This window comes from Ferruginibacter albus, assembly GCF_020042285.1.
GTDB classification, from domain to species: domain Bacteria; phylum Bacteroidota; class Bacteroidia; order Chitinophagales; family Chitinophagaceae; genus Ferruginibacter; species Ferruginibacter albus.
Genome location: NZ_CP083388.1, coordinates 770,001 through 827,671 on the forward strand (window position 1 = coordinate 770,001; position 57,671 = coordinate 827,671).

At 38.5% G+C, this 57,671-nt stretch carries 32 protein-coding genes and 2 rRNA genes (2 of these 34 cut by a window edge); 16 read left to right on the top strand and 18 right to left on the bottom strand.

Features of this window, described 5'->3' with window-relative positions:
- The 3 genes from K9M53_RS03490 to K9M53_RS03500 all read left to right on the top strand — a co-directional run.
- Positions 1 to 686: ribosomal RNA gene (locus K9M53_RS03490) — 23S ribosomal RNA — on the top strand (it extends 2,186 nt beyond the left edge of the window).
- 105 nt (positions 687 to 791) lie between these two features.
- Positions 792 to 903: ribosomal RNA gene (gene rrf / locus K9M53_RS03495) — 5S ribosomal RNA — on the top strand.
- Positions 904 to 1,077: 174 nt separating this feature from the next.
- Entirely contained in the window at positions 1,078 to 3,786 is a 2,709-nt protein-coding gene (locus K9M53_RS03500; protein ID WP_224018039.1) for a PKD domain-containing protein, read from the top strand.
- Positions 3,787 to 3,866: 80 nt separating this feature from the next.
- Here the strand turns inward: K9M53_RS03500 and K9M53_RS03505 are convergent, their stop codons facing one another.
- The 14 genes from K9M53_RS03505 to K9M53_RS03570 all read right to left on the bottom strand — a co-directional run bounded on the left by K9M53_RS03505 (position 3,867) and on the right by K9M53_RS03570 (position 22,507).
- Positions 3,867 to 4,274, bottom strand: a complete 408-nt coding sequence (locus K9M53_RS03505) for an RNA recognition motif domain-containing protein (RefSeq protein ID WP_224018041.1) — start codon at positions 4,272 to 4,274, stop codon at positions 3,867 to 3,869.
- A gap of 262 nt (positions 4,275 to 4,536) precedes the next feature.
- Positions 4,537 to 4,929, bottom strand: coding sequence for a hypothetical protein (locus K9M53_RS03510; RefSeq protein ID WP_224018043.1), 393 nt, complete (start codon positions 4,927 to 4,929; stop codon positions 4,537 to 4,539).
- Between the two features lie 254 nt (positions 4,930 to 5,183).
- Positions 5,184 to 5,630 carry a 50S ribosomal protein L9 gene (rplI, locus tag K9M53_RS03515; RefSeq protein ID WP_224018045.1) on the bottom strand — a complete coding sequence of 149 codons (447 nt, stop codon included), beginning with the start codon at positions 5,628 to 5,630 and terminating at the stop codon, positions 5,184 to 5,186.
- 73 nt (positions 5,631 to 5,703) lie between these two features.
- Positions 5,704 to 5,967 (bottom strand): 30S ribosomal protein S18, encoded by a 264-nt coding sequence (gene rpsR / locus K9M53_RS03520; protein ID WP_224018047.1) that lies wholly within the window; start codon positions 5,965 to 5,967, stop codon positions 5,704 to 5,706.
- Position 5,968: 1 nt separating this feature from the next.
- Positions 5,969 to 6,325 (bottom strand): 30S ribosomal protein S6, encoded by a 357-nt coding sequence (rpsF, locus tag K9M53_RS03525; RefSeq protein WP_224018049.1) that lies wholly within the window; start codon positions 6,323 to 6,325, stop codon positions 5,969 to 5,971.
- Positions 6,326 to 6,546: 221 nt separating this feature from the next.
- Positions 6,547 to 6,990, bottom strand: coding sequence for a hypothetical protein (locus K9M53_RS03530; RefSeq protein ID WP_224018051.1), 444 nt, complete (start codon positions 6,988 to 6,990; stop codon positions 6,547 to 6,549).
- 576 nt (positions 6,991 to 7,566) lie between these two features.
- Positions 7,567 to 8,739, bottom strand: a complete 1,173-nt coding sequence (dnaJ, locus tag K9M53_RS03535; RefSeq protein ID WP_224018053.1) for a molecular chaperone DnaJ — start codon at positions 8,737 to 8,739, stop codon at positions 7,567 to 7,569.
- Positions 8,740 to 8,781: 42 nt separating this feature from the next.
- Entirely contained in the window at positions 8,782 to 9,360 is a 579-nt protein-coding gene (locus K9M53_RS03540) for a nucleotide exchange factor GrpE (protein ID WP_224018055.1), read from the bottom strand.
- 144 nt (positions 9,361 to 9,504) lie between these two features.
- On the bottom strand, positions 9,505 to 9,768 hold the full coding sequence (locus K9M53_RS03545; RefSeq protein WP_224018057.1) for a T9SS type A sorting domain-containing protein: 264 nt from the start codon (positions 9,766 to 9,768) through the stop codon (positions 9,505 to 9,507).
- Positions 9,769 to 9,951: 183 nt separating this feature from the next.
- A complete protein-coding gene (locus tag K9M53_RS03550) occupies positions 9,952 to 10,872 on the bottom strand; it encodes a PorP/SprF family type IX secretion system membrane protein (RefSeq protein WP_224014977.1) in 921 nt (306 codons plus the stop codon).
- Between the two features lie 48 nt (positions 10,873 to 10,920).
- The gene (locus K9M53_RS03555; RefSeq protein ID WP_224018059.1) at positions 10,921 to 15,501 is read right to left on the bottom strand and encodes a gliding motility-associated C-terminal domain-containing protein; all 4,581 of its coding nucleotides are present in this window, start codon (positions 15,499 to 15,501) and stop codon (positions 10,921 to 10,923) included.
- A gap of 185 nt (positions 15,502 to 15,686) precedes the next feature.
- Positions 15,687 to 16,607: a PorP/SprF family type IX secretion system membrane protein gene (locus tag K9M53_RS03560; RefSeq protein ID WP_224014977.1), complete on the bottom strand. Its 921-nt coding sequence runs from the start codon at positions 16,605 to 16,607 to the stop codon at positions 15,687 to 15,689.
- Positions 16,608 to 16,655: 48 nt separating this feature from the next.
- The gene (locus tag K9M53_RS03565; protein WP_224018061.1) at positions 16,656 to 20,978 is read right to left on the bottom strand and encodes a T9SS type B sorting domain-containing protein; all 4,323 of its coding nucleotides are present in this window, start codon (positions 20,976 to 20,978) and stop codon (positions 16,656 to 16,658) included.
- Between the two features lie 335 nt (positions 20,979 to 21,313).
- On the bottom strand, positions 21,314 to 22,507 hold the full coding sequence (locus K9M53_RS03570) for an outer membrane protein assembly factor BamB family protein (protein WP_224018063.1): 1,194 nt from the start codon (positions 22,505 to 22,507) through the stop codon (positions 21,314 to 21,316).
- Positions 22,508 to 22,769: 262 nt separating this feature from the next.
- Between K9M53_RS03570 and K9M53_RS03575 the strand changes: the two genes are divergently transcribed.
- From K9M53_RS03575 to K9M53_RS03600, 6 genes are all read left to right on the top strand, one after another.
- Positions 22,770 to 30,311 (top strand): beta strand repeat-containing protein, encoded by a 7,542-nt coding sequence (locus K9M53_RS03575; RefSeq protein WP_224018065.1) that lies wholly within the window; start codon positions 22,770 to 22,772, stop codon positions 30,309 to 30,311.
- A gap of 30 nt (positions 30,312 to 30,341) precedes the next feature.
- Positions 30,342 to 30,599: a hypothetical protein gene (locus K9M53_RS03580; RefSeq protein ID WP_224018067.1), complete on the top strand. Its 258-nt coding sequence runs from the start codon at positions 30,342 to 30,344 to the stop codon at positions 30,597 to 30,599.
- A 271-nt stretch (positions 30,600 to 30,870) separates the two neighbouring features.
- A complete protein-coding gene (locus K9M53_RS03585; protein WP_224018069.1) occupies positions 30,871 to 32,106 on the top strand; it encodes a T9SS type A sorting domain-containing protein in 1,236 nt (411 codons plus the stop codon).
- A 171-nt stretch (positions 32,107 to 32,277) separates the two neighbouring features.
- Complete coding sequence (locus tag K9M53_RS03590) at positions 32,278 to 33,462, top strand: PAS domain-containing sensor histidine kinase (RefSeq protein WP_224018072.1); 1,185 nt, start codon at positions 32,278 to 32,280, stop codon at positions 33,460 to 33,462.
- 128 nt (positions 33,463 to 33,590) lie between these two features.
- Positions 33,591 to 36,041, top strand: a complete 2,451-nt coding sequence (locus tag K9M53_RS03595) for a T9SS type B sorting domain-containing protein (protein WP_224018074.1) — start codon at positions 33,591 to 33,593, stop codon at positions 36,039 to 36,041.
- A gap of 67 nt (positions 36,042 to 36,108) precedes the next feature.
- Positions 36,109 to 36,390: a hypothetical protein gene (locus K9M53_RS03600; RefSeq protein ID WP_224018076.1), complete on the top strand. Its 282-nt coding sequence runs from the start codon at positions 36,109 to 36,111 to the stop codon at positions 36,388 to 36,390.
- Between the two features lie 18 nt (positions 36,391 to 36,408).
- On the opposite strand, the gene K9M53_RS03605 is transcribed toward K9M53_RS03600, so the two are convergent.
- The gene (locus K9M53_RS03605; RefSeq protein WP_224018078.1) at positions 36,409 to 37,044 is read right to left on the bottom strand and encodes a response regulator; all 636 of its coding nucleotides are present in this window, start codon (positions 37,042 to 37,044) and stop codon (positions 36,409 to 36,411) included.
- A 341-nt stretch (positions 37,045 to 37,385) separates the two neighbouring features.
- Here K9M53_RS03605 and K9M53_RS03610 point away from each other — a divergent pair, with 341 nt between their 5' ends.
- Both K9M53_RS03610 and K9M53_RS03615 read left to right on the top strand, forming a co-directional pair.
- Entirely contained in the window at positions 37,386 to 39,689 is a 2,304-nt protein-coding gene (locus K9M53_RS03610) for a PAS domain S-box protein (RefSeq protein ID WP_224018080.1), read from the top strand.
- A complete protein-coding gene (locus tag K9M53_RS03615; RefSeq protein WP_224018082.1) occupies positions 39,689 to 40,582 on the top strand; it encodes an aldo/keto reductase in 894 nt (297 codons plus the stop codon). Before K9M53_RS03610 ends, K9M53_RS03615 begins: the two co-directional genes overlap by 1 nt.
- Positions 40,583 to 40,627: 45 nt before the next feature.
- On the opposite strand, the gene K9M53_RS03620 is transcribed toward K9M53_RS03615, so the two are convergent.
- The 3 genes from K9M53_RS03620 to K9M53_RS03630 all read right to left on the bottom strand — a co-directional run bounded on the left by K9M53_RS03620 (position 40,628) and on the right by K9M53_RS03630 (position 52,073).
- Positions 40,628 to 44,980 (bottom strand): putative Ig domain-containing protein, encoded by a 4,353-nt coding sequence (locus K9M53_RS03620; protein WP_224018084.1) that lies wholly within the window; start codon positions 44,978 to 44,980, stop codon positions 40,628 to 40,630.
- Positions 44,981 to 45,015: 35 nt separating this feature from the next.
- Positions 45,016 to 50,475, bottom strand: a complete 5,460-nt coding sequence (locus tag K9M53_RS03625; RefSeq protein ID WP_224018086.1) for a putative Ig domain-containing protein — start codon at positions 50,473 to 50,475, stop codon at positions 45,016 to 45,018.
- Between the two features lie 518 nt (positions 50,476 to 50,993).
- Positions 50,994 to 52,073, bottom strand: a complete 1,080-nt coding sequence (locus K9M53_RS03630; RefSeq protein WP_224018088.1) for a T9SS type A sorting domain-containing protein — start codon at positions 52,071 to 52,073, stop codon at positions 50,994 to 50,996.
- A gap of 250 nt (positions 52,074 to 52,323) precedes the next feature.
- Here K9M53_RS03630 and gldF point away from each other — a divergent pair, with 250 nt between their 5' ends.
- The 5 genes from gldF to K9M53_RS03655 all read left to right on the top strand — a co-directional run.
- Positions 52,324 to 53,046, top strand: coding sequence for a gliding motility-associated ABC transporter permease subunit GldF (gene gldF, locus K9M53_RS03635; protein ID WP_224018090.1), 723 nt, complete (start codon positions 52,324 to 52,326; stop codon positions 53,044 to 53,046).
- 9 nt (positions 53,047 to 53,055) lie between these two features.
- Positions 53,056 to 54,798 carry a gliding motility-associated ABC transporter substrate-binding protein GldG gene (gene gldG, locus K9M53_RS03640; protein WP_224018092.1) on the top strand — a complete coding sequence of 581 codons (1,743 nt, stop codon included), beginning with the start codon at positions 53,056 to 53,058 and terminating at the stop codon, positions 54,796 to 54,798.
- A 5-nt stretch (positions 54,799 to 54,803) separates the two neighbouring features.
- Positions 54,804 to 55,739: a TerC/Alx family metal homeostasis membrane protein gene (locus K9M53_RS03645; protein WP_224018095.1), complete on the top strand. Its 936-nt coding sequence runs from the start codon at positions 54,804 to 54,806 to the stop codon at positions 55,737 to 55,739.
- Between the two features lie 57 nt (positions 55,740 to 55,796).
- Positions 55,797 to 56,093, top strand: coding sequence for a YrhB domain-containing protein (locus K9M53_RS03650; protein WP_224018097.1), 297 nt, complete (start codon positions 55,797 to 55,799; stop codon positions 56,091 to 56,093).
- Between the two features lie 146 nt (positions 56,094 to 56,239).
- A protein-coding gene (locus K9M53_RS03655) for a PAS domain-containing sensor histidine kinase (protein ID WP_224018099.1) crosses the window boundary here: on the top strand, positions 56,240 to 57,671 show its 5' portion. Its footprint extends 539 nt past the window's final position; only the first 1,432 of its 1,971 coding nucleotides appear in the window; the start codon lies at positions 56,240 to 56,242; the stop codon falls past the right edge of the window.

A 57,671-nucleotide genomic window follows, 5' to 3' on the forward strand; every position in this document is an offset into this window, starting at 1 on the left:
TTTAGAATCTAATCCCTCGCGGGAAACAGTGCATGGTGGGTAGTTTGACTGGGGTGGTCGCCTCCTAAAAAGTAACGGAGGCTTGCAAAGGTTCCCTCAGTACGGTTGGTAATCGTACATAGAGCGTATTAGTATAAGGGAGCTTGACTGTGAGGCTTACAAGCCGATCAGGGACGAAAGTCGGCTAAAGTGATCCGGCGGTTCTGTATGGAAGGGCCGTCGCTCAAAGGATAAAAGGTACTCTGGGGATAACAGGCTGATCTTACCCAAGAGCTCATATCGACGGTAAGGTTTGGCACCTCGATGTCGGTTCGTCACATCCTGGGGCTGGAGAAGGTCCCAAGGGTTCGGCTGTTCGCCGATTAAAGTGGCACGTGAACTGGGTTCAGAACGTCGCAAGACAGTTCGGTCCCTATCTGTGATGGGCGTTAGTAAATTGAGTGGACATGACCTTAGTACGAGAGGACCGGGTCGTACGTGCCGCTGGTGTATCGGTTGTGCCGCCAGGTGCAATGCCGAGTAGCTACGCACGGCAAGGATAAACGCTGAAAGCATCTAAGCGTGAAACCTTCCACAAGATGAGTTTACTTTTAAGGGCCGTTGTAGACTACAACGTTGATAGGCTATAGGTATAAAGGTGGTAACATCAAAGCCAAGTAGTACTAATTACCCGTAAGCTTTATTTTTTATTTTTCTATATCCCGCAAGGGTAAAAGAAAAAGACTTTATTCTTATTACAACTCCCAATATGTAAATTTATTATAACTGTAAAACTTTACAGTTAATATTCTTATGGTGATTTTGCCAAGGGTGTTCACCTCTTCCCATACCGAACAGAGAAGTTAAGCCCCTTATGGCCGATGGTACTGCACCACAATGCGGGAGAGTAGGTAGTTGCCATATTCTTTGAACCCAATCAGTTTTCTGGTTGGGTTTTTTATTTATATTACTTTCCTTCCGCGCCTGCTGCCCATTTTCAGATAACAATTTTATTTCGTTGATATATCTTAAAAAATATCTTTATTTAAGAATATATTTATATATTGCTACTGATCTACCTTAAACACGATAAATCCCATGAAGTCTGTACTTTTTTTATCCCTTTTAGTACTATTCTATTTTAATAGCTTTTCCCAATCAAATGGCTGTCCATCTAATATAGATTTTGAATTAGGAAATTTTAGTAATTGGACATGTTATACCGGTTATACGGATACTCTAAATGGACAAAATGTTATAACATTCGATAGTAGTTTCAAAAGCCCTGTTTCCGGCAGGCATGAAATTATTTCAGCCAACTCATATCAATTGACCGACCCGTATGGAAATTTCCCTGCTTTATGCCCTTATGGTGGAAAGTATTCTGTAAAATTAGGAAATAGTAGTACGAATGCCCAGGCTGAAGGACTATCTTATGAATTTCAAATTCCAACAGGGATAGATACTTTCGCACTTACTTATTATTATGCTGTAGTATTTCAAGATCCGGGACATACACCAATTGAACAACCAAGATTTTTTGTAACTGCTTACGAGAAAAGTACCCATAATTTAATTAACTGTGCATCCTATAGTTATATTGCCCAAGGAAATATTCCGGGATTTAAAAGCTCACTGGGTGACACTACTATAAAATACAAAGATTGGACTCCTGTTTCAATAAACTTTTCAGGTTTGGCAGGTAAAACAGTTGTATTAGAATTTAGAACTGCAGATTGTACACGTGGCGGGCATTTTGGTTATGCTTATGTTGATATAAGTTCCGGATGTTCTGCAACAATAGCAGCTGCTACTTATTGTATTGGAACTAACCAGGTAACGCTAAATGCTCCTTATGGATTTGAACAATATGTTTGGTACAATGATAATTATTCTACTATTGTAGGTAGCTCTCAATCAGTAATAATATCTCCACCACCTCCGGCAAATGCTGTTTTTCATATTGACATGATACCTTATGTCGGTTACGGTTGTAGAGATACTGCCGATGCAAAAGTAGAGCCAGTTTATCCACCTGATACACCAATAGCAAGGTCTGAATATTATTATTGTCAGAATCAATATGCTTTACCCATTACGGCCTCATCAGATCCGGGAAATCAGTTATTATGGTATTCTTCTGCAACCGGCGGTTTACCCAATACTTCAACGCCTGTGCCCAGTGCATTTAATATAGATACAACAGAGTATTATGTTTCCCAGAAACAATTATTTGGATGTGAAGGACCAAGAAAGAAGATCACAGTATTTGTAGCACCAACTCCTGATGCTCTCTTTTCATTAAATAATTATCGACAATGTGAAAATAATAATTTTGTTTTTCTGAATACCTCTACGGGTACTATTCCCAGCACTGCTTATACATGGAATTTTGGAGATGGAGATACTTCTTCCCAAATCAATGCGGCGCATAATTATAAAGGTGCAGGTATATATAATGTGAGCCTTCGTGCATTTAATCCACCATCTTGTTTTACAAATTATAGTCAAACTGTTACTATTGTTCCCAAGCCAATTGCTTCTTTTGATTTCCCCCCACTTATATGTGAAGATGCACCACCATTTATCGTTACAGATAAATCGTATGTGCCATCTAACCTGGGAACTTTAGCTGATTGGCAATGGATAATCAATGGTATTTCTTTTTCCGGACAATCTCCTGCACCCATTGCTACAAGATCAGGCAATACTAATGTAAAACTCGTTGTGAAAACAGTTGAAGGCTGTAAGTCTGATACAACTACTATTACAATTCCTGTTAGGTATAAACCGATCGCAGATTTTAATTCAAGCAATTCTTTATTCTGTGACAATGAAATTACATATTTGAATGATCAATCAAAATTTCCCACAGCAGCACCTTCTCAGGAACAGGTTGTAAAATGGTATTGGCAACTTGATAATGTAACATCTTCTGATCAAGACCCTTCTTTAATTTTTAATAAAGGAGATCGCGTTGTAAAACTAATTTCGGAAAGTAGCTATGGTTGTCAAAGTGACCAAGTACAAAAAACATTACACATAAATCCAAAGCCGGCAATTCAACTTACCATAAATGACTCTTGTGTTAATCGTGTGGTAAATTATAAAGTGGCTTCTTTACCGGGCAGTAATGTAACAGATTGGTATTGGAATTTGGGAGGAGGTTATAGTCATGGCACAGATACGGTAACACTTACTTTTCCAAACAAAGGAGATTATCCTTTCCGGGTATACGGATTAGATGTAAATGGTTGTAAAGATACTATCATGAGACCTTTCAGGATATATCGTAATGAGGCATTTGCAGGAAACGATACCATTGTTGCCATTGGGCAACCGGTTTTCTTAAATGCTAATGGTGGTAATAATGTAGATAATTATACCTGGACTCCTTCTGATGGATTAAGTAATGTAACAATTGAAAACCCGGTTGCTAATTTAGATAGAGATCAATTGTATGAATTAAGATCCATTTCAAGACAAGGATGCGATAGTTATAGTAAGGTTTTAATAAAAAGATACAAAGGACCTGAACTATATATCCCTACTGCATTTACACCCAACCATGATGGAATAAATGATGTATTCAAAGTGTTACCTGTTGGAATTAAAGTGTTTTATTTCTTTGCAGTTTATGACAGATATGGTAAGCAGGTTTTTTATACAACAGATTATCTTAAAGGTTGGGATGGAAAAATAAACGGCATCCCTGCAAGTGAAGGGAGTTATGTTTTTGTATGCAAGGTATTAGATTATAACAGCGTTCCTATTCTTAAAAAAGGAAATGTACTTTTAATAAGATAGATTTTTAATTTATTTGGTAGAATCATGCATAAAAAAACCTTCATGTACAACATGAAGGTTTTTTATTTTAAGAAGATATATTAATAATCTCTTTTGTAGCCACCGCCACCGCCGTAACCACCACTTCTTCCGCCGCCGCCGCCGTAGCCACCGCCGCCACTTTTCTTGTAGCCGCCGCCACCGCCTCTTCCGCCGCCGTAGCCGCCACCGCCACTTTTCTTGTAGCCGCCGCCACCGCCGCCTTCAGGACGTGGTTGAGATTCGTTTACGATTAATTTACGGCCCATAACTTCACTTTCGTTTAAGTTAGCGATAGCAGTTTTTGCAGCTTCGTCATCTTCCATTTCAACGAAACCGAAACCTTTACTACGTCCGTTCATTTTGTCTTTGAGAATTTTGGCGCTGGTAACGCTGCCAAATTGTGTGAAAAGATTGCTTAAATCATCGTCGGTCATTGTCCAACTAAGATTTCCTACATAAATGTTCATTGTAAAAACTTTGGTTAAAAAAATTAAAATAAAACCATAATGCCTTAGTTAATACAATGATCTGAATAGGACTTAAAAAAGAAAGCTTTTATCAGCCAACAACGAAAAACTAAAACCATTAAAGCGATGTAAAGGTAATGTTTTCTTTCAAATGGCAAAATTTTGTAAAGCAAATGTTGATTTTTTGCGTACTTCTCCTCTAAAGAATAGTAAAAGCCGCTATTAAAGCGGCTTTCAACAGATAAGTTATATAAAAAATTACTTAATTAGGGGTAGATGTACCACCTTGATCCTTTTGTCTTTTACGGATAGCACTCCATTGTTTGAATTTATCTGCTCCCATAATTTGTTTCAGCTTGTCATTTTTTTCGTTGTTGATCTCATCCTTTTTAGTAGCTTTATCAGCATCGCTTAAAGAAGTATCATCTTTTATGGCTTTGCTTTTTTGCATAGCATCTTGTAAGACTGTTTTTACCTGGGTAGCCTGGTCATCAGTTAACCCTAATTCTTTAATGGCATCGTTTAAATCCTGCTCTTTTTTTGCTTTCATTTGAGCTTTTTGTTCTTTACTCATTCCGTTTGACGGCGCATCTTGCGCATGTGTAACAATAGACAATGTGGTGATCGCAATCGCTGTTAATAGTAACTTTTTCATTGGTGATTTATTTTAAAATTTAAAGTTTGCTTTTGAGCTTTATTTTGATACAAAGTTTAATGTTAGACGGAATAAAACTAATTAACCGTTTGCAGATAGCAAATTTTTAACAAAGAGGCAAGATATATAGATGATAAGAGAACAAATGGTAAACGGAGCGTCGCCATTTATCGATGCTATTTGCACAATGTTGATAATAAAAAAATCCGCTTTAATTATTAAAGCGGATTTTCAATTTTATTAAGATGTTCGAATTATTCTGCTACTACATCAAAGTCAAGCAAGGTTTCAATTCCGTTAGAGAAATCGATCTTTGCTTTGAAAGTGCCCAATTCTTTAACATCGTCAACAATGTGAATGCGACGGCGATCGATCTCATAACCTTTTTGTTCACGAATTGCACGTGCAATTTGAACAGAAGTTACGCTACCGAAAATTTTACCACTAGTACCGGTTTTAGCTCCGATCTTTAACGGACCTTCCTGTAACTTAGCAATTACATCATTGATCTCAGCCAATAATTTAGCTTCTTTCTTTTTTTGTTGCTTAACTCTTTCTTCTAATTGTTTTAAAGAAGAGGGATTAGCTTCTACCGCTAATTTTTGAGGAATTAAGTAGTTACGACCATAACCATTTTTTACAGTTACTAATTCATTAGCACCGCCAAGGTTATTTACATCTTGTATTAATATTACCTGCATGATCTTGCATTTTTACCCAACCCTTTGTTATACTCGGGGCTTTCTCTTTTCAAAGATTAGGGTGGTTAAAATTTTATTTCAATAAATCTGTTACGTAAGGCAAAATTGCCATTTGACGAGCTTTTTTAACAGCATCACTTACTTTACGTTGGTACTTTAAAGAGTTACCGGTGATACGACGTGGTAATAATTTACCTTGCTCATTCAAAAACTTTTTTAAGAAGTCAGCATCTTTATAATCGATATAATGAATGCCTAATTTCTTAAAGCGGCAATATTTTTTCGGACGTTTTTCCTGCTTAATGGCAGTCAAATATTTTATTTCATTCTTTGCCATGTTATGCCTCCGCTTTTTCAAGTGATTGAGATTTTACGCCACTTCTCTTTTTTGCATTGTACTCAACGGCGTATTTGTCGAGTGCAGTGAACATGTGACGCATCACTGATTCGTCACGTAAAAGTTGAATTTTCAACTTTTCATTGAAGCTGGATGGCGCTGTGTACTCCAACACCCAATAAAGACCGGTTGTCTTTTTGGCAATTGGATAGGCCAGTGATTTTAATCCCCAGGGATTGGTGTGCAATACTTCTCCGCCATTTTCTGTAACAAGAGAAGCAAATTTTTTCTGAGCCGCTTTGTATTCGTCTTCAGAAAGCACAGGGGTAAAAATCACCATCAATTCGTAATTGTTCATTTCCCTGATTTTGTTGTTTAAAAAATTAATTAATAGTCCGCTTTAAAACGGGCGGCAAAGATAAGTTAAAAAATGGAAAATCGGTTAAGGAATTTAAGTGATTTGATATTTAAAAAATATGCAATATATCTGATTGATTTAATACAACTTACAATATATATGCCTAAAAAGAAACTGCGAAGGGTATCCCTTCGCAGTTTGCCTGAACTATGGTTACATTTTTATTTTTCTTCTTCCACAGTTATGGTCCAATTGCCAGTTGAACTTATGTTCAAATAATAATTACCCGGATCTTTTGTAATATACGTTTCACTTGATTCTGATTGTTGTATCATCACTTCCGGTATGCCTCCTGTTTTCATTACATCTTCACCTTCTGGAACAACATAAAATGAAAATACCCCAGCACCACTGTTATCCTTATAATCGTATTTTACCTTGGTTTTTCCTCCTCCTAAAGCAAAACTGGCAGATTTTTTCATTCCATTACCCTTAATTGTAAATACTTGTGTCCATTGTTTGGGTTTAGAATTATCAGTAGAGGCGCTTGAGTCTGTTGTGCTAGCGGTACTGTCGCTTTTTTTGCTATCGCCACTGGCAACAGCTATTGAAATAAAAGCAATAACCGCAGCGGAAGATAATAAATGCTTAATTTTTCTTTTCATAAACGTAGATGGTTGTTTTGTATTTAAAAAAATTGTTGGTTAATAAAGCACAAGATGAAAACAAGAAATAAACGAGCACATCGATTACATCGGCAGTTCCAGAAATAATGTGAATTTTCTGGAAAAGCTCGAAAGCAATAAACGATAAAAAAGTTATAGCAATCCATAGTAACGGTATTCGCCTGTCCCATACAATAAGAAGACAGGAAGTAAAAGAATATGCCCAAAGCCCGTCGGGGAGGAAGTTTCGAATAAATTTTCCGGGAGAAATAAAATAGATTATTATGCCAATTAGTACTGGAAGCAAAACATTTAAACCTATATCTGTCTTTTTATTTAGCATAGAGTGCCTAAGGGATATTTGTAGGTGCTAATTACTGACGTCATTTTTTGCAAGCAAAATTTAAACGTTGAAATTAAATTTAGAAGCACACATTACAATCGTTCATTGTCTAAAGCTAAGATAGGAGAATTAAATAAATGCGAAAAACTATTTATTTATATTTTGATTTATGTCTTCTGAAAATAAAAAAAGATATATGTATGATTTACGTAAGAGAGTTGTAACAATAAGATCTAGCTGAACATTTCCCGTACTTTATCAAAGAAAGATTTATCACCTTTTTCCGGTTTAGGTTTGAAGTTCTGGCTGTTCATCATTTTTTCCAGCATTTCTTTTTCTTCGCTGGTAGTATGCTGAGGAGTCCAAACATTTATATGTATTAGCTGATCGCCTTTTTCATAAGAATTTACAGAAGGGAAACCTTTACCTTTTAATCTAAAAATTTTCCCGCTTTGAGTACCCGCAGGAATTTTTATTTTGGCTTTTCCGTCAATAGTAGGAACTTCTACCTGTGTTCCAAATACTGCTTCAGGAAAGGATAAATGCAAATCGTACGCAACATTCAATCCATCACGTTGTAGTTGTGGATGTGCTTCTTCTTCGATCAATACGATCAGATCGCCATTACTGCCACCACGTTCGCCGGCATTGCCTTTCCCGTTAATGCTTAACTGCATTCCTTCCTGTACGCCTGCAGGAATATCTATAGAAACTGTTTCTTCACCATATACTCTTCCTTCGCCTTTACATGTAGTACATTTATTAGTAATTGTTGTTCCTTCGCCATTACAAGTAGGACAGGTAGTAACGGTTTGCATCTGCCCTAAAAAAGTATTTTGTACTCTGCGGACCTGACCACTACCGCCACAAGTTGTACAAGTAGTGACACTGTTCTTGTCTTTTGCACCACTGCCACTACAAGTATTACAAACAACGTATTTTTTTACTTTAACTGTTTTAGTAACGCCTTTTGCCATTTCCTCATAGTTCAATTTTATTTTGATACGAAGATTGCTGCCACGTGTGCCACGGCTACGGCCACCCGAAGATGAACGACGACCACCACCGCCTCCAAAAAAACTTCCAAAAGGACTTTCATCGCCAAAAATATCCCCAAACTGGCTGAAGATATCATCCATATTCATGTTTCCGCCATTGAAACCACCACCACCTCTATTGCCTTGTGCAAATGCATTATGTCCAAAGCGATCATATTGAGCACGCTTGTCGGCATCGCTTAATATTTCATAGGCTTCTGCTGCCTCCTTAAATTTTTCCTCAGCAGCTTTATCACCGGGGTTACGGTCAGGATGGAATTGCATAGCCACTTTGCGATATGCTTTTTTTATTTCATCCTGTGAAGCTGTTTTTCCTACTCCTAATATTTCGTAAAAATCTTTTTTCATAAAATCAACATGCTAATATGCTCTTTCAACAGGGTAAATAAATTATTTTCCTACAATTACTTTAGCAAAACGAATAATCTTATCGTTCAAATAGTATCCTTTCTGAACCTCATCCAATACTTTGCCTTTTAACTCTTCCGTGGGAGCCGGTATTTCAGTAATCGCCTCCTGCTTTTCTACATCAAATTCTTTATTGATGCTCTCCATTGCTTTTACACCTTTGGATTGAAGCTTGCTTTTAAGTTTATTGAAAACCAATTGAACGCCTTCTTTTATCAGCACCACATCTTCGGTAGTTTGCATTTGCTTTTCGGCGCGGTCGCAATCATCCATTACATCCAACATATCAGTGATAATTTCTTTGCCGGCGGTCTGTATCAGATCATAGCGTTCTTTTGCGCTTCTGCGTTTATAATTATCAAACTCTGCAAAAAGACGGATGTATTTGTCCTTTTGCTCTTCCAATTCCTGTTCTAGTTTTTGAACAATACCTTCTTCGTCGGGATTGCTTAAATGAATTTTACCGGGAATATCAGAGTCGGCATTAATATTCATATCTGCCAGATCATTGTTTACATCCTGTTCAGCAGATCCTTCTTTAATGTTATTATTTTGAGCCATGTAGTTTAAAAATTAGGTTGCTAAGGTACAAAAGTCAAAGAGTTTGCCAATCAGCGAATTGCAGTCAAATTGACAACTATGAACAAATTTGGGTGACTTTATACCTCCAGGAGTGTTTATTGTGCCGATATAGCAGGAGAGAAGTTATTTTACTACCTGGAATTTGCCGGATTCTACAATCTTTCCACGTTTATCACGGAGCTGATAAACATAAATACCACGGAAAAAATTAGTAAGAGATAATGAGATCTTAGGCGAAGTAGTAGTTAATTCATATACTTTTTTACCCAGGAAGTTATATAACTGTAACGTATACGATTTATCATACCCGTATTGATATTCAAACGTAATATCAGATGTAGCTGGATTAGGGTAAAATTTTATCAGCTTAGCAGAAGCTTCCTCCACAGCCGGAGATTTAGTTTGCGCAAAAGAGGTAAAATTTAATCCAATCAATAAAATTGATATGAACAATATATTTTTCAACGAGATAAAGATACAATCTTTTTATGTAAAATAATAGTCATGTTATTTAATAGCTATAAAAAAACGCCGCTGCAGGCGGCGTTTTAAAAAAAGTTGATGAACTCTTTATTTTTTAAAATAATAGCGCAAAGAAATTTCATTGGCATCACCACCATCGCTGAAAACACTTAATGGTGTAGAGAACTGGTCGTAAGCATAACCGATCTCTAATTTCTTAGCGATCTTCACCCCTGCATAAATGCTGTAGCTCTGCTGGTAATGATAGTTTATTCCCAACCACAGAAAATCTTTGTGCAACAATTTCACTCCTCCTTCAAAATCAATGGGTGAATTAGGAAGATATTTCAACATGGCATTCGGGATCAGCACATTGTCCGGATCCGTTTGCCAATTGTAACTGGCAATGGCAAAGTAGTGACGGTATAATTGAGCATCCTGTGTTGCATTGGTGTTCTTATACAGGCTCAATCCTGATTGGATCAGCTGATCGGCAGAGATACCGATATTCAAGGTAGAAGATCTGTAATAAACACCCACCGCTGCATCGCCGGTTATTTTTGAATCAGCAGCATTCATAATGCTCGGATCGTTTTGTGCAATTGGGTCTCCATCGGTTAAATAGTTCTTATCTATTTTATACTGGAAGAAGCTACCGCCTAAACCCAACATTAAGCGCTGGTCTTTTTTACCGTTCAAATAAACGCTGTAAGAAAGTCCTATTTGTCCGCCGGTACGGCTGGTAGGACCTGTTTTATCATTGTAAACAAAAGCAGATACTCCTACTTTCTTCTTTTCAAAATAAGTATCGCCGTATACCACGAATGTTTCCGGACCACCTTCGATACCAGCCCATTGCTTGCGGTACAAAGCGCCTACAGAAGCATTGTCATCAGCACCTGAAGCAGCGGGGTTATACAAAAAGTTATGTTGTTGATATTGACTGATACGGAAGATCTGCTGAGCGGTTGCATTGGATAAACAACCTGCAGTAACCAACAAAACAGCTATGATCGATTTTATTTTCATACTAGTTATTTTTTAAAATTCAGTTAGTGATGTTGTATTAATAGTTGTTTATCTAAGGATAGTTACGTTGCCGGTTAACTTATAGAATTTACCCTGGTAGAATACATCGATTACATAATAGTAAGTTCCATCAGGAGAGTTATTGCCTTTATAAGTTCCATCCCATCCACGGCTGTTTGCATAGTTGTTCGAATGATAAACCAAACCGCCCCAACGATTGTAAACATTTACATTGGCAGTAGCACCGCAATCATCAGCGATCACAAACCATTTATCATTAATGCCGTCGCCATTAGGTGAGAATGATTTAGAAGGGAAGACGCAAAGACCACTTACTTCAATATTTACATCATCACTTGAAACGCAATTAGCATCGTCTGTAACGGTAAGTGTATAAGTTGTGGTAGATAGAGGCTTACCTGTAGTGCTAACTGCTGCTGCATTTGTTAATCCATTGTCCGGAGTCCATGCATAAGCAAGATTATGACCTGTACTTGCAGAACCGTCTAACGTAACGATATCTCCAAAATGAATTTGTTGATCAGCACCTGCATTTGCAACCGGAGCATTATTTACAACTATGGTAATTTGTCCCGGAGTTGTACAATTACTATTGGGTATAGTGTAAGTAATTAGGAATGTACCTGCACCCGATACGGAAGGATCAAATGTGTTACCGGTAATTGCATTGCTGCCGTTACCACTAAATACACCACCATTAGCACTTGTAACTAATGTTACAGGACTGCTGGTAGTACATAATGGATTTACAGGATTGATCGTTAATGTACCTGAAGCTGCTACTTCAACCGTTTGTTTTGATGTGCCGCTACAATTAGGACCTGTTGAATAAGTATAAGTAAGTGTATCTAAGCCGACACCTGCTGCAGAAGGGGTAAACGTATTTCCGCTTACACCTCTACCACTAAACGTACCGCCTGTAGGAGTTGCTGTTAAGGTAACAGGCTGTGCATTACTACAAATTGGATTTGGAGTAATCGGGTTCAACGTAATCTGCGGTAATGGATTTGCAGGTAACGCCTTAGTAGTATCATTATAACATCCAATTTCATTGATCACACGTAAGGTGTAATTGGCGGCTGTGTTATCTGTAGGGTTTTTCAATTTTGGATTTTGTACGGTATCCTGCGGTGTTGGTAATTTTTTAGTGCCGTTATCATATGACCATGCCCATTGTGATATGGCATATCCCTGACCGTTAGATTGATCGGTTAAAGTAACGGTATCGCTAACGCAGGTATTATAAACAATACCAAAACTGGCAGTAGTTCCTTCTACAACCTGTACGTTGTAAGAAATTGTTTTATCACTTCCGCCTGGGCAGCCATCAATAGAAGCACTGCTGAAAGAAGTTATAGCAACACCATAAGTACCTGTTGCATCGAACACATATCCATTGTTCAATCTATATACATAATACAGCGTGCCATTATCAATAAAAGTTGAATCAGCAACAATATTCGCATTTCCTTGTCCTAAAATGGTAGTATCAGTATTAGGAGAAACATGCGAATTGTTATTAAAGCTGTATGTTATTTTGTTGGTTTGATAAGGTAACACCGCCGCTAGCTTAAATGATGTACCCCTACAAGTTTTAAGTGTTTTACTAGATGAACTTACAGGACCACCATAAGGGTTTTGAATAATTAAAGGCGACGTAAGATCCTGCACTAACGTTCCTGCATTAAAGCCATAGCTTTCCTGGTCGTTATTACCCGTAAAACCATAAGCGATCGCATTAAATGTTGCATCAGAACTTAAGGTATGAGATACGCCACCTTGCAGGCCTGTGAAGGAAGCAATAGCATATCCTGTATCTTGAGGATGCGGCGTAAATTGTGCGCTTACATCTGTGCCATCTAGTTTAAAGTTGGCTACTCCTTCTTTTTTAACAATAACATTTATATAATTATTCTGAATAGCATAACGTGTAGCAGAATAAACAGAAACCTGGTTGATGGCCTGATCCACAGGGCTTAAAATGATCATTTCCGGATCTCCTAAATTACCTGTATTCGGATGATTGGTTAATCCTGTTCCATCGCAGGCATGACTTGCACAGAACTGGGCTACCATTACAGGTTTATCACTTTCAATTGATAAAGCAGTGTCGGTAGGAATTTGATAATAAAATTGATTTACCAGATTTATAGGATCAATTGTTTGTCCGTTTACTTTAACTACTGTTGTAGGATCTTGAACACATACTCTGAAAAATCCTGCTTCCATATCTGTTAATGGAGTAGTTAAGTATTTGCTGCCCCATGCTACTTTAGGGAACATTTGTTGTATAAAGTTGTCGGAACCACCATCTTTATATATGCATCCACCTACACTCAATTGTACTCTACCGTTACCAGTGAACAATGCAATTTTTTTATTACAATCCAATGATTTCACAGTAGTACCGGTTAGATCATCACCATTCCGGGTAGCAAGTAAAGTTCCCAATGCATTAAATACCTCGCCTTTGTTTAAGGTAATGGTAAACGGAACACCTGCAGGGTATAAAGTAGTTGTTCCTGTTGCATTTGCTGTTATATCAGCGCTTGGGTTAATTTCAATTTGAGTATTGTCTTCATCAGCAATAACAAAGAAGAAGGAATGCGGATAATCACTGTTAGAAGCTCCGCCTGTTGTTAAAGCAGTGTATTGAGTACCCCAGGTATTAGTTGGCAATACTAATGTAGCACCCGAAGATTGTGACGCAAAAATATGCGCATACAACGCAAATAATTTTCCTGATTTGCTGTATACATGAATGGCTTTTGGTAAAACTCCTGTTGAATTTAACCTTGCATCGAATGAACCTGCTTTAGGTAAGAAATCAGTTTCTATTGCAACATTGGCATCCAGCCAATATGCCTGGCGATAGCCTAATAACGGGATCTCTACAATGATCGAATCGCTTACATCTGATGAAAGATATAATACCATATCCTGGTTATTACTACCTGTCATTAAAGATTGAAAGCCATATCCCAGCCAAAAATCATTTCCTTTACTGGACGTTACAGCAGGGGTAGGTTGTTTTCCGTTACCCGTTACTGTTAGGTTTTGAATATAATCCGAAGTAACACCTCCTCCGCTATGCGTAATTTCACCGGTAAAAAAGCTTAAAGAAGTAGGCGCAAATGTTACAGTTACTACCCGTGTAAAGCTATTGCCTGTATAGGTGATTGTAGAAGGAGTTACCGTAAAGCCGTCTGGTGCAGTAATCGTAACCGGCGAACCATCTAGTAAAGTGCCGGATAGTGTATAGGTTAAGCTTATTGAATCTCCTATTGCTGTAGCAGGGAAATTTAATTGAGGAACAGAAGTGATCAATTCCGGTTGTGGAGAAGAAGTTGTGAATGTATCAATATCCCCATATCCGGTACCAATTGAATTGATAGCATATGCTCTTACATAATATAATGTATTCGGAGTAAGATTTTGTAATAAACTTGTATAATTTGTTCCGAATGAACCATCAGAAGTTGGATTGTCAGTTGGATAAGATGGATTACCTGTTGTATTGAATACTATACCTTTTGCGGTTACAGCAACACCGCCGCTATCGATAAAATTACCACCGCTTTTTGCTGCTTTTGATAAAATAGTAAAGCTATGTGGATCAACAGTAGTTAATACCGGAGCACTTGGCTGGTCTGTTGTAATGGTCATATCAGCACCGTAACTATTTCCTGCAGGGGTGGCTATAAAAGCTCTTAAGTGATAGGTGGTAGCAGGAGCCAAACCTGTTATCGTTACACCATAAGCACCGGAAGTAACCGATGGAGATGTATTAACGATATTATCGCTAAGGGTAGGGTTCGCATTTGTGCTCCATACTATGCCGCTGCTGCTGATAGGAATTTGTCCTGCAGTTATTGTACCATAGCCAAGAGCAGTATATTTTCCTGTTGCTCTTGCCGAATCTGAAGTAATAGAAGGAGCAGTTGCAGCAGGTGTAGTAGTAGTGCCGCTAAATTTTACATTTCTAATTGTAACGCTTCTGCTTGATGAAGTAGAAGAGGACACAGCATATACATACATTCTTATTGCGTATGTATGCCCGCTGTATAAAGTAACATTCAAAGAACTAATGGCTAAACCATTATGACTTCCGCCACTGGCTGCATTTACTGTACCTCCAAATGGAATCCATGGTCCACTGCCGTCTATTTGATAAGCAAGACTGATGACATTGTCTCCGCTACTTCCGGAAGTTTTTGCATCAAATACTAATCCTGTAATAGTAGCATCAGAACCTGTATTAGATGAAATAGGAAAATCTAAATTATCGCCGTCTGTTGCTGTTGTAGGCCAAGATGTAGATAGATTGCATTTATACCCATCCGTATTGTATGCATTGGATGTAAACCTGGAGCCTGGTATCATTGCCCCAACTGTTATTTTCGATGCATCTGCACCTGTAACAGGACTGGCATTTGCATTAGAAGTCAGCACCCACGTTGCAGTGAATTGTGCGCTAACTTTTGCGGAAATAATTAATCCGCAGATAGCAATAAAAAATAGCTTTACTGCATAAGACATTTTGGTAAACATTTGTTTTGAATTAGCAAGATGATTTAAAAATAAATTCCCTGAAGTAGTTCTTCTCATAAACAAGCAATTAGAAAATAGTTTTGTGTAAAAATTCAGCCCGTTAAGCTAACAACAATCGCCAACAAATTATTTTTGGTTTTATGTTTTATTTATGCAATCGTTCCCGATAACGTTTCGCTTTAAAGAGTGTATAATAAAAAACGCCGCTATAAGCGGCGTTTTAAAAAAAGTTGATGAACTCTTTATTTTTTAAAATAATAGCGCAAAGAAATTTCATTGGCATCACCGCCATCGCTGAAAACACTTAATGGTGTAGAGAACTGGTCGTAAGCATAACCGATCTCTAATTTCTTAGCGATCTTCACCCCTGCATAAATGCTGTAGCTCTGCTGGTAATGATAGTTTATTCCCAACCACAGAAAATCTTTGTGCAACAATTTCACTCCTCCTTCAAAATCAATGGGTGAATTAGGAAGATATTTCAACATGGCATTCGGGATCAGCACATTGTCCGGATCCGTTTGCCAATTGTAACTGGCAATGGCAAAGTAGTGACGGTATAATTGAGCATCCTGTGTTGCATTGGTGTTCTTATACAGGCTCAATCCTGATTGGATCAGCTGATCGGCAGAGATACCGATATTCAAGGTAGAAGATCTGTAATAAACACCTACCGCTGCATCGCCGGTTATTTTTGAATCAGCAGCATTCATAATGCTTGGATCGTTTTGTGCAATTGGGTCTCCATCGGTTAAATAGTTCTTATCTATTTTATACTGGAAGAAGCTACCGCCTAAACCCAACATTAAGCGCTGGTCTTTTTTACCGTTCAAATAAACGCTGTAAGAAAGTCCTATTTGTCCGCCGGTACGGCTGGTAGGACCTGTTTTATCATTGTAAACAAAAGCAGATACTCCAACTTTCTTCTTTTCAAAATAAGTATCACCGTATACAACGAATGTTTCCGGACCACCTTCGATACCAGCCCATTGCTTGCGGTACAAAGCGCCTACAGAAGCATTGTCATCAGCACCTGAAGCAGCGGGGTTATACAAAAAGTTATGTTGTTGATATTGACTGATACGGAAGATCTGCTGAGCGGTTGCATTGGATAAACAACCTGCAGTAACCAACAAAACAGCTATGATCGATTTTATTTTCATACTAGTTATTTTTTAAAATTCAGTTAGTGATGTTGTATTAATAGTTGTTTATCTAAGGATAGTTACGTTGCCGGTTAAGGTATGTACTGAACCGTTAGGGAATAATCCTCTTACTACATAATAGTAAGTGCCATCCGCAACATTATTGCCTTTGTACGTACCGTTCCATGAGTTAGAAGAAGAATAATTATCAGAATGATAGATCAAACCACCCCAACGATTGTATACATCTACAATAAGCGTAACATTACATTCTCCCTGTAATATTCTCCACGTATCATTATTGCCATCACCATTTGGTGTAAATCCTTTTGCAGGAATGATCTGGCAAGGAAATGGTTCTTCCACTGTTACAGTAACCGCATCACTTCCGCTACAATCACCGGCAGTTACCGTTAATGTATAAGTAGTGGTTTGTGCAGGATGACTAACTGTAGTTAATTGATCTGGTGTAGTCAGGTCCGCATTGTTGGTTGCTGTCCACAGGTAAGTGCCTTGTACATTATTTCCGCTAAGCGTAACAGTTCCATTTGGTGCAACAGTAGTTGGTGTTGCTGTTACATGAACCTGAGGTGCTGTAGGAGGAGCAACAAGTGTTGTTGGCGTAGCGTTAGAAACACATCCGCCTGTTGTACCTTTTACAACTACGTTATAATTGCCGGCAGTTAATGAACCGCTTGTAGCATTTTGCTGATAAGTAGTACCGCCATCAAAACTATAAGTAACCCCACTTGTTGGAGTGGTTACCGTAATAGTTCCGGTAGGAGCATTACAGGTTGGTTGAACGGCGGTAACCTGTGGCGTTGCGGGAGTAATCGGTTGCACAGCGATGGTTATCACAGTGTCAGCCGAAACGCAACCTCCTGTATTATTTTTAACTACTACATGATAATCACCTGCAGCTAATGGAGCGCTTGTTACACCTTGTTGGAAATTAGTGCCGCCATCAAAGCTATAAGTAACCCCGGTTGTTGGATTAGTAACAGTGATAGTTCCTGTAGCAACGGTGCAAGTTGGTTGTATTGAAGTGGCTGTTGGTTTAGTTGCAGAACTAAATGAAACAACATGGCTGGTATCGGCATAACATCCGTCTTCTGTTAGTACTCTTAGTCTAACTGTGTGATTACCGCCGGTTGTATAATTGTGCGAAGGATTTGCTGTCACTGAATCAGGACTTACATTTCCATCGCCATAATTCCAAACCCATCTATCAATGATACGACCATTACCCGTTGAAGCATCTGTAAATTGTACACTTCCGGAACATCCGCTTGTTGGAGGGAATGTAAAGTCTGCAGAAGGACCTTGTGTTACAGATATATTGAACGGGAATGATGATAATGAACATCCGTCTGAAGTTGGATTTTGCGCTAATACTTTTACAGGCAAGTTGCCAATAACACTATATGTGTGTGGAACAGGATTACTGTATTGATATAATGTAATACCATTCAATACAAAACTTGTATCACGCACAGGGTTTAAGATAGTATCCGGTTTGTTAGGTAAAAGATTAGGGTTATTGGAATAATCAAAAATGATCATGCTGGTAGTAGGATAAGGCAATACAGTTGTCATGGTAAACTTACCACCACGACAAACACTTGAAGCACTACCGCTGCCAAATTCATTTTGTACGCTGATGGCAGATGACAGATCATTTAAGTTAGTACCGCCATTGTATGCATAACTTTCATCTCCGCCATATCCGTAAGAAACCGCATTAAACCCACCTCCTGTTGAAGAAAGTGTGTAATAGACATTTGATGAATAGCCGGAAGCTAAAGGAATTTGTGCATAGGAATAAGTACCATCAATAGGAGCAAATGTTGCTGCCACGGGAGCGGTGTTTTGATCAACAATAGTGAATTTGGATACATCTGTTGTTTTAATAACAACATTCACAAAGTTATTGGCTGCACCATCTGATAAAGCAACAGGAGACATGATCACTTTATTAATAGCTTGTTCAACAGGGCTTATATAAACCATGTCAGGATCTCCTTTACTTGGACCATAGTTGTTGGTACATTTATTTTTGTTGGTGATATATTGTGATACGATTACAGAAGACGTAGCGTCGATTGTAACCGGACTAGTGGTTCCAAACTCGTAATATAAATTATTGGTTAATGCTATTGGTGCACCTGGTGTAACCGGATTGGCAGTACCCAGCCCATTAACAACTGTACCAGAAGGCGATAACACGGTACCATTAATTGTAACAGTCGTATTAGCAGCACTATCGGGATTCAACATTACTCTATAAATATTGTAAGAATAATTAGAACCTCCTGTAGGAGCAGAAACATAATGTTTACCCCATGCTACATAAGGGATTGATTGCTGGAAAAGATTATCGCTCGAAGGTGTAGTATTATCGCAGGAAATAGCAATTTTACCACTTCCAGAAAATACTGCGATAGGTTTACAGGCCCCGCCATCTGTACTAATAGATTCTATTTGTGTACCTGTAATATCAGTTAAACCATCATTTGCTTTTATAAGCCAAACATCTCCTTTGTTTAATGTAGTATCATACGTTCCGGTTAAGCCGCTTTCGCTGGTTATGCCCGGAGGCAATGTTACCTGCAATCTTGTATTATCTTCGGTAGCTACTGCAAAAGCATATGATCTGGCATTCGGGTTATTCTGAGCATTTGATTTCTGGAAGTAATTCAATGCAGTGTAACTTCTGCCTAATGTATTTACAGGGAAAAGAACACTTGCTGCAGCAACGCTGCTTCCCCAAATTTCAGCATAAGCAACAATAGGACTGGTGCTATGGATATAAATACCTTTTTTTGCGTATAAGCCTTCGCTAATTCCCGATGAATTATACAATCTTGCATCATCCACTCCACTCCATGGAATAAGATTAGAAGCAGTAATAGAACCTGCCGGTAAAGTTATTGTTTGGATCAGATCGTTCCCAACATAAATACTTACAGTAGCAGTATCATCAGAAGTAAAGTATAAGGTCATTTTTGCATTATCATCGCTACCATCTGCACCAGCTATCTTTTCATGTGGTCCAAAACCTGTCCAGAAATCAGTTCCTTTATTAGAAAAAGAAGATTGGAATTGTAAACCTGCCGGAGCTCCATTACCGGTAACGGCAACATTTTGTGCAGGAGCGCCACCACCAGCATTGCTGATATTTCCTGTATATAATGTAACAGCAGTTGGTTTAAAGCGTACATATACTGTTGTTACATTTAATGAAGTGCCTGTATAAGGAATGTTTACAGAAGAACCAAAGCCCGTACCTGTAGTTAATGAAACTTCATAGTTGGCAGGAGCAGTTACTGTGATAGTACCCGGACCATTATTTAAAAATATTCCCGATACAGTATATGTTTGTTCTGCCGATGTTTGATTGATCGTACCATTGCCAAATGATAATGTGGTTGGTGTTACTACAATTGTTGGAGTTGGTGCAGGAGTAGTGAAAGTGCTGTCTGCTCCATAAGCAGTGCCAACGGAGTTGGTAGCATAAGCTCTTATGTGATAAGTGCTGCTTGGAGTAAGCGATAAAAGATTGCTTGTAAAACTTCCTGTGCCTGTTGCAGCATCTATAACTTTTGTATCAGTTGTAGTTGGATTGGCAGATGTACTGTACACCACACCTCTTTCTGTTACTGTTGCACCGCCATCATCTGTTACATTACCACCGCTGGTTGCTGAAACAGCCGTAACATTGCCGGCGCCTGTTGTAGTTACGGTAGGCAAAGCTGCGGCAACTGAACCTGTAATAATAAAGTTTTTGAAATATAAGTTACGGCTATTTGAGGTACTTCCTGCGGCATACGCATATATTCTGAAAGTATAGGTATGTCCTGCAGGCAAAGTTATATTAACATTGGAAAATTGTATTCCTGCATTAGAACCGCCACTTGGTACAACGGCAGTACTTCCCGTGCTTATCCATGGACCAGCTCCATCTACCTGATAAGAAAGGCTGGCAATATTATTACCACTGCTTCCGGATGTTCTTCCATCAAATTGTACCTGGGTAATATTGATGTCTGAAGCGGTAGCAGGAGAAAAAGGCAGATCAAAATTATCTCCATCAGTAGCAACCGTAGGCCATGCTGTGGTTAATTTTAGCTGAAGCCCGTTACTGCTATAACTTGCGTTGGCAGTGAAATTGCTTCCTACAGTAACCGAACCTGCAGTAACTTTTGCAGCTTGTGCGCCGGTAACCGCTACTGTTCCATCTGACGTGAAAGCCCAGGTGGCAGTGAATTGTGCATCGGCAGTGCTATTGATAAATAAGCCGATTAATGCAACGAAAGCAAATTTGATTGTGGCAGAAAAAGAAATAAGCATATTCTTTTTCTTACTAAAGAGTGATAATGCTCTTGTCATTGTTGGCAGCATTTGATGTTTGTTTTATTTAAAGTTATTGGTCTGATTGATCGAAATGCAAAGATGTGGATAATGAAGAATACTCTTACTAAACAATACGGATCAGTTATAAATATGACAGAGTCTTTTTCATATGCCTTAGCATCAGCATTAATTCAACTGGTTAAATCGGGATATAAGATTAAGGGATTTCATAAGAGCAAATAATACAATTGCAGGAATACAATTCTTATCAATGGGAGGCGAAAATTAGCAATTAATTTGCTACTGAAAGGGTTGTGCCATAAGTTATTTTACGCAATCGTTCCCATTTGGGATATATATTTTCGGGGTTTTTAATTTGTTGATCGCAGGCAATAAATATTCCCATCTGCACTGGTAACAATAATTTTGTTTGAGATAATTAACGGAGTGGAAAATACAGCACCAGTTTCGTTATACAATTTCGCAATGTTTTCTGCAGAACCGACTATTTCTCCAATGTTTTCCTTATAAGAATCGTCCGGTTTAAAATACTTTAAATGATTTTTGTTGTATCCATCTGTATTAAATGTCCATTGAATTTTTCCGGTTGTTAGATCAATGCCGTACACTTTGCCCATTAGTGTTCCAAAATACCCATTCCTTTTAGTAATGGCGCATCGCCCAAAAATATTAAAAGGCACAGCCGTTTGCCATTTTATATTTCCGGTGTTGATGTCTATTGCCAACAATAACCTGTCTTCTGATGTTCCAACATAAATTACAGAATCATTTACAGTAACCGGCAATGCCCATCCTTTAGGAAATTGTTTCATCCATCGGCAATACCCGCCATTAATATCTATCGCATAAAAATTATAATCTCTTGAGCCTGCAAATACAATATCACCGGCAACTACAGGATCTCCCATCATTTCTCCTTTAGGAAAATATTGATGACCGGTTGATTTGAATTTCCAAATAAGATTTCCTGTTGAACTATTCAACGCATACAAATCCCCATCGAAAGAACCGATAAATAATTTATTGTCTTTAACAGATGGAGTAGTATGTACATTGCCTGCTGTGGCAAATTTCCAGTTCATGTTTCCGCTAGCAATATCAATGGAATAAATATTACCATCGCCCGAGCCAAAGTAAACAGCATTATTATATACAACAGGAGAAGATTGATAATAATCCGCAAAATCGTGCTGTGTATCCCCAATAAAACCTGTAAGTGAGTGAAATACCCAAATGGTTTTTCCGGAGTTTTTATTTAAGCAATATAAATTACCATCCCCGCTTACTAAAAACAATTGCTGTTTATTGATGCATATCGTTGAACGTATAGAGCCACCTGTTATAAATTTCCATTTCAATTTTGCGCTGTCATTTTGAATGGCATACAGCATGCCGGTAGTATTGCCTGCATAAATGCAGGAGTCATCTGCAACCGGTGATCCAATAATACAAGCACCTGTAGAAAATTTCCACAGTAATTCAGGCGTTTGTGATAATGCTGATTTACATAATATGATCAAAACGGTGAGAAAAATCGATCTCATAATAGTTATTGAGCCTAAGATATATAACTACCGGTAATACAAACAGAACATCTGTATATATGGTAACAATAGTGTACCAGTGGCAGGTCATCCATTAACATTTCAAAAACCAACGCAACGATTTGTTTACAATCCAATAATAATTTGGTAACACTGCGCAGATACTTTTGGCTCCCCATAATTCACCCTTTTTAAATAACGCAATAAAATCTACCATTCTTAAAAGCCCGGTCTTTTTTTATTTATCCCAAAATAACTATCAGTGAAGCAAACTTCTACTCAATCTGCTAACGTAATTGCAAAGCGTTTGAAATTAATTATTGCCGGTCTTATTACAGCTTTGATTTTTTTAATGCCACAGCATAGTAAAGCACAATTTACCGACGGCAACTTAGTCGTGTTCAAAAATGCCAATTACAGTGGTTCAAATGGCTCACAAATTGAGCTTGACGAGTATAATACAACAAGCACAGGACAATCTCCGGTATCAGTTATTTCTCTTCCAACAACAGGAACATCTAAAATTGTTTCCGGAGGAAGTACCTCATCAAACGGTGCTATATCCCGTTCTGAAAACGGAAGATATATATTGGTGCCCGGATGGTCGGCAAATGTTGGAGATGCAAATTCTGCTTTTACTTTATGCGCTGTTCGTCCTGTAAGTGGAAGCGGTACAATATTAAATGGTATTACAGGAACGTCTAATTGGTTTTCCAGCAGTAACGATTACAGAGGCGCAACAAGTGATGATGGAACAAACTTTTGGGTAACAGGAGGTAGCAAGGGTATTCTCTATACTACAAACGGCACAACGGTTGTTACGGTTTCAGCAACTTCAACAAACACAAGAACTGCAAATATTTTTAATAGCCAATTATACTTTAGTACTGGTTCAGGTACTCAGGGAGTTTATCAGGTGGGTACAGGTAAGCCTACAAGTAATGGGACTACTTCTACTATTCTTGCTAGTCCTTCCACAGGGGCATATGGCTTTGCAATAAGTCCTGATTTTTTAACGCTGTATACCAATAGCGCAACAGGCGCAATTTCACGCTGGACATATAGTGGTTCCTACAGTGCAGGTTCGTATAGCGGAGGATCATGGAGCGCTGCATCAACAGGATTCTCATTAAGTGGTGTTACGGGTTTAGCAGTGGATTGGTCTAATTATTCATTTAGCACGGGAGCAAATGGTGCAATAATATATGCTTGTAACACTACAACACTTGTAAAAGGAAGTGATAATGGCACCGGAGCAATAACAACTAGCACGCTTGCAACGGCTTCCGGAACAGGAACCAATGCGTTTAAACAACTTGCTTTTACACCTATTAAACAAACAGTAAGTTTAGGAAGTAACACCCCGGCAGCAGGTGCGATTACTACAGGAACAAGCAACGTGGTATTATTTCAATTCAATGTAAACGCTGATGAAGGTAACTCAACGTTAAAAAAGGTTATCGTAAATCAAAGTGGTACAGCAACTATTGGCACCGGTAATGAAATAAGTAATTTAAGATTGATTGATGACGCGAATGGGAATGGTGTTTTTGATGGAGGTGAAACTGTATTATCAACAGGTACTGTAGCAGGAAGCAATATTACATTTGCTTCTATTTCTCTTTCTTCTTATATCTCTCAATCAGGCAATAAAAATTTTCTTGTAATTGGTGATGTTTCTAATTCCGGAAACACACATACTTTCATTCCTTCTATCGTTTCTAATCAAACTTTAAACAGTGTAGGTTATACTACCAATATTGTGAATGCAGGCAGCAGTTGGGTTACTATAGGAGCTACCCCTCCAGCAGGAAATACACTTACTATTACAGGCGCTGTTGTAACGCCCACTAAATTAGCTGTAACAAGTATAACACCATCAAGCCCGCTAAAAAACAATAGTTTTTCAGTAACCATTCAATCGCAGGATGGCAGTGGTAATGCTACAAATGTTACAGGCAATACAGGTGTTCAGCTTTCATTAGCTTCAGGTACAGGTAATTTAGGTGGAACACTAACGGGAACGATTAACGCAGGTTCGAGTTCTGTAACGATATCAAACGTAACGTATAATAAAGCAGAATCCGGCGTAAGTGTAACTGCCACCAGAACTTCGGGTGATGCATTAACGGCTGCAACAAGTGCTACATTTACGGTGCTGGATGTTGCAGATCATCTTACATTGGTAAGTGTTCCTTCCAGCGGTACAACCGGTAATGCCATTGCTTCGTTTACGGTGGAAGCCAGAAGACCCGACAACACAGTTGATGTAAACTATACAAGCAATATCATTATAGCAAAAGCATCGGGTTCAGGAACATTAAGCGGAACATTAACCAATGCGGCTGTTGCAGGTGTGGCAACATTTACTGGCTTATCATTCAGTACCGCCGGTACTTATACTTTATCAACCACTTCAGGTTCGCTTACTTCTGCTACCAGCGGAAATATAGTAATAAGCGATCCTTCTTTTACCTCAGGTAATCTGGCTGTATTGTTGATGGCATCTGCAAGTTCAAACAACACAACTGGTAGCATAGTAGAGTTAAATACTTCAACGCCCGGTTCAAATCCTGTAAATACATTCGCAATTAACGGAACATCCGGTGCAGGTGCTTTGCGTTTTTCAGCAAGCGCAGCTTCTATGGGATACCTTGCAAACAATAACGATAAAACATTATTGTGTATAGCGGGCTTTAACGGAACTACTACCAGTGGAAATGCCAATACATTTATAACACGTGGTGTGGGAACATTGAATGCTGCAGCTGCATATACATTGCAGGCAACATATACAGGAACATCCGGCCAACAGGTAAGAGGTGCAACAGAGTTAGATAACTCTGCCCGTTTTTGGATGGCAGACCAGTCCGGACTATATACAAATGGAACAACTACAGCAAGCCCTACTGGTAACTTACGCAGTCCAAAAGCATTTGGCGGTATAGTATATGTTGGTCAGCAAAGTGCAACTGCGATAGCGGTGAATACAATATCTGCTCCATCAGGCGGCACGCTTACTGCTTTGCTCGGTGTGCCTGCTGATAATGCCTTCCAGGATTTTTATTTAATATCATCAGCAAATAATAATACGTATGATATATTGTATACAGTAGATAATACCAATGCAACAACGGGAGCCATTAATAAATACTCTTTAGTTAGCGGTAGCTGGACTGCTAACGGAACTTATACAACCAGCTTTGGAGGCTTTGGTTTAGCTGCGGAAAAATCGGGTGGTGGCGCTAACTTATATGTATCTACCGGCGTTGGTACCACTGCTAACAATTCAGTGATAAAATTATTTGATGCAGCGGGATACAATTCCGCTATCAATATTACTACAGGAAACAATGTTACCTTATATACCGCTACGTCTAGCGCAACAATTAAAGGTGTAGCATTTGCACCTGTTGCGGCAACTTCGGTTCCGTCAATTGCCATTGCAGCTGATCATCCAGCTGCAGGTAATGTTTTACAAGGAGTTACCAATACTATTATCGGTGCTGTGCAGTTAAGTTTTAACAGCGGTGCAAATGAAGATCTTACTGGTGTTTCAGTTAATACAGCCGGTACATACAGTGCATCAGATGTAGATAATTTCAGACTTTGGTTAAGTACCAGTGCTACAAGCATTGCCGGCGCTACACAATTAGGAGGAGATTTTACTTCTATTGCAAGTGGAGGAACATTATCAGCAAGCGGTATTTATTCTTTAACATCTGGCACCACTTATTATATCGTGGCTACTGCAAGCATCAGTAGTGGCGCACAACCTTTCAATACAGTAGGTATCAGCGGTACAGCATTTTCTAATATCGGTTTCTTTAATGCCACTAAAACAGGCACTGATCCGGTGGCTGCAAGCAACTTGCAAACCATTCAACAAATTTCAGGAACAACTACTATTACCAATGGCGCAGGTACAGAACCAACTACCATATCATCTATAACAAATACACAAGTTGCAGCAACTGCAAATTTTGATTTTACTGTTACAGACGATGGCGAATCTCCGGGTACTGATGCTTCTGCTACACAAATTTCTCAGGTTGTTATTAATGCAGGTGGAGGAAATACTGTTGCAGACTGGAGCGCAGTAATTGCAGGTGCTGTATTAACAGATGGAACGAATACTATTACTGCAAGTGCAATTGGAACAAGCTCTTTAACATTTAGCAGCATACCAAATACAACCAATACTTTAGGTTATATAGCTGATAACGGCATTAAAACGTATTCATTAAAAATATGGCTTAAAACTTCTTTAGGTTCTGCATTACAAAGTACACTAGAAGGACAGGAATTTATTTTCGATTTGCAAAGCAGTGGTATCACCATTAATGGCGGTAGCCAGGTAGCGCAAGGGCAGGAGGTAAGTTCTGATCCTACATTCTCATTTAATACCAATATTATTTCTGTTGTAGCTACCAAGCTTGCATTTACCACGCAACCTGTTACAACAGCTGTAAATGCAACAATGACACCTTCCGTAGTAGTTGCAGCAACAGATGCTAATGGCAATATTGATATAGATTTTTCTTCTTCAATAAGAATTACCTCATCAGGTTCTTTATCAGGAACTCTGGTGGATGTTGCTGCATCACAAGGAACAGCAAGTTTTGACCTGGTACATACTGCTATCGGAACCAACCTTACATTAACGGCAGTGCGCACAGGAACACTGGATTGGAATGTAACAAGCAGTTCATTCAATATCATTAATCCTTTATCTGCGACAGAAATTATTTTGCCTTCGTATATGCAGGGTAATTCTTCAACTAACTCAACACGTGTTCCATATTCATATCGCATGGCTATTACAGGGTTGTTGCCTAATTCAACCTACAAATACATAAACCAGGTAGTTACTTCTGCTGATGGGCCAACAACTGCTGGTGCCGGTAATGCTATCTATGCGGGTGCCGGTGGCTTTGTCCGTTCAAGCGGACCAAGCCTTTCATCTGCCGGTAATTTTGGAACATTCACTACTGATGCATCCGGTAATTATACAGGATGGTTTATTACAGAACCTACGGGGAATGCAAGGTTCACACCGGGAAATGATGTTTACATGAGAGTAATTTTAAATGATGGTGCAGGCGGCTCTTCTGCAGTTACTTATTTAACTACTACCAACACTGTTCACGTGATCAATTTTGCAGCAAGCGCAGGAGCTAATAATGGAACGGCATTAAGAGGAACATTCTCATCTGCAACTGCAAAGAATTTTATTTTATTGTATGATAATATCACCGGTAGCGGACGTCCTTTAGCGGCTTCATTTATTGAGTCGGATGGTTCTGCCAATACAACTGCGAATAGTTATGCATCATTCTACAATTCAGGTGTGGAAGGCATTACAGGGGCATTCGGTACAATTGTTCCAAATAATAATGCAAATGGTATCAGAAGAATAGAACAAAGAACATTAGCAACAGCAGATATTGTTTATTGTGTAGGTGTTAGTGAAGATGGAACATGGACAGGTGCAGGTTCCACAGTCAATCCAACCGGTGGCGCAACCGCAATTGTTTTTGCTGATGCAGACCTGGATGGAAAAAATAAATGGGTAGGAGGTACTGCAAGTGACTGGAATACCGCAGCCAATTGGTCTTGTGGTGCAGCACCAAACAGCAGTTCATCAGATGCTGTAATATTGGCAAGCGCTACTCCTAAACCAATATTAAATGCTGATATAGCAGTAGGTAATATAGCTATCAACGGAAGTTCAACTGTTTCATTAAACGGTAATACACTTAGTATAGGCGGCGCTGTTAGTGGAACAGGAACATTGTCCGGCTCTTCTACATCTAACTTAACTATAACAGGTACTGCAGGTAATATAAGCTTTACATCAGGCGCTGCACAATTACAAAATTTAACACTTAACAGCGGTGCTGCTGCAACATTGGCAACTGCTTTAAGAATAGCGCCAACAGGTAGCCTGGAAGTTAAGAATAGCGGAAGTACAACTGGGGTGTTAACTACCGGTAGTTTATTGACGTTGGCTTCTGATGCTAACGGCGCCGCATATGTGAAATCAAATACATCCGGCAATACGTACGTTTCCGGTGCTGTTACTGTAGAGCGTTTTATTCCAAGCAATGGAACAAGAGAATGGAGAATGTTATCAATTCCAACACAAACAACACAATCTATAAATGAATCATGGCAGGAAGGACAGGCGAGTGTTTTGGGCTTAGGAACTATTATTACTGCCGGACCATCCAACAATGCAGACTGGGCTTCCAAAGGGTTTGATGCACTGCAAAACTATGGTTCTCTATTATCATACAATCAAAGTAATAATAGCTGGGATGAAGCAACATCAACATTAGGTCCGATCGCAGCGCAACAGGGTTATTTCATATACATTCGTGGCGATAGAACTGTTAGCCCGTCAAGCAGTACGTCTACAGTAAGCTCTACTACATTACGTACAGCAGGTAGCTTATTTGAAGGAAATCAGCAGACAAGCATACCGGCAAACAAGTATACACTGTTAGGGAATAAATATGTGTCTTCTATTGATTTTACTGCAATAAATAAAGATGCTTCCATCGATAATTCATTTATTGTTTGGGATCCTAAATTGTTATTGGGCGGTTCATTGGGACATTATCAAACATTTAGCTCTACTACCACTCCGGCATGGATGCCGGTACCCGGCGGCGGTAGCTATGGAAGCGCAACCAATACAACTATCGAAGCAGGCCAGGCATTTTTTGTACATGCAACCAATGCTTCGGGCAATGTTACCTTAACGGAGAACAGTAAAACGGGAGCGCAGGTAAATGCGGTATTTCGTCCTGTTGGTACTGAGTCTGCTGGTCAGTTAATAACCAATTTATATGCTAATACTGTAAGTGCTTCAACATTGGCAGACGAGAACGTAGTAGCGTTCAATGCTAATTATTCTAATGCGATCGATGTAAATGATGTGGTAAAATTTCCGAACGTGGGAGAAAATTTAGGTATTGCTGAAAACGGAAAAATATTGTGGGTAGAAGGTCGCCAGGCAATTGCTACTACGGATACTCTTTTCTATGCAATGAATAACGTAAAGCAACAGCAGTACCAGTTTGAATTTATTCCTACAGGATTTAGCGGTGTAACAGCTTATCTTCTGGATAATTATTTGGGTACAAAAACACCTGTTAGTTTGTTAGATAAAACTACTGTTAGCTTTACGGTTACCTCTGATGCAGCTTCTTCGGCAGCCGATCGTTTCAGCGTAGTGTTCGATAATATTTCTTCACCGGTGCCAGTAAGATTTACAAGCATTACTGCGGCTAAAAACAGCAAAGGTGTTGATGTAATGTGGAGCGTTAGCAACGAGACTGGGATCAAACAATATGTTGTAGAAAGCTCAGTGAATGGTTATAGCTTTACAGCTATAGGTACAGTAAATGCATCTGACAATACAACTACTTATAATTATACAGATGCCAATACTGCAACGGGTGCTGTTTTTTATCGTGTTAAAAGTATCAGCTTATCGGGAGAAGTAACCTATACAGATATAGTGAAAGTGGCAACCGCAACTGCTTCTTCAATAAAAGGATATTTCACCGGCAGCAAGCAATTAGGATTGCAATTAATTAATCAACCTTCAGGTAAATATGCAATTAAGCTTACCACTATAACAGGACAGGAAATTTTCAGCACACAAATAGATCATGCCGGAGGAAGTTCAACCAAAGTTATAAATGCCGGAAATACATTGGCACAAGGCGTTTATCAGTTGGAAGTAGTAAGTCCGAATAAAACGATCTACTCACAAAAAATAATAACTAAATAGTTCCATTTATAACCGATTAAAAGTTTGATCATGAACCAAATAATAAAACAAGTAGCCATTTATAAAAAATCAGTATTAATACTATTGTTAAGTGTATGCTTATTGCCGGCAGCAACCTATGCACAAACACCTCCACCGCCAAATAATGGACAAAATCCCGATAACCATACATTGGCTGTTCCGTTTGATGATACGATGAATTTGTTTTTTCTGGCACTGGCAATTGGTTTTGCATTTATATTGTTTAAAAAGATGCAAAAAAGAAAAATAAGTGTAACGACCAAATAGCTCTTGTAAAGTAAAATATGATAAAGCGCTTCAGCAATGAAGCGCTTTATTATTTGACTATTGGTAATTGTTGTTTTAAACAATGGCATAAATCTTGCTTACATTGTGCGCTAACAATTTACACTTAGAAGCTAACAGTTTAACGATTTTGACACCTATTTACCCCCTTACGCGGAATTTCGCAGCCGGAGTTCTGTTTGCCCTATTTTCGATTATTTCAATTACAGCAGCAGCACAGGTACAGACTCCACAGTATGTAACAACTTCGTCTATGTCAAACGGATATTACGAATATCTTCCCACCGGGTATTCAACCAGTGGTAGGGCATATCCTTTATTGATCTTCATGCATGGGTTAGGAGAATTGGGAGATGGCAGTCCATCACAATTACCTTATGTTTTGCGTAACGGCCCACCAATGCAGATCAATAATGGAACATTCCCGGAATCCTTTACTGTTAACGGTCAGGTTTTTCGCTTCATCGTTTTATCTCCCCAGTTTACGCAATGGCCTACGCCGGTTACATTAGATAGCTTTATTAACTATGCAATGGGACATTATAGAGTGGATGTAACAAGAATTTATCTTACCGGCTTAAGCATGGGCGGCGGTGCTGTTTGGGATTATGCAGGTAATAGCGTAGCTACTGCAAGCAGGTTGGCAGCTATTGTACCTATTTCGGGAGCCTCTTGGCCGGATGTGACTCACGCCAATAATATAGCAAAAGGAAATATCGCTGTTTGGGCAACACATAATAGTGGTGATCCTACTGTGCCGGTTAGTTATACAGAAGATTATGTTAGCGAAATTAATAGCGCTCCATCACCTCCTAATCCTTTGGCTAAAATGACCATCTTTAATCAGAATTATCATGATGCATGGACACAGACATATGATCTGAATTACCGGGAAAATGGACTAAATGTATATGAGTGGATGCTTCAATTCAAAAGAGGTAATACTATTGTATTGCCTGTTACGGGATTGTCAATCATTCTTGAACCTTCTAATAATGGAGTGATGATAAACTGGAAAACATATACAGAGATCAATACCTCCGGATTTGAAATAGAGCGAAGCAGCGACGGTATAAATTATATTCCTGTTGGATCTTCTCAAAGCTCGGGAAATGAAACTACCGGTGGTACTTATAATTATTTCGACGCATCAACAAACAACGGAAAAAATTACTATCGTATCAAGATCATTGATAAGAATGGCAATTTTACCTATAGCTCTGTCAAGATGATTGATATGGATAATACGATCTCCTTAAGATTATATCCTAATCCTGCAAGCAATATTGTTACTATTAAAGCAGGCAGCAATTTTTCCAATGCGCAGATAAAAGTTCTGAATAGTGCAGGACAAATGGTAATGCAAAAATTGGTTAATGGAACCAATATTATTTCAATACCGGTTACGGGATTGCAGTCGGGTAGTTATTTTATTAATGTGCTGGAAGAAAACGGGTATAAAACGAGACTTTCTTTTATAAAAAACTAATTATCAAATAAATATAATAAAATAAAGGAGCAGAATATTCTGCTCCTTTTGATTTTAAATAACTCCTTTGAACATAAAAAAATAAAAAAATTGATTTTTATCAAATAAATAAAGATAGATTGCGTTCTATAGCAACAACAGGACTTATTTTTTAATCTTAACCAGTACCGTATGGAGAAACGTTCATACAAGAAAAGACTTGCCCAAACCCAGGAGAAACCCGGCTATATTGAAATGGTTTCTAAACCTGAAGTTCAATATTACGCAGAACCAGCTACAGAAAGTCTTGTATTGATTCCATCACAACCACATAAAAGTAAACCGGACGAAATTTATCGTCTTCTATTTGAAAATTCTCCATTGGCTATTTTTATATGGAAGCTCAATGACCTGAAAATTGTAGATGTAAATGATGCTGCCGTTAAATTATCAGGATATTCAAGAGCTGAGTTGTTGGGCATGAATGCTGCAGATATTTGCCCCCCTAATGATCGTGAACGCTTATTAAAATTAACTCAGAAAATAATCAGGTACGAACATTTTAAGCAATCGGGCATATGGAGGCATATTACCAAGCAAGGTAAAATGGTATATGCTGATATCTCTTCTCAAAAGATCATTTATAATAACAACTCTGTTATACTTAATATGGCAACAGACATAACGGAGAAGGTTATGTTAGAAAAAAAATTAACACAGGAACGTATACAAAAGCAAAAAGAAATCACCCAGGCAGCTATTATCGCACAGGAAAAAGAAAGAGCTTATCTGGGAGCTGAATTGCATGATAATATAAACCAGATATTGGCCACTGCTTATCTTTATTTAGATACGTCGTTGGTAAATGAAAGCTCGCGAATGATATTGATAAAAGATAGTAAGGAGTTTATCATGTCTGCCATTCGTGAAATACGTAGGCTTTCTAAAACCCTTTCGCCGCCTTCACTAGAAGCTACACTGGCAGATGCATTGGAATCGATTGTGGTAAACATCTCTCTTGTAAATATCTTAAAAATTAAAACAGAGTGGAGCGAGTTAAAAGAAGATAAAATTGAACGGGAGCTTAAACTAACGATTTACCGTATTGTACAGGAGCAACTGAATAATATATTGAAACACGCAAAAGCCTCTGCCGTATTAATTACGTTGAAACAAACTCACAATACGTTACAATTATTTATTAAAGATGACGGGGTAGGCTTTTCTTTATCACAAAAAAAAGAAGGTGTGGGCCTACAGAATATTTCATCAAGAGCAGCATTGCATAACGGTTCTGTGATCATCAATACTAAGCCTGGTGCAGGTTGTGAGCTGATAGTAAATTTCAATCTAATAAAAAAAGAAGACAGCATTTAATCTTTCTAACAACCCGTTAAGGAAACTCTTTGCAGAAATATTCCATAAAAGTGCTTGCTTTGTGGAGCAAATCATTGAGTTAAGGAATCTTTATGATTGTTCACTATCCATTTTAACGGGAAACACAGATGAAATACGTTTTAGCGGGGCTACTCATTTTTTTTATAATACAGGTACAAGGGCAGGTATGCCCGGCTAATGTAAATTTTTCTTTCGGAGATATTACTCATTGGTTTGCCTATACGGGTAATAATCAGCATGGCAACGGACTTTCTGCTATAAAGCAAACATACGATTCCACCGTTGCAGCACCTGCCGGAACTATTGGTGCAACATACATTCCGGAATACACACTTCCACAAGTAAAAGGTATTACTGTAAATACCACTAACGGAACGGATATATATGGTGGCTTTGATAAGATACCTACTATAAACGGTTATTCATATGATTATTCAGTAACCATTGGTTCTACTTCCATAACAAGAAAAAGCAGGCAAAATGATCCTCCTCCCGGAGGCTATATCAGGGGTGTAAGTTATATCATAAATGTGCCGCCGGGTTCAGCGTTGGTTCCTTATACAATGACATATGCTTATGCTATGGTATTGGAAAATGGGACACATAACTCCTCAGAACAACCTCTTTTCAGCGCTACTTTAAATACACCGGATAGTATCATCACCTGTGCATCGCCGGCTTATTATTTACCAACATTTAATAACTCAACTAATGGTGGTGGCGCAACGCTTGACAGTGCTACTGCCATAGAAAATGGTTTTTCACCCAGCAGGTTGCCGTCTCCTAATCCCGATCCTAATTCTGACAATCCTAATGCACAGCATTTATATGATGTATGGGCAAAGGGCTGGACAGAAGTCACTTTCGATCTTTCCGGATACAGAGGTAAGCAAGTAGCACTAACCTTTGAAGTAGATAATTGCGTACCGGGCGGCCATTTTGCTTATGCCTATGTGGCTATAAGAAACACCTGCAACGGGTTAGCTATAAGTGGGAATACCAATGCCTGTACCGGTACCACAATAATGTATTCTGTACCTGCATTGGCCAATGCAACCTACCAGTGGACTGTTCCTCCGGGTTGGACGATTATTTCAGGGGCAAACACAAATATTATTACAGTTAAAGTTGGTAGTCAAAGCGGCGCTGTATCGGTTAGAGAAAAAAACAGTTGTGCCGACCTTCAAAGTATTAAACAAGTTACTACCTCTTCTCCAACGGTAGCTGGTGTTGTAGGCAGCGATAATACTGTTTGTACAGGAAATAATTCAACGCAATTAACATTAAACGGCAACAGCGGATCTGTTTTAAAATGGATAGCCTCTATAGATAACGGAGCAAACTGGACGAGTATAAACAATACGGGTAACAGCTTAATTGCACAAAACTTAACCTCTACTACTGTTTATAAAGCTGTTGTCCAAAATTCATCCGCCTGCACTGTCGATTCAACCAATACGGTTACTATTACTGTTGATGAAAAAAGTGTAGGGGGGGCTATTGATCCTGCAAATTCTAATGTTTGCAATGGTCAAAACACTAATAATGTTTTAACGCTGACAGGTAACCTGGGCAATGTTCTTGCATGGCAATCATCTACCAATGGCATTAACTGGACAAACGTTAATCCACCCGATGTAAGTTCAACCTATAGTGTGGGCAATATAATTCTTTCAACCAGCTATAGAGCTATTGTAAAGAACGGAGTTTGTAATAATGATACCAGTGCTATTGCTTCCGTTAAATTATTTCCTGCGGCATTTCCTGCAGCAACGATTCAGCCTGAAGAAGCAAATATATGTTATGGCGATTCAGCTCTAACACATGTTGTGATAACCACCGGCACAAGCTATTCCTGGTCTCCTGTAAATTCATTGCGGAATTATGGGAACGGTATCGTTAACACCACACCTTATGTTATAGATGTAACTGCATTCCCGGGACAAACAACAGGCTATGTATTAAGCGTACAAAATACCGGTTGCCCAAATATACTTACAGATACATTTCTGGTAAATGTAGTTCCTCCGTTTAAAGTGAGTGCCGGTAATGATACTGTCATTGTTGCCAATCAACCGCTTCAATTACAAGCTACCACTAGCGATCTGTTTCCAAATCAATTTACATGGACACCATCGTTTTATTTAGATAATACCACTATTGCCAATCCCATTGCTACTATCGGTACAGGCATTTATAGTATGACCTATATGGTTAAAGGTATAGATGCTGTCGGCTGTAGTGATTCAGCATATATTCATATAAAGATATACGATGTGCCGGCAGATATTTATGTGCCAACTGCGTTTACGCCTAACGGTGATGGTTTGAATGATGTATTTAAACCAATTGCTTTAGGGATTAGATCGTTAAGTTCATTCAGGATATATAACCGCTGGGGAGCAATAGTTTTTTCAACAAATAATATAGGTAAAGGATGGGATGGTACTTTTAACGGAGAGATGCAAAATCCGGGTAATTATGTTTGGATAGCAGATGGAATTAACTATTCCGGAGTTCCGGTACAAAAGAAAGGTAACGTGATTTTGATTCGATAAAGTGTTATTTAATACATTGATTTTTAATGGGTTTGATATTTGTCAAAGTGAAACTACGCTATTTTTTGTGGTTTACTGTATTTGGGTAATAACTTTCAAACAGTATCGTTTTCAAATAGTAACTATTTTAACCATTAATATTCGCCCGATGAATTTCGAGATCATTAAATTCAATAAAGAAAGTAACAACTACACGATTATTGAAGCCGGGTACAGATATGAAATTCCTTCCTGCCTGTACGACAATTTAAAAACCTTTTTGCTGCAATACGATCTGGTAAGCCGCTGGTATAAACACTTAAATGATAATGACAGGGAAAAAGTAAACAGGGTTAGCGCTTATGGCTAACCGTTAGGAGTACACTAGTTATTCAATATTGTATAATTTTCCTACTTCTATAAGTTCTACAATGTTTTTTACATTCAGTTTTTCAAAAAGACGTGCCTTGTGAGTTCCTACTGTTGAAGTATTGATATTTAGATATTCTGATATTTCGCTGAGCGTTTTCCCCTTGGTAAGTAAAGAAACAATTTCAAATTCCCGCGGACTTAATTTACTGAACGGATTATCGGTAGCACTGCTATTACCTCCTAATTCATTTGCAAATTGTTCTGCTAAACTATTGCTGATATATTTACGACCTTTTAATACCAGGTCAATTGCCTTTGTTAATTCGCTCAAGCCTGAGTTTTTGGAAATAAAACCCATAGCGCCTGCCTGTATGAACCGCTTGGCATAAATATTTTCAGCGCCCATAGAAAATATCAGTACTCGAGCGTCAGGGTAATGCACTTTAATATGCTCCATTAACCCTAGTGAATTGGTGTCAGGCATCTGGATGTCCATCAAAATAAGATCGTAATTTCTTTGCTTTAGAGATTTTATGGAACTTTCTTCATTATTGGCTTCATAAATAATACAGGGCTTAAACAGCTCCAGCAGCACATTTTTAATGCCTGCCCTCACCACCTCATGATCATCAATTAATAAGAATTTTCTCATTTGCCTGGTTTTCTCTGTTCAAGTAATTACCCCTTGTAGCTAATTTTCTACAAAAAACTAAAAAAAAATCTATATTCCAAATAGTTTTTTGGGCTCACTTTTGTGCTAGCGGATTATCTCGCTTTAAAATTCCATGACCTGCTTACTAAACCCTCCCCCCTTGTAAACATTATAATTCAACCTGTTTATATTTTTAATCATTTTGTACAAACTCCTTAATAAAAGGAGTTTTGTGTTTTATGTATAGTTGATTTATCTTACATTCCTCCTGCAAAATCTAAATTTTTACAATTGATATGGGTTTTGGCGCTACAAATATATGTTTGTACATCCTGGTACTAATGAATACATTCTCCTTTATGCTATGTGTAGTAATTAACATCATAGCGGCATTGGTTTTATTAGTGCCGGTATATAAGAAAATGACTTCCCGTAATTTGAACAATGCTGATACCGAAAATAAAATAAAAGAAAGCGAAAGAAGGTATAAGGCTTTGTTTGAACAGGCATCGGATCCTATTATGGTAACCGACTTTGAGGGTAATTTTTTAGATGTAAATACAAGCTTGTGTAAGCTTTTTGGATATGAAAAAGAAGAACTGTTGCGAATGAATATTGGTTCGCTGGTGGACAATGACGAACTAAAAGCAAATCCCATTAAGTTTGATCTTATCCGGAAAGGAGAACAAATATTTTCTAAGCGACGAATGGTGCATAGAAGCGGCTTTATCATTAACGTGGAAGCCAATGTGAAAAAATTTGATGAGAACAGCATTGTTGCTATAGCCCGTGATGTAACAGAACTTAGAAAAGCGCAGCAAAAAATTGAAGAGAGTGAAACAAGATTCCGTAATGTGTTTGAAGCAGCAGCTATTGGTATGGCAATAGTTTCATTAAATGGAGAATGGATAAAAATAAACAAGGAAGTTTGCTTAATAACCGGTTATTCTGAAGAAGAATTATTGAAACTGACTTTTCAACAAATTACACATCCCGATGACCTGGAAAAAGACCTGGATGCAGTGCAAAGAACACTTACGGGAGAGATAACGAACTACACGATGGAAAAAAGGTATATCCATAAAAATGGCTCTGTTATTTGGATAAATCTTAGTGCATCGATAGTGAGAGATGCATCATCGAAGCCGCTTTATTTTGTTTCACAAATAGAGAATATTACAGAAAGTAAAACAGCAAGAGAAGAAATAAAAAAAAGGGAATCGCAGCTAATGGCTTTTTTTGATAATGTAGAAGGATATGCAAGTCTTGTGGATACAGAAAAAAGATTGGTGATCTTTAATCAGAATTTTATAGGGGCACATTACTTTTTATCAAACCGCGGTCCGCAAATTGGAGAGAAGGTATATCATTTTTTGCCTGATGATGTGAGGGCAGAAAGATATAAGATACTGGACAAGGTGCTGGAAGGAAACAAAGAAGTACTGGAGGCTGATTATTTAATTGATGGTAAAAGAGTATTTTATCGAAGCTCATTCAATCCTGTAATTACTGATGGAAAGGTAACCGGTATTTCCGTGTATTCTATTGATCTTACAAAAAGCAAAGAAGCTGAAATGGCGGTAAGGGAAGCAGAGATCAAATTCAGAAGCCTGGTGGAGAAATCACTGGTAGGAGTGTATATCATTCAAAACGGTAAGTATGCATATGTGAATCCAAGGTTTGCAGAATTCTTTGGCTATGCGCCTGAAGAAATGATAAATACGTTTACTGTTGATGCAGTAGTAGCTAAGGAAGAAAGAGAAAAGGTGAACTTATATGTACAGCAGCGCTTATCAGGAGAAAAAGAAAGTGTCTATTATGAATCCATCGGTGTACGAAAAGATGGAAGCTACATCAATTTTGAAGTATATGGAAGTGTTACACAATATGAAGGACGCAGAGCGATCATCGGCTCTATGATCAATATTACCGAAAGAAGAAAGGCACAGGCAGCATTGAAACAATTGGAAATAAAATTAGAAGAGGAAAAAATAAAAAAGCAGCAGGAAATTACAGAAGCCGTAATTACTGCGCAGGAAAAAGATAGAAAAAATATAGGTATTGAATTGCATGATAATGTAAACCAGATGTTGGCGAGCTCCCGTTTATATATTGGATTGGCTAAAAACAGTTCGCCGGAAAATAACAACTTTATGAATGCAGCGGATGAATTGATCAATACGGTTATTGATGAAATAAGGGATCTGTCGCATTCATTGATCACACCATCATTGGCACAATCAAAATTAACAGATGCTATCGATAATATTATTAGCCACACCAAAAAGGGGCTGAATATTGCTATTGAACCGAATTGGAGCAACTTTAATGAAGATAAGATTTCGGACAAATTAAAGCTTAATATTTATCGTATCATACAAGAACAATTCAATAATATTTTGAAGCATGCACATGCAAAAACCATCTTTCTGCATTTATCCGGCAGTGAAGAAAAAGTAATTCTAACTATTAAAGATGACGGCGTTGGTTTTGATGTAACAAAAAAATCTTCAGGGGTTGGGTTGATGAATATGCGCACAAGAGCTTCTTTATTTAATGGCGAAATGAATATTGCTTCTTCTCCCGGCAATGGATGTGAGGTTACTGTACTATTTAATGATGTAAAAACATTCCCCGTTTCATAATGCAATATCAACAGTTGGGTAAGTCGTCTATGCAAATAAGCAGGATAGGTTTTGGTTGTATGTCGTTAAAACCTGGACAGGAAGATCTTTATTACCTGGTTAATAAAGCTATTGAAGGTGGGATAACTTATTTTGACACAGCCGACTTATATGACCGTGGACTTAACGAGATCAATATCGGTAAAGCCGTAAAAAATAAACGCAATAAAATTATTCTTGCTACTAAGGGCGGTAACGAATGGATAAGTGGAGAAGAAGGCTGGAATTGGAATCCTTCCAAATCATATCTATTAAAAGCAGTGGAAAACAGTTTAGAGCGCTTACAAACTGATTACATAGATTTATATCAATTACATGGAGGAACGATCAATGATAATATTGATGAGGTTATTGAAGCGTTTGAATTAATGCAACAACAAGGAAAGATCCGGTATTATGGAATATCTTCTATTCGCCCTAATGTGATAAAAGAATATGTAAATAAAAGTAGCATGGTAAGTGTTATGATACAATACAGTTTATTGGATCGTCGATCTGAAGAAGTTTGTTTGCCTCTTTTGCAGGAGAATAATATTGGTGTTTTGGCAAGAGGAGTTTTAGCAAAAGGAGTATTGGTAGATAAGCATGCAACGGCATATTTGAACTACGATGAAAGACAGGTATATGCTGCATCTAAAGTGATAAAAGAAATAGCAGGTAACAGGTCAAATTCGTCAATAGCTATTCAGTTTGCGTTGCAAAATACAGCCGTTACTTCCGCTATAATTGGTATAAGAACTTCTCAACAACTAGAGGATGTTTTGCAAAGTAGCATTGATGTAAAATTATCTGCTGATGAAATGAAGGCATTGCAATTGAGTATCCCTTTAAATTATTACGAACAACATAGGTAATGTTACTAAAATAAAAAAGTGGTCATAGACCACTTTTTTATTTGCTTATTCTACCAGGAATTTTTTGACTATGACCGTTTCTTTATTTCGTACTTGTAAGATGTATGTTCCTTTTATAAGGCTGACAACATTCAAATTTATACTTGATCCTTCTTCTGTCGATTTAGAGAGTTGTTGGAGCAGCCTTCCTTGCAGATCTCTTATTTCTAAAAATGTATTGCCTGATAATCCTTGTGTAACAATGGTAAGTTTTCCATTTACAGCAGGATTAGGAATTAATCTAACATCTTTATAATCACTGATCACAGTTATTGATGGACGTGAACTTGTAATAGTTGAAGTATTGGCATTTAATGTTAGTATTCCAAAATCGGCAGTGCTTTGATAGTTATTGATAGTGCCATTCCAGACAGCTTGCCCGTCTCTATCGCCGCCATTATCATCATCGTCGTTGCCGGCATCAAAGCCAATGCTTAAACCTGCTGATGGAGTTAATCCTAATTGCGACCATGGAATGGCAACCTCAACTGTATAACCGCCTGTTATTGCAACCGTTTTAAATTGTAAGCCGGTAATAGCTGTTTTAGTAAATGCAGTTGTTTTATTATAGCCGATGATAAATTGGTTATCCTTTCCATCGTATGACGCTGCTTTATTATTATTGGCATCGATATAAATTTCAAGGGCATCGTCATTCCATAGATCGGCCGATTCACTATAAAGATTTGCATCTATGATTTTAGCGCCGATATAAAGATTGTTATTATCCCATAGTACGCCAAACGTAGCTGTGTTATTTACAGTGCCGGTTACAGATTTGGAAATTGATTTATTAAGATTCCACCCCGTTTCATTTAGGTTGCCATCAATTGTAATAGTACCGGGTGCTTTATAGCAGGTAACTACACCCGCTGCATCTGTCGCATTATTGATGGTGATGGTTACTATTTTTGTGCCTGTACCTCCGGCATTGATCGCATTTATAGTAACATTGGATGTTCCGGCTACAGTAGGTGTTCCGCTGATAATGCCTGTGGAAGTATTAATACTTAATCCTGACGGTAATCCCGTAGCGCTAAAACTTGTTGGATTATTGGATGCTGTAATAGCATAGCTAAACGGAGTGCCCACTGTAGCTGTAGCCGTAACTGTACTTGAGATAACTGGGGCAGGAGGATTACTAACGGTGATGGATAGCGTTTTTGTTCCTGTTCCGCCTGCATTAATGGCACTGATAGTAACATTGGATGTTCCGGCTGCAGTAGGTGTTCCGCTGATAATGCCAGTAGAAGTATTCACACTTAATCCCGCCGGTAGTCCCGTAGCGTTAAAGCTTGTTGGATTGTTAGAAGCGGCAATAGCATAGTTAAATGAGGTGCCCACTGTAGCAGTAGCCGTCACAGCGCTTGAAATAACAGGAGCTGCCGGCGGCGTTACAGTTCCGCAAACCGTTAAAGGAGCCGTTCCAAATAAGCTGCTGTTTGTGAATTCCTGGTTGGAGGTTGAGAACCAGGAATTAGTAGCTTGTCTTGTTTTATCAGCATTGCCGCCATCATTATCATTAATATTGATGTCAAAACCCATTTGCTTTCCTGCAGAAGGTGTTACGCTCAATGTTGACCATGGAATTTTTACAGCAAGATTATAGCCGCCCGAAACTGTCGGTATCGCATACACTATTCCTGTTCTATTGGCAGTACCATACATAGCAGTAGTGGAAGGCGTAACTCCCCAGTTAAATCCATATTGCCGGTCATTCGCATCATAAGACGTTGATTTTTCATTATTGCCATCAATATAAAGTTCTACGGCATCATCATCCCATGTATTAGGTCCATAAGGTGGCGCTTTTAAGGTAGCATCTTTCACTTCTACCAAAACATACAAATACGTATTATCATACATTGCTCTCCATTGTGCAGCAAAATCAGCTTGTTTTGTTCCATTGATGGTTTTAGTTATGCTTGTAACAGGAGCTTTTGCCCAGTTTGTATCAATAGTGCCATCCAAGATGGGAGCAATGTTTGTATTTACAATGATAGATCCTGTACATTGAGTTGCCACACTAACGGTAATGGATAATGTTTTTATTCCTGTTCCGCCTGCATTGATTGCACTAATGGAGACGTTAGTTGTACCTGCCGTTGTAGGGATGCCGCTGATAACGCCTGAAGAAGTATTCACGCTTAATCCTGCCGGTAATCCCGTAGCGTTAAAGCTTGTTGGATTGTTAGAAGCGGTAATAGTATAGCTAAAAGTTGTACCAACTGTTGCTGCAGCAGTAACAGCGCTTGAAATAACAGGAGCCGCAGGATTTATCGTAATGGATAATGTTTTGGTGCCAGTACCACCCGCATTGGTTGCACTGATCGTGACAGCGTAACTGCCTGCTGTTGTCGGAGTTCCGCTGATAACTCCGGATGAGGTATTTATGCTTAATCCGGTAGGCAAACCAGTTGCATTATAGCTTGTTGGCGTATTGCTAGCAGTAATTGTATAGCTGAACGAGGTGCCAACAGTTGCTGTAGCAGTAGCTGAGCTCGAGATTGCAGGGGCTGCAGGAAGAGAGTTACTAACGGTAATGGATAATGTTTTGGTACCCGTCCCCCCCGCATTGGTTGCAGTGATAGTAGTATTATATGTTCCTGCTGTAGTTGGCTTTCCACTGATCAAACCGGAAGAAGTATTTATGCTTAATCCGGCAGGCAAACCAGTTGCATTATAACTTGTTGGTGTATTGCTAGCAGTAATCGAATAACTAAAAGCAGTACCAATTATAGCTGTTGCTGTCGCAGCACTTGAAATAACCGGAGCTGCGGGATTAACAGTAATGGTTAATGTTTTTGTCCCTGTGCCACCTGCATTGATTGCATTAATAGTAACGTTGGATGTCGCAGCAGTTGTAGGTGTACCGCTGATAACACCGGTAGTTGTATTTATATTTAATCCTGCCGGTAAACTTGTTGCACTATAGCTTGTGGGATTGTTAGACGCTGTGATAGTATAGCTAAATGCGGTGCCTACTGTAGCAGTAGCTGTAGCAGCGCTGGAGATCACAGGAGCAGCGGGACTAACGGTCAGGGTTAATGTTTTTGAATCAGATCCGCCTGCATTCGTAGCGCTGATAGTAATATTGGATGTAGCAGCAGTTGTTGGCGTACCACTGATAACACCGGTGGTTGTATTAATACTTAATCCTGCAGGTAATCCTGTAGCATTAAAACCGGTTGGCGTGTTAGATGCTGTAATAGTATAACTGAATGCTGTTCCAACTTTTCCTGTTGCAGAAGTAGCGCTTGAAATAGAGGGAATAGCCGATTTAATAGTAATTGTTATTGTTTTAGAACCTGTGCCTTTTACATTGGTAGCATTAATAGTAACAGTATATGTTCCGGTTGTTGTTGGCGTACCGCTTATGATGCCGGTAGTAGTATTAATGCTCAATCCTGCCGGTAAACCTGTAGCGCTAAAACTGGTTGGACTGTTTGATGCGATAATGGTATAACTAAATGCAGAGCTAACATTTCCTGTTAAAGCTGTTTCACTTGTAATGACCGGTGCAGCAGTTGGCGCCACTGTTTGTGATGACAAAGATTGTTTAGCCATCCATTGATAAATATTTTGTGATACACCATCTAATGTGAAATTGGTGGGTTGCGTACCTCCGCCTCCATAAAAAGAGGCCCAGCAACAATGACTTCCATCTCCAAAATTTGTTTGTGTATAAATAGCAGAACCTGCTTTTACTTTGTTCATTTCATTCACATAGGTCTGCATATCTCTGAAATCGTTCTTTTGTTCAAAGCATGCCAATCGGCCACCTGTAGTAGCATAATTATCCCAGCGACCAGGGTAGGGAGAATTATCACTAGGCGTGACACCTTCAACATTTACAAGACTTGCTACTTGCGAAGCATAAGTATATGGACCTCCTACCGGATCGCCCGATACAAATAAAGCAGCTTGCCAACCGCCCATCGACAATCCTGTAAGAGAAAGTTTATTGGGGTCAATTCTGTAAAGTCCTTTTAAAGCTTGTATGGCAGCTTGTGTTTGTGCGATGATAGGCCATGACTGAGCCGGCTGTACGCTGATCACAATAAATTCAACACTATCCGTTCCCACTTTTACATTGCCATTCCATCCTTGCGCAATGTATGCACCGGGACCATTGAGTATTACTAAACTTGCGTCAGTTCCGACCTCTCCAACACCCGGAAAGAAGATGATTGTTGGATATAATTTAGATGGATTGCTGTTATAACTGGCAGGCAAATGCACATAGGCATTCCAGTTCCATTGCGTGATCTTAATAAGAGATTGTTGTGCATTGGCTTTAGAGAACGTAAGGATAATAACAAGTGATAACACACTTGTTAAAGTGGAGAGGTGTTTCATGTAGCGTTAATCGTTATAGGTTTTTAAATCGTTTATTATTCCACCAAAAATTTCTTTATTATAGTAGAATTGGAATTGGTTTTAATATGTAAGAAATACACACCGGCGTTTAGATTAGCAACATTGATGCCTAGTTTTGAATTTGGATAAACTTTTGAAGTAAAATGCTTAATAATTTTTCCTTGATTATCCACAATCTCAAAATCAGCATCTCCGCTTAACCCTTTAATAACAACAGCAAGCTTGTTATTGACAACAGGATTAGGAATTATCGTAACATCATTATCGGACAAAACTGAAATATCACTAAATACCGGGCGTGAACTGGTAACAGTTGAAGTACTTGCATTCAAAGTCAGTTTACCAAAATCAGCAGTGCTTTGATAATTATTGATCGTTCCGTTCCAAACGGCTTGTCCATCCCTGTCTCCGCCATTGTCATCATCATCATACCCTGCATCAAAGCCAATGCTTGCTCCTGCTGTTGGTGTTATTCCTAATTGCGACCAGGGAATTGCTACTTCAACAGTATAACCACCTGCTATCGGCACAACTTTAAATTGCAAACCGGTAATAGCTGTTTTAGCAAAAGCAGTTGTTTTATTATAACCGATAATAAACTGATTATCCTTTCCATCATAAGTTGTACTCTTATTATTATTGGCATCGATATAAATTTCAAATGCATCATCATTCCACATGTCAGCAGATTCACTGTAGAGGTTTGCGTCTAATATTTTAGCGCCAATGTATAAATTAGTATTATCCCATAGCACACCAAATGTTGCAGTATTGTTTACACTGCCTGTTACTGTTTTGGTAATTGATTTATTTAGATTCCATCCTGTTTCATTCAGGTTGCCATCAATAGTAATTGTTGCCGGTGCTTTGTAACAGGTAACTACACCTGCAGGGTCAGTCGCATTACTAACGGTGATGGTTACTATTTTTGTTCCTGTGCCACCTGCATTGGTTGCACTAATAGTGATAGTAGAAGTTGCAGCTGTTGTAGGCGTGCCACTAATAACACCTGTAGAAGTGTTTACAGATAATCCTGCAGGTAATCCCGTTGCATTATAGCTTATAGGACTATTAGATGCTGTAATTGTATAAGTAAACAAAGATCCAACAGTTGCTGTTGTAGTAGCAGCACTTGAAATAACAGGTGCTGCAGGGTTGCTAGCGGTAATGGTTAACGTTTTTGTTCCCGTACCACCTGCATTGGTTGCACTGATAGTTACATTAGAAGTTGCCGCTGTTGTAGGCGTACCGCTAATAACACCTGTAGAAGTATTCACAGATAATCCGGCAGGTAATCCTGTCGCATTATAGCTTGTAGGATTGTTAGATGCGGTAATAGTATAAGAGAATGCAGTACTAACTGTTGCGCTTGCAGTAGCAGCACTCGAAATAACAGGCGCAACGGGACTAATAGTAATGGTCAATGTTTTTGTTCCTGTGCCACCTGCGTTAATTGCACTGATAGTAACATTCGAGGTTGCAGCTGTTGTTGGAGTTCCACTAATAACACCTGTAGAAGTGTTTACAGATAATCCGGCAGATAATCCCGTTGCATTATAGCTTGTAGGACTATTGGATGCTGTGATGGTATAGCTAAAGACAGTGCCAACAGTTCCTGTAGCAGTGGCAGCGCTTGAGATAACCGGTGCGGCAGGTGTACTGTTTAAAGCAAAATTTATATAGTTTATATTGAAGCCATCTGTTTCTTCTACGATTTTTAAAACTTTTTGCCCCGTAGTTAAGGCAGGTGTTGTAACACTTACTGTTTGCCATTTTTGCCAATCAGTTGTATTAGGAATAGCAATGGAACCTGAAATGTTTACACCATCCAATTCAATGTGTAATGTTTTACCTGAGTTAGGAGATGCTAAGCGTAATTGTAATGTGTACGTTCCTGCTGTAGCAACATTTACGGTATATTCCATCCATTCCCCCGCATTTGTCCAGCCAACATTATATCCGCCATCGGCGCAGGTTTCAATATCAACACCTTCGCTTGGTCTGTATTGTCCGCCACTATTGGCTACATCATTATCATGATAAGCAATTCCTTCACCACCTGTATCATAATCTTCTGCTTCTATTTTTCCGGGGATTGCTCTTGCTGTGCCACCATAAGGTGCTTGCGGAGGGTTACTAACGGTTATGATTAACGTTTTCGTTCCCGTACCACCGGCATTGATTGCACTGATAGTTACATTAGAAGTTGTAGCTATTGTCGGAGTTCCGCTGATAACACCTGTAGTTGTATTCACACTTAATCCTGCCGGCAATCCTGTAGCATTATAACTTGTAGGAGTGTTAGATGCAGTAATAGTATAACTAAATGCAGCACCAACTGTTGCTGTAGCAGTAGCAGCGCTTGAAATAACCGGTGCAGGGGGTAAGCTATTCAGTGTAAAGCTTAAATAATTTATATTAAAGCCGTCTGTTTCTTCAACTACTTTTAAGATCTTTTGCCCTGTGGTTAAAGCAGGTGTTGTAACACTTACTGTTTGCCATTTTTGCCAATCAGTTGTATTAGGAATAGCAATAGTTCCTGAAATATTTATACCATCCAATTCAATGTGTAATGTTTTGCCTGAGTTAGGAGATGCTAAGCGTAATTGTAATGTATAGGTTCCTGCTGTAGCAACATTCACAGTGTATTCCATCCATTCGCCTGCATTTGTCCAGCCAACATTATATCCGCCATCGGCACAGGTTTCAATATCCACACCTTCGCTTGGTCTGTATTGTCCCCCACTATTGACTGCATCATTATCATGATAAGCAATTCCTTCACCACCGGTATCATAATCTTCTGCTTCAATTTTTCCCGGGATTACTCTTGCTGTGCCACCATAAGGAGCTTGCGTAGTTGTTGTTATAAAATAAGGAGTAGGACGTGTTGCAGTTAATGCAATTTGTCCTTTAAACATTTTACTTCCATCGCCGGAAAGGCGCATGTAATAATCTGCTGAAACAGCTGTGCCATCTTCATCTAATGTAAGGAAAGAAGAGCCCGCAGGAATGTAAGAAGCATTCTCTGCTGTTTTTGCAATTTGATTGCCTTCATTGTATTCATCGAACATTGAAATGTAAATACCCTGGCAATTCAAACGCTTCATGTTATAAAATTGGCGCCACATAAAATCACCATGTACTCTTTGTTTTTCTTGCAGATCGCCGGGTAATACGCATGGCTGGTAGTCGATACCGTTAGCTGTGCAATACGCCTGGTCTGCACTTTGATAATTTGTATAAAAATTATCTACGTCACTTACATTTCCAATTCTGCCAACCATCCATGGCGACAGCATGTTGAATGCTTTGTACGCATTAATAAAGTTTGGACGGGAATCACTGTTTTGATCACGCCAATGTGTAGGCACTCCGCCAATTACATAACAACCCTGGCTTTTAAACCAGTTGATCACATCTAAACAAACATCTGCTGTCCATGGATGATTGTCATCATTAAATCCAAAACCCCAAATGCACACAACAGGCTTGCCGTTTTGTTTTGCATAGGCTGATGATGAAGTATAAGCAGAGATCTTATTTGTCCAATCAGCTTTCATTTCTGTTTGCATATTTGTCCAGCCGCTTACATCGTACATGATGTAAAATTTTCTTCCATAAGCTTCAGCAGCTGTTTTCACTTTAGCTGTAATAGCATCACGTACCGGGCCTTCGCCACCTGTTGGATTGAAACGTTGTAAGGCTGCTACATCCAAATTGTTTTGCTGCATCCATAAAAAATGTGTGTTGACTGTTTGGTCTGTATAGGATGAAAATAATTTTGCCTGTTGGCCATTTCCCAAATTGGGCCAAGCTGTTGCGAAAGTGGTTGTGTAATCACGAACATCCGGCCAAGACTTAAGCCCATTGTTTGTTGCAGAAGGAGCTTGTGACCAATTCTGCGTATAATGCCACCAGGCATTAATGGGAGAGCCATCGCCAATAGCAGCAAACCATCCCTGGTAACCCACTGTAATTTTTCCCACCACATCTCCGGCAGTGGATGTTGCATTGGATATAGTAATTGCCAATGTTGCTGTTCCCGTACCTCCGCTGTTGGTTGCACTGATAGCTACATTGGCAGAGCCTGCTGTTGTTGGAGTACCACTGATAACACCTGTTGAAGTATTCACACTTAAGCCGGCAGGTAAGTTGGTTGCATTATAGCTGGCAGGTGTATTCGAAGCAATAATAGTATAGGTAAAAGAATTGCCGACTGTTGCAGTTGCAGAGGTAGCGCTTGAAATAACGGGTGCAGCAACGGCAATTCCATCTACCTGGTCCATTAATGCTTTGGCATTGCTTATTTGTAAAGCATTGAAATAATTAAACACCTGGTTTAACTGTGATTGCTTTGTAGCATCTGAAGCATATTTTTTTCTAAGCGTGAATAACCGATATACTTGTTCCAGGTCACTTTGCGTATAGGCGACACCGGTATATTGTTGTATGCGAACCAAGTCTCTGTAGCCATATTCAACGGTTGGTTCAAAGATGGTTCCTTCACCAAAATCGTTGAAGGTGCATAATTGCACCGCATCAATATGTGCAGATGTTTTGTATTGCGTAACGTAACCTAAGGTAGTATTTAAAGTAGCAGCATTATTATCTGCAATGGCAGGAGCAGAACTGCCTGCGCCACCTTGCGCATAATAGTCATTGTAACGTGGATATGCTACTGCCATTACGTTTTGTTGCGATGGTGCCCGGTTTGCATAATAAGTATTTAAATAACCTAATGGGTCGCTGCCGGGATTGTACACCCATGTATATTGTCCATCAGCATTAGAACCTGCAGTAGTGTTATCCCATAATGTTCTGAAGTCTACTGCTTGTCCTGCATTAGAAAGAATGGTTGTCCAACTGCTTGCATTGGTATAAGTGATCGGTCCAAATACACCAACAAAAGGCTTACTGCCGGCGCCTTTTATATAATTCGATTTATTGAAATAATTATCTCTGGCATAAGCAACACTTGCATTGGCATTGGAGATATTGCTCCAGAAACGATCTTCCAATATCAACCCAAAAGATAAACCTGCGTTTGCTGTGCTATTAATAATGGCGTTAGAGTTGGTCAATAGAGAACCTACATCACCATTGGAGCCTTGTGTACCATACCAATCTACCAATACACCATCAATTCCCGATAATTTCATCAGCAATAAATGATATTCTATCACATTTGGATCGCTGCTGGCATAAGGGCCGATCAAAGGATAATAGTTAGAGGCAATCTGCCGGTGCCCGTTTCCATCAATAACATTTGGGTTTCGATTGGTCATCGTCCAATGATAACCCCAGGTATAACTGCCACCTGCAACGGGATTTGTTGGTGCATCGTACCAGGGCATATAATGTACATATACTTTTATAGGATTTGTTTTGGTAACTGCTACTGATTGGCTGAAAGAATGTATCGCTATAAAAGAAAAGAATAGCGTAAAGGCTGCAAGCAAAAGTTTTTTCATGTTATGGTGTTTATCGTTTGGGAGAAAGAGTCGCGGAAAGTGTTCTATCAGGAGTCGGAGAAAAAATTGCTAAATCCGGAAGAGGCTGTACATAAAAGTTTACAGTCAGCAATAAACAGCAATAAAATTGATAAGTAGAAAATCAATTTCATACAGCTAATCTTTGGAGGCAATCGTTAATTAAGTACACTATGAAAATAGGTCATTAATAATATTCTTGCCAATTTGTATAAATCGTATATAAAAAATTACTTAAATCCTAAGAGAAAAATTATTGTAATTGTGTTATAATCAAATAGATGCATATTTATTATGAAATAAAAAATATAACGCTGCTAAATCTTGTATTAAACAGGTGGGCATGTTTTGGCGGAAAATAAAAAACCTCCGGGAAACCGGAGGAGTGAGCAGTTGGTTTTGGGTAAACATTTAATTAAGGGTTATAATTATTTATGTTGATTATCATTACCCGGTTGTTAAGACAAAATTTATTTATGATCTGCTGCGTGAGTAAAAAATTAATTTACATAGAAGGCTTGCTTGTAAAAATGTGTTTCGTCTATAAGGAATACACGGTACAATCCTTTTGGCATTATCAGCGGAAGATTGATACGCAAAGTTTTATCTACTCCATCATGCATCAGCTCTTGTGTAGTAATTTGTTGCCCTATATTGGAAAGAATGCTTAAACGGTAATTGCCCTTGGTAACAGCTGCCAAACGCAAAGTAAGTACGCTGCCAACGGGATTTGGGTAAATTAAAATAGAATTTCCGATAGTTCCAAAATAAAGCCTGATCACATGCGATAGTGAAACAGTGCCGTTGTTATTATTTATTTTGATCCGATAAAAATTGGTCCCTATCATGGGTTGCAGGTCATTGAAGGTATAGGCTACGGCTCCGTTGGATTGTTTTGAACTAACGGTGCCGATGGTACTAAAATTTAATCCGTTATCCGATTTTTGAATTTCGTAACTAACGGCATCTACATCGTTTTGTGCGCTCCACCTTACCTGCATCCCCTTACTGTAATCTGAACCATAAAAGCTGGTGAGTGTAATGGCCAGCGGTTGCGCAATAGCAAAGTCGGCAGTGTAATTATTGCCTGTGGCATTGTCCATTTGCTGTAGGGCGCAATTGCCGGAAGAAGAATTTGCCGAAGCTGAATAATATATTTCCAAAGTATAGTTACCTAAGGCATAGTTGGTAAGGTCAATAGCGTTATCAAAATTCTGCCATTTTTGATTATTGCCTGAGGACGAAAAAAATGCAATAGGAACGATCGAAAAATCAGGATTGACTGGCCGTTTATTCTTAGGGTAAACTGCGTAATACAAATTACCCCCACATACATTGCCTGCGGTATTTTTAAAAGTAGTGATGGCTGCACCTGCAATTTTCAGGTTGCCGGTGTTGGTGCCAAAAACACCTAAATTATTGCCAAATGATATTTTACCGATAGAACCACCTGTAATTTGTGTATTGTAAAATGCGGAGTTCCCGTTTACTGTAAGGAAAATGGCCGAAGAGGAGATCCCAAATTGAGCTTTACCATTAAGCCACCAGGTTAATAATAAGAGGAGTAGAAATTTTTTCATGCACTTTATAAATAATAGTCGCTTTGATAGGTATCGGATAGCGTTAGATTATAAAGCACTTATCAAATATAATAAAAAGTTTTGGAGAAGCAAGAGTAAAAGGGTTCATGGTTAATGCTTGATGGTCCGTTGTTTATTGTGCACAAGTCAATTATAAAAATATATTATAATGCATTTGAGGTTATAGACTATGGACTATTAACTCTATAAACCAAACTTTAATTAACTTGCAGCGACTTTTTAAAACACTATGTTCAGCATCTGCAAAAAAGAGCTTCATCAATTTTTTAGTAACCTCACGGGATATATTGCTATTACTTTATTTCTATTGGTAAACGGCTTGTTTCTTTTTATCTTAAAAGACAGCAATATTTTTGATTTTGGTTACGCTACGCTGGATAAATTTTTTGAACTGGCTCCGTGGATCCTGCTCTTCTTAGTTCCCGCCATTACCATGCGTACATTGGCAGACGAATTTAAAACAGGTACGTTCGAAATTTTACAAACCCGTCCGCTTACACAATGGCAAATTGTTGTGGGTAAATATCTTTCTGTACTGATAGTGTTGGTGTTTGTAATTATTCCAACGTTTATTTATATACTTACTATTAAAAAATTAAGCGCCGGTGGCGGTATAGACAGTGGCGGCATTAGCGGAAGTTATATTGGCTTGTTTTTATTAGCGGGTGTTTTTGCAGCTATCGGTATAGGTTGCAGCAGCTTTACCAACAATGCGGTGGTGTCGTTTTTATTAAGTGCGTTTAGCTGCTTGTTATTGTACTTCGGATTTAATGCGATCAGTAAACTACCTGTATTTGCAGGTGGTGCAGATTATTATATTGAAATGTTGGGCATCGATTTTCACTATCGCAGCATTAGCAGGGGAGTATTGGATAGCAGGGATATTATTTATTTTCTCAGTATTATTCTCTTATTTCTTTTAATTACCGTGAAAAATCTGCGCAAGCGTTAACAGCTCTTCATGAAATCTATCTTTAAAAAAATATTGAACAGCAAGGTAGGAATACCATTGGTGATCATTGTGTTGATCGGTATTAATTTTTTATCGGCAAAATATCACGGCCGGATCGATCTTACGAATGAAAAAAGATTTACGCTTTCATCCTCCACAAAAAAGTTATTAAAGAATTTGGATAGCACTGTTGATATTACTGTTCTGCTAACAGGAGATATTAAATCTGAATTTAAAAAACTATCAAACAGCACGAAAGAACTGCTCGAAAATTTTAAAGAGTACGGCGGTAATAAAATTCAATTCAGGTTTGAATTACCTGCAGAAGGCATGGGTGATTCTGCCAAAGCAGGAGTGTTTGATTCATTAGTGAATATGGGATTACGGCCAACCAATCAGCAAGTGCAGGTGAAGGAAGGTGAAGGCGAAGGAAAAAATCAACGGCAAATATTTCCTGCTGCATTAGTGCAATATGGAGGGCATACTATCGGTATTGATCTGCTACAGGGGCAAGTGCAGAAAAACGTTTTTAATTCAGATGATATTTTAGATAAGCAGGCATTGAACAGTGCAGAAGCATTGTTGGAATATAAGTTTGCCAATGCCATTCAAAAGATCACAGCCAAAGAAGTTCCTGTTGTTGCGTATGCTTACGGTAACGGAGAACCTGAATATGGATTTCCTTATGTGCAGGATGTATTTGAAACGTTAAGTAAGAATTTTATTGTTGATACTGTTAATGTACATACACAGCCGTTTATTCCGCAGGAATATGCAGCAGTGGTGGTAGTAAAGCCAATGTCGAGCTTTAGTGATGAAGATAAATTTAAGTTGGATCAATATGTAATGCATGGTGGTAAATTATTGTTTTTTATTGATGCATTATATGCGGAAAGAGATAGCCTGCAAAACGGCAATTTAACTGCTTATTCAAGAGACTTGAATTTAAATGATCTGTTGTTTCGATATGGAGTAAGAATTAATCCTGATCTTTTAGTAGATAAACATTGTGACCAGGTACCTGTAGAAGTTGGTTCCATTGGCGGACAAACGCAAAAACAATTATTACCTTGGCCATATTCGCCTTTGTTATTACCTGCATCGCAACATCCTATTGTAAAAAACGAAGCAGATGTGTTGGCGCAATTTGCCAACTCAATTGATACGGTAGAAACAGAGAATGTTACTAAAACAATTCTACTCTCCTCATCTAAAAATGCCTATACATTGGCGACGCCTGCTATTGTAGATCTAAACAGTTTGCAAACAGAAGAGAATATCAGCAAGTTCAATAGAAAAGATATTCCTGTTGCAGTGTTATTGGAAGGGAAATTTTTATCACTGTATGCCAATCGTATAAGCCAGGCACAATTAGATACTTTAAAAGCATATAATTTAACTTTTGAAAGAGAGAACACAGAACCCGGTAAAGTTATTGTAGTAGGTGACGCGGATATTGTGATGAATAATATTTCAGAAGTGGTGGGACCATTACCAATGGGTACCAACAAGTACACAAAAATACAGTACGCCAACCGGGATTTCTTTTTGAATTGTGTAGAATATCTTGCAGATAAGAACAGCATTTTAGATGCAAGAGCCAAAGATTATACGTTACGTTTACTGGATGTGCAAAAGGTATCGGAACAGCGCACGCTTTGGCAGGTAATTAATATTGCAGCACCGGTATTATTGGTATTTTTGTTTGCAGCCATTTATCAATGGTGGCGCAGGCGCAGGTTCACTAAATAACTATCATGGACAAAACGTTATTGACTTATATTGTTTTTTGTGGTGTCATTATTTTAGCGCTGGTGTTTGATCTGGGCTTATTGAGTAAAAAGAACACGGTTGTAAGTTTACGGGCTGCTTTGCTGCAAACTATTTTCTGGGTACTGCTTTCTCTTGCCTTTTGCGGTTTTGTTTATATAGAAAGAGGAAGTAGTGATGCCGTTTCATATATCTCTGCTTATTTATTGGAATGGTCGCTTTCTATTGATAATATTTTCGTCTTCATCATCATCTTTAATTTTTTCAGCGTTAAAGAGAATAATTATTCAAGAGTGTTGCTGCTGGGTATTTTAATGGCAGTATTATTCCGCATTATCTTTATTGCATTGGGTAGTGAACTGGTAGCACGATTTGATTGGATCATGTATATCTTCGGTGTTTTCCTTTTATACACGGGTATTAAAATGTTCAGCAGTAACGAAGAGGAAGAATTTAATCCTGAAAAGAACTGGGCGTATCGTTTTATGAAAAAAATAATGCCTACTACTGATGAAGAGCCGAACGGAAAATTTATTATAAAAAAAGATGCAAAAATTTTCTTCACAAGATTAGCGATGGTCGTAATAATGCTGGGATTGATAGACATTGTATTTGCATTGGATTCTATCCCTGCAGTGTTTTCTGTAATACCGGACCCTTCAAAAAAATTACTCATCTACTCCTCTAATATATTTGCCGTATTAGGTTTACGCAGTATGTTCTTTTTATTGCGCAATGCTGCCGATAAGTTCGATTATTTACAACAGGGCATTGCCATTGTATTGGTTTTCATCGGTGTAAAAATGCTGATAGAAAAGTGGGTGCACATGCCTGTTTGGGTATCGTTACTGGTGATCGTGGTTTGTATCGGCGCTTCTATCGGGTATTCTGTTTATCATCGACGTAAAACGTTAAGTAAATAGTTAAATAATGTAACATTTTAAGTAAATGTTACTATAAGCAGTTACAAATAATAAATAATGTTAACCCTCCTTCAAGCGAAAGAATTAGCTGATAAAAAGCTAAAGGAAATAGAAGAAATATCAAACATAAAACTAGCATTCCTTGAAAATGAAACCATAGCATTTGAATATGGTTGGATCTTCTTTTATCAATCAGAATCATACATTAATTCAGGAGATTTTAATTTTATGGCGGGCGGAAATGCTCCAATATTAGTTGATAAGTATAATTCAAATGTTATTGAGACAGGCACTTCACGAGAAACCAAATACTATATTGAGCAATACTGTAATGCTAAACAGGGGATTAAATAAAAATCAAAAATTTTGTGTCTCCTAATATTTTTTTCCTCAACTGTTTAATTTACGGCTTTCTTTTTTACTAAAAATAAATGTAGATATTGTATTAAATGATACAGGAAGATCACACTGAAAAAAGCCTTATCTTACAATATTGACTTATGGCTCCAGGTAAAGAAATGCTTAATAATTATGTTTTCCTTTCGGGTAGTGGCGAAATGGGTAAACTTACAAGATCTAAAGATTGGTCATCTACTTCTGTGGGATCACCCGATGCTTGGCCACAAAGCTTAAAAACAACTCTAAGTATCATACTAAATTCTAAGTTCCCGATGTTTCTTTGGTGGGGACCTGAATTGCTATGCTTTTACAATGATGCATATCGTCCAAGCTTAGGACAAAACGGTAAGCATCCTAATATCCTAGGTATGCCGGCGCACCAGGCTTGGACAGAAATATGGGACATTATAAAGCCTCTTATAGATATCGTATTAGACGGAGGCGAAGTGCCTTTGAATGAAGATATGCTGGTTCCCATTTATCGAAATGGAAAAATAGAAGACGTTTATTGGACATTTAGTTATAGCCCGGTACACGATGAAAATGGTAAAGTAGGCGGTGTATTGGTAACCTGTTCTGAAACAACTGAAAAAGTAAACCTGGTAAATCGTTTTAGAAACGCAATTAGCCAGGCACCAATCGGAATTGCCATCTTCATCGGCCCCAATTTTATTACAGAAATAGCCAATAAATTTTACCTGGAAATAATTGACAGAAGCGAAGAGGAATTTATAAACAAACCTTTATTTACTTCACTACCGGAAGTTAAAACATCTGTTGAAGGATTGCTTAATACTGTATTAAATACCGGTATACCCTATTTCGGAAAAGAATTTCCCGTTACAATAAATCGTTACGGTAAAAGTGAGCTGGTTTATTTTGATTTTACATATCAGCCATATAGAGAAATGGATGGTGCTATTACCGGGGTAATGGTAATTGCCATGGATGTAACAGATTCTGTAAAAGCAAAACATGCCATAGCAGAAAGCGAAAAGCAATTCCGCAATATGGTAATGCAATCCCCAATACCTATGACGATTTTCAGGGGAGAAGATCATGTTATTGAAATAGCCAACAAAGTATTATTTGAAACGATCTGGCGCAAGAAAGAAGAAGATGTAATGGGTAAGCCGGTATTGCAGGTCTTTCCTGAATTAAAAGAACAAAAATATGCGGAGCTGTTAAATACAGTTTATAAAACAGGAATAATACATAACGAGGTAGAAGCATTGGTGTATGTAAAGGGCGATGACGGCATGAGAAAATTCTACCTTGACTTTGAATACCGTCCGTTATATGAACAGGATGGTAGTATATCGGGCATTATGATTACAGTAAATGATGTAACGGAGAAAGTAGAGGCAAGGTTGAAGGCCGAAGAGCTGGATGAACAAAAAGATTTTTTCATAGGGATTGCGAGCCATGAGTTGAAAACACCTGTTACCACTATCAAAGGCTATGTTCAGTTATTGCAAAGTATGTATGGCGAGGGGCAGGATATTTTATTAAAAGACTCCTTGATAACAATAG

Bases quoted from the DNA above. Each gene is read 5' to 3' on its own strand.
- K9M53_RS03500 (WP_224018039.1), top strand. From the start codon at position 1,078: ATGAAGTCTGTACTTTTTTTATCCCTTTTAGTACTATTCTATTTTAAT.
- K9M53_RS03505 (WP_224018041.1), bottom strand. From the start codon at position 4,274: ATGAACATTTATGTAGGAAATCTTAGTTGGACAATGACCGACGATGAT.
- K9M53_RS03510 (WP_224018043.1), bottom strand. From the start codon at position 4,929: ATGAAAAAGTTACTATTAACAGCGATTGCGATCACCACATTGTCTATT.
- rplI (WP_224018045.1), bottom strand. From the start codon at position 5,630: ATGCAGGTAATATTAATACAAGATGTAAATAACCTTGGCGGTGCTAAT.
- rpsR (WP_224018047.1), bottom strand. From the start codon at position 5,967: ATGGCAAAGAATGAAATAAAATATTTGACTGCCATTAAGCAGGAAAAA.
- rpsF (WP_224018049.1), bottom strand. From the start codon at position 6,325: ATGAACAATTACGAATTGATGGTGATTTTTACCCCTGTGCTTTCTGAA.
- K9M53_RS03530 (WP_224018051.1), bottom strand. From the start codon at position 6,990: ATGAAAAGAAAAATTAAGCATTTATTATCTTCCGCTGCGGTTATTGCT.
- dnaJ (WP_224018053.1), bottom strand. From the start codon at position 8,739: ATGAAAAAAGATTTTTACGAAATATTAGGAGTAGGAAAAACAGCTTCA.
- K9M53_RS03540 (WP_224018055.1), bottom strand. From the start codon at position 9,360: ATGGCTCAAAATAATAACATTAAAGAAGGATCTGCTGAACAGGATGTA.
- K9M53_RS03550 (WP_224014977.1), bottom strand. From the start codon at position 10,872: ATGAAAATAAAATCGATCATAGCTGTTTTGTTGGTTACTGCAGGTTGT.
- K9M53_RS03555 (WP_224018059.1), bottom strand. From the start codon at position 15,501: ATGAGAAGAACTACTTCAGGGAATTTATTTTTAAATCATCTTGCTAAT.
- K9M53_RS03560 (WP_224014977.1), bottom strand. From the start codon at position 16,607: ATGAAAATAAAATCGATCATAGCTGTTTTGTTGGTTACTGCAGGTTGT.
- K9M53_RS03565 (WP_224018061.1), bottom strand. From the start codon at position 20,978: ATGACAAGAGCATTATCACTCTTTAGTAAGAAAAAGAATATGCTTATT.
- K9M53_RS03570 (WP_224018063.1), bottom strand. From the start codon at position 22,507: ATGAGATCGATTTTTCTCACCGTTTTGATCATATTATGTAAATCAGCA.
- K9M53_RS03580 (WP_224018067.1), top strand. From the start codon at position 30,342: ATGAACCAAATAATAAAACAAGTAGCCATTTATAAAAAATCAGTATTA.
- K9M53_RS03585 (WP_224018069.1), top strand. From the start codon at position 30,871: ATGTCAAACGGATATTACGAATATCTTCCCACCGGGTATTCAACCAGT.
- K9M53_RS03590 (WP_224018072.1), top strand. From the start codon at position 32,278: ATGGAGAAACGTTCATACAAGAAAAGACTTGCCCAAACCCAGGAGAAA.
- K9M53_RS03595 (WP_224018074.1), top strand. From the start codon at position 33,591: ATGAAATACGTTTTAGCGGGGCTACTCATTTTTTTTATAATACAGGTA.
- K9M53_RS03605 (WP_224018078.1), bottom strand. From the start codon at position 37,044: ATGAGAAAATTCTTATTAATTGATGATCATGAGGTGGTGAGGGCAGGC.
- K9M53_RS03610 (WP_224018080.1), top strand. From the start codon at position 37,386: ATGAATACATTCTCCTTTATGCTATGTGTAGTAATTAACATCATAGCG.
- K9M53_RS03615 (WP_224018082.1), top strand. From the start codon at position 39,689: ATGCAATATCAACAGTTGGGTAAGTCGTCTATGCAAATAAGCAGGATA.
- K9M53_RS03620 (WP_224018084.1), bottom strand. From the start codon at position 44,980: ATGAAACACCTCTCCACTTTAACAAGTGTGTTATCACTTGTTATTATC.
- K9M53_RS03625 (WP_224018086.1), bottom strand. From the start codon at position 50,475: ATGAAAAAACTTTTGCTTGCAGCCTTTACGCTATTCTTTTCTTTTATA.
- K9M53_RS03630 (WP_224018088.1), bottom strand. From the start codon at position 52,073: ATGAAAAAATTTCTACTCCTCTTATTATTAACCTGGTGGCTTAATGGT.
- gldF (WP_224018090.1), top strand. From the start codon at position 52,324: ATGTTCAGCATCTGCAAAAAAGAGCTTCATCAATTTTTTAGTAACCTC.
- gldG (WP_224018092.1), top strand. From the start codon at position 53,056: ATGAAATCTATCTTTAAAAAAATATTGAACAGCAAGGTAGGAATACCA.
- K9M53_RS03645 (WP_224018095.1), top strand. From the start codon at position 54,804: ATGGACAAAACGTTATTGACTTATATTGTTTTTTGTGGTGTCATTATT.
- K9M53_RS03650 (WP_224018097.1), top strand. From the start codon at position 55,797: ATGTTAACCCTCCTTCAAGCGAAAGAATTAGCTGATAAAAAGCTAAAG.